The organism is Ursidibacter arcticus, from assembly GCF_009761375.1.
Lineage (GTDB): Bacteria > Pseudomonadota > Gammaproteobacteria > Enterobacterales > Pasteurellaceae > Ursidibacter > Ursidibacter arcticus.
Map to the genome: position 1 here is coordinate 1 of NZ_LEKM01000141.1, position 52514 is coordinate 52514.

The 52514-nt window shown below is 38.0% G+C and carries 50 protein-coding genes and 1 pseudogene; 30 read left to right on the forward strand and 21 right to left on the reverse strand.

Going from position 1 to position 52514, the window contains the following annotated elements; genetic code table 11:
* Window positions 1-199: 199 nt before the first annotated feature.
* From wbaP to A1D25_RS06150, 8 genes are all read right to left on the reverse strand, one after another.
* Window positions 200-1618 (reverse strand): undecaprenyl-phosphate galactose phosphotransferase WbaP, encoded by a 1419-nt coding sequence (gene wbaP / locus A1D25_RS06115; protein ID WP_157394812.1) that lies wholly within the window; start codon window positions 1616-1618, stop codon window positions 200-202.
* Window positions 1615-2391, reverse strand: coding sequence for a DUF4422 domain-containing protein (locus A1D25_RS06120; protein WP_157394813.1), 777 nt, complete (start codon window positions 2389-2391; stop codon window positions 1615-1617). Before A1D25_RS06120 ends, wbaP begins: the two co-directional genes overlap by 4 nt.
* A gap of 3 nt (window positions 2392-2394) precedes the next feature.
* A complete protein-coding gene (locus A1D25_RS06125) occupies window positions 2395-3312 on the reverse strand; it encodes a glycosyltransferase family 2 protein (protein WP_157394814.1) in 918 nt (305 codons plus the stop codon).
* Complete coding sequence (locus A1D25_RS06130; protein WP_157394815.1) at window positions 3305-3877, reverse strand: nucleotidyltransferase family protein; 573 nt, start codon at window positions 3875-3877, stop codon at window positions 3305-3307. Before A1D25_RS06130 ends, A1D25_RS06125 begins: the two co-directional genes overlap by 8 nt.
* 67 nt (window positions 3878-3944) lie before the next feature.
* Entirely contained in the window at window positions 3945-5096 is a 1152-nt protein-coding gene (gene glf, locus A1D25_RS06135) for a UDP-galactopyranose mutase (RefSeq protein WP_157394816.1), read from the reverse strand.
* 20 nt (window positions 5097-5116) lie between these two features.
* Window positions 5117-6868 (reverse strand): glycosyltransferase, encoded by a 1752-nt coding sequence (locus A1D25_RS06140; protein WP_157394817.1) that lies wholly within the window; start codon window positions 6866-6868, stop codon window positions 5117-5119.
* A 69-nt stretch (window positions 6869-6937) separates the two neighbouring features.
* Window positions 6938-7672 (reverse strand): ABC transporter ATP-binding protein, encoded by a 735-nt coding sequence (locus A1D25_RS06145; protein WP_157394857.1) that lies wholly within the window; start codon window positions 7670-7672, stop codon window positions 6938-6940.
* Window positions 7672-8448 (reverse strand): ABC transporter permease, encoded by a 777-nt coding sequence (locus tag A1D25_RS06150; RefSeq protein ID WP_205420585.1) that lies wholly within the window; start codon window positions 8446-8448, stop codon window positions 7672-7674. The genes A1D25_RS06145 and A1D25_RS06150 overlap by 1 nt, the downstream gene beginning before the upstream one ends.
* Before the next feature lie 163 nt (window positions 8449-8611).
* Here A1D25_RS06150 and erpA point away from each other — a divergent pair, with 163 nt between their 5' ends.
* A complete protein-coding gene (gene erpA, locus A1D25_RS06155; protein ID WP_157394819.1) occupies window positions 8612-8953 on the forward strand; it encodes an iron-sulfur cluster insertion protein ErpA in 342 nt (113 codons plus the stop codon).
* A 75-nt stretch (window positions 8954-9028) separates the two neighbouring features.
* On the opposite strand, the gene crr is transcribed toward erpA, so the two are convergent.
* The 3 genes from crr to ptsH form a co-directional block, all read right to left on the reverse strand.
* On the reverse strand, window positions 9029-9532 hold the full coding sequence (gene crr / locus A1D25_RS06160; RefSeq protein ID WP_157394820.1) for a PTS glucose transporter subunit IIA: 504 nt from the start codon (window positions 9530-9532) through the stop codon (window positions 9029-9031).
* A gap of 72 nt (window positions 9533-9604) precedes the next feature.
* Window positions 9605-11326 (reverse strand): phosphoenolpyruvate-protein phosphotransferase PtsI, encoded by a 1722-nt coding sequence (gene ptsI / locus A1D25_RS06165; protein WP_157394821.1) that lies wholly within the window; start codon window positions 11324-11326, stop codon window positions 9605-9607.
* Window positions 11327-11441: 115 nt separating this feature from the next.
* Window positions 11442-11699: a phosphocarrier protein Hpr gene (ptsH, locus tag A1D25_RS06170; RefSeq protein WP_047975952.1), complete on the reverse strand. Its 258-nt coding sequence runs from the start codon at window positions 11697-11699 to the stop codon at window positions 11442-11444.
* Window positions 11700-12018: 319 nt separating this feature from the next.
* On the opposite strand from ptsH, the gene asd reads away from it, so the two are divergent.
* Entirely contained in the window at window positions 12019-13134 is a 1116-nt protein-coding gene (gene asd / locus A1D25_RS06175; RefSeq protein WP_157394822.1) for an aspartate-semialdehyde dehydrogenase, read from the forward strand.
* Between the two features lie 626 nt (window positions 13135-13760).
* Here the strand turns inward: asd and A1D25_RS06180 are convergent.
* The gene (locus A1D25_RS06180; RefSeq protein ID WP_157394823.1) at window positions 13761-14732 is read right to left on the reverse strand and encodes an NAD(P)H-dependent flavin oxidoreductase; all 972 of its coding nucleotides are present in this window, start codon (window positions 14730-14732) and stop codon (window positions 13761-13763) included.
* A gap of 221 nt (window positions 14733-14953) precedes the next feature.
* Here A1D25_RS06180 and A1D25_RS06185 point away from each other — a divergent pair, with 221 nt between their 5' ends.
* The 6 genes from A1D25_RS06185 to A1D25_RS06210 all read left to right on the forward strand — a co-directional run bounded on the left by A1D25_RS06185 (window position 14954) and on the right by A1D25_RS06210 (window position 20472).
* Entirely contained in the window at window positions 14954-16081 is a 1128-nt protein-coding gene (locus A1D25_RS06185; protein ID WP_157394858.1) for an AAA family ATPase, read from the forward strand.
* On the forward strand, window positions 16074-16868 hold the full coding sequence (locus A1D25_RS06190; protein ID WP_157394824.1) for a hypothetical protein: 795 nt from the start codon (window positions 16074-16076) through the stop codon (window positions 16866-16868). The genes A1D25_RS06185 and A1D25_RS06190 overlap by 8 nt, the downstream gene beginning before the upstream one ends.
* Complete coding sequence (locus A1D25_RS06195; protein WP_157394825.1) at window positions 16865-17734, forward strand: LysR family transcriptional regulator; 870 nt, start codon at window positions 16865-16867, stop codon at window positions 17732-17734. The genes A1D25_RS06190 and A1D25_RS06195 overlap by 4 nt, the downstream gene beginning before the upstream one ends.
* A gap of 212 nt (window positions 17735-17946) precedes the next feature.
* Window positions 17947-18381, forward strand: coding sequence for a MarR family winged helix-turn-helix transcriptional regulator (locus A1D25_RS06200; RefSeq protein WP_157394826.1), 435 nt, complete (start codon window positions 17947-17949; stop codon window positions 18379-18381).
* Between the two features lie 88 nt (window positions 18382-18469).
* A complete protein-coding gene (locus A1D25_RS06205) occupies window positions 18470-19225 on the forward strand; it encodes an ABC transporter six-transmembrane domain-containing protein (protein WP_240327115.1) in 756 nt (251 codons plus the stop codon).
* Between the two features lie 146 nt (window positions 19226-19371).
* Window positions 19372-20472 carry an MBL fold metallo-hydrolase gene (locus A1D25_RS06210; RefSeq protein ID WP_157394827.1) on the forward strand — a complete coding sequence of 367 codons (1101 nt, stop codon included), beginning with the start codon at window positions 19372-19374 and terminating at the stop codon, window positions 20470-20472.
* A 98-nt stretch (window positions 20473-20570) separates the two neighbouring features.
* Here A1D25_RS06210 and A1D25_RS06215 read toward each other — a convergent pair whose 3' ends face one another.
* Window positions 20571-20969 (reverse strand): MerR family transcriptional regulator, encoded by a 399-nt coding sequence (locus A1D25_RS06215; RefSeq protein ID WP_157394828.1) that lies wholly within the window; start codon window positions 20967-20969, stop codon window positions 20571-20573.
* Between the two features lie 69 nt (window positions 20970-21038).
* Between A1D25_RS06215 and A1D25_RS06220 the strand changes: the two genes are divergently transcribed.
* Window positions 21039-21653 (forward strand): cation diffusion facilitator family transporter, encoded by a 615-nt coding sequence (locus A1D25_RS06220; RefSeq protein WP_157394829.1) that lies wholly within the window; start codon window positions 21039-21041, stop codon window positions 21651-21653.
* Between the two features lie 63 nt (window positions 21654-21716).
* Here the strand turns inward: A1D25_RS06220 and A1D25_RS06225 are convergent, their stop codons facing one another.
* A complete protein-coding gene (locus A1D25_RS06225; RefSeq protein WP_157394830.1) occupies window positions 21717-22577 on the reverse strand; it encodes an AraC family transcriptional regulator in 861 nt (286 codons plus the stop codon).
* A gap of 165 nt (window positions 22578-22742) precedes the next feature.
* Between A1D25_RS06225 and A1D25_RS06230 the strand changes: the two genes are divergently transcribed.
* Entirely contained in the window at window positions 22743-23516 is a 774-nt protein-coding gene (locus tag A1D25_RS06230; RefSeq protein WP_157394831.1) for an SDR family NAD(P)-dependent oxidoreductase, read from the forward strand.
* A gap of 76 nt (window positions 23517-23592) precedes the next feature.
* Here the strand turns inward: A1D25_RS06230 and A1D25_RS06235 are convergent, their stop codons facing one another.
* On the reverse strand, window positions 23593-24501 hold the full coding sequence (locus A1D25_RS06235) for a LysR family transcriptional regulator (protein ID WP_157394832.1): 909 nt from the start codon (window positions 24499-24501) through the stop codon (window positions 23593-23595).
* Window positions 24502-24608: 107 nt separating this feature from the next.
* On the opposite strand from A1D25_RS06235, the gene A1D25_RS06240 reads away from it, so the two are divergent.
* The 5 genes from A1D25_RS06240 to A1D25_RS06260 all read left to right on the forward strand — a co-directional run bounded on the left by A1D25_RS06240 (window position 24609) and on the right by A1D25_RS06260 (window position 28417).
* Window positions 24609-24839, forward strand: coding sequence for a tautomerase family protein (locus A1D25_RS06240; RefSeq protein ID WP_157394833.1), 231 nt, complete (start codon window positions 24609-24611; stop codon window positions 24837-24839).
* A 10-nt stretch (window positions 24840-24849) separates the two neighbouring features.
* A complete protein-coding gene (locus tag A1D25_RS06245; RefSeq protein ID WP_157394834.1) occupies window positions 24850-25146 on the forward strand; it encodes a putative quinol monooxygenase in 297 nt (98 codons plus the stop codon).
* A gap of 37 nt (window positions 25147-25183) precedes the next feature.
* Window positions 25184-25801 carry a GNAT family N-acetyltransferase gene (locus tag A1D25_RS06250; protein WP_205420586.1) on the forward strand — a complete coding sequence of 206 codons (618 nt, stop codon included), beginning with the start codon at window positions 25184-25186 and terminating at the stop codon, window positions 25799-25801.
* Window positions 25802-25845: 44 nt separating this feature from the next.
* Entirely contained in the window at window positions 25846-26949 is a 1104-nt protein-coding gene (locus A1D25_RS06255; RefSeq protein WP_157394836.1) for an SMP-30/gluconolactonase/LRE family protein, read from the forward strand.
* Window positions 26950-27205: 256 nt separating this feature from the next.
* Window positions 27206-28417, forward strand: a complete 1212-nt coding sequence (locus tag A1D25_RS06260; protein ID WP_157394837.1) for an ATP-binding protein — start codon at window positions 27206-27208, stop codon at window positions 28415-28417.
* 200 nt (window positions 28418-28617) lie between these two features.
* On the opposite strand, the gene A1D25_RS06265 is transcribed toward A1D25_RS06260, so the two are convergent.
* Entirely contained in the window at window positions 28618-29475 is an 858-nt protein-coding gene (locus tag A1D25_RS06265) for an AraC family transcriptional regulator (protein WP_157394838.1), read from the reverse strand.
* 114 nt (window positions 29476-29589) lie between these two features.
* Here A1D25_RS06265 and A1D25_RS06270 point away from each other — a divergent pair, with 114 nt between their 5' ends.
* The 8 genes and pseudogenes from A1D25_RS06270 to A1D25_RS06305 all read left to right on the forward strand — a co-directional run bounded on the left by A1D25_RS06270 (window position 29590) and on the right by A1D25_RS06305 (window position 40888).
* A complete protein-coding gene (locus A1D25_RS06270; RefSeq protein WP_157394839.1) occupies window positions 29590-30717 on the forward strand; it encodes an NADH-dependent flavin oxidoreductase in 1128 nt (375 codons plus the stop codon).
* A 25-nt stretch (window positions 30718-30742) separates the two neighbouring features.
* Window positions 30743-31174, forward strand: coding sequence for an organic hydroperoxide resistance protein (locus tag A1D25_RS06275; RefSeq protein WP_157394840.1), 432 nt, complete (start codon window positions 30743-30745; stop codon window positions 31172-31174).
* A gap of 8 nt (window positions 31175-31182) precedes the next feature.
* Window positions 31183-31476 (forward strand): DUF1330 domain-containing protein, encoded by a 294-nt coding sequence (locus A1D25_RS06280; protein WP_205420587.1) that lies wholly within the window; start codon window positions 31183-31185, stop codon window positions 31474-31476.
* 424 nt (window positions 31477-31900) lie between these two features.
* Window positions 31901-32194 (forward strand): annotated as a pseudogene (locus tag A1D25_RS11085) (hypothetical protein); the annotation flags it as partial.
* A 167-nt stretch (window positions 32195-32361) separates the two neighbouring features.
* The gene (locus tag A1D25_RS06290; RefSeq protein WP_157394842.1) at window positions 32362-34974 is read left to right on the forward strand and encodes a type I restriction-modification system subunit M; all 2613 of its coding nucleotides are present in this window, start codon (window positions 32362-32364) and stop codon (window positions 34972-34974) included.
* Window positions 34975-34983: 9 nt separating this feature from the next.
* The gene (locus A1D25_RS06295) at window positions 34984-36222 is read left to right on the forward strand and encodes a restriction endonuclease subunit S (protein WP_157394843.1); all 1239 of its coding nucleotides are present in this window, start codon (window positions 34984-34986) and stop codon (window positions 36220-36222) included.
* 18 nt (window positions 36223-36240) lie between these two features.
* A complete protein-coding gene (locus A1D25_RS06300) occupies window positions 36241-37704 on the forward strand; it encodes an ATP-binding protein (protein WP_157394844.1) in 1464 nt (487 codons plus the stop codon).
* Window positions 37705-37816: 112 nt separating this feature from the next.
* Window positions 37817-40888, forward strand: coding sequence for a type I restriction endonuclease subunit R, EcoR124 family (locus A1D25_RS06305; RefSeq protein ID WP_157394845.1), 3072 nt, complete (start codon window positions 37817-37819; stop codon window positions 40886-40888).
* Between the two features lie 462 nt (window positions 40889-41350).
* On the opposite strand, the gene A1D25_RS06310 is transcribed toward A1D25_RS06305, so the two are convergent.
* The 4 genes from A1D25_RS06310 to A1D25_RS06325 all read right to left on the reverse strand — a co-directional run bounded on the left by A1D25_RS06310 (window position 41351) and on the right by A1D25_RS06325 (window position 44328).
* The gene (locus A1D25_RS06310) at window positions 41351-42214 is read right to left on the reverse strand and encodes a DUF4231 domain-containing protein (RefSeq protein ID WP_157394846.1); all 864 of its coding nucleotides are present in this window, start codon (window positions 42212-42214) and stop codon (window positions 41351-41353) included.
* 16 nt (window positions 42215-42230) lie between these two features.
* The gene (locus A1D25_RS06315; protein ID WP_157394847.1) at window positions 42231-42701 is read right to left on the reverse strand and encodes a TIR domain-containing protein; all 471 of its coding nucleotides are present in this window, start codon (window positions 42699-42701) and stop codon (window positions 42231-42233) included.
* Between the two features lie 158 nt (window positions 42702-42859).
* On the reverse strand, window positions 42860-43147 hold the full coding sequence (locus tag A1D25_RS06320) for an MDR/zinc-dependent alcohol dehydrogenase-like family protein (protein ID WP_420825107.1): 288 nt from the start codon (window positions 43145-43147) through the stop codon (window positions 42860-42862).
* A 272-nt stretch (window positions 43148-43419) separates the two neighbouring features.
* Window positions 43420-44328 (reverse strand): LysR family transcriptional regulator, encoded by a 909-nt coding sequence (locus tag A1D25_RS06325; protein ID WP_157394848.1) that lies wholly within the window; start codon window positions 44326-44328, stop codon window positions 43420-43422.
* A gap of 130 nt (window positions 44329-44458) precedes the next feature.
* Between A1D25_RS06325 and A1D25_RS06330 the strand changes: the two genes are divergently transcribed.
* From A1D25_RS06330 to A1D25_RS06350, 5 genes are all read left to right on the forward strand, one after another.
* Entirely contained in the window at window positions 44459-45409 is a 951-nt protein-coding gene (locus tag A1D25_RS06330) for an aldo/keto reductase (RefSeq protein ID WP_157394849.1), read from the forward strand.
* An 87-nt stretch (window positions 45410-45496) separates the two neighbouring features.
* Window positions 45497-46621, forward strand: a complete 1125-nt coding sequence (locus A1D25_RS06335) for an amidohydrolase family protein (RefSeq protein WP_240327117.1) — start codon at window positions 45497-45499, stop codon at window positions 46619-46621.
* Window positions 46622-46647: 26 nt separating this feature from the next.
* Complete coding sequence (locus tag A1D25_RS06340) at window positions 46648-47349, forward strand: putative quinol monooxygenase (protein ID WP_157394851.1); 702 nt, start codon at window positions 46648-46650, stop codon at window positions 47347-47349.
* A 106-nt stretch (window positions 47350-47455) separates the two neighbouring features.
* Window positions 47456-48007 carry an NAD(P)H-dependent oxidoreductase gene (locus tag A1D25_RS06345; protein ID WP_157394852.1) on the forward strand — a complete coding sequence of 184 codons (552 nt, stop codon included), beginning with the start codon at window positions 47456-47458 and terminating at the stop codon, window positions 48005-48007.
* A gap of 18 nt (window positions 48008-48025) precedes the next feature.
* Window positions 48026-48325 carry a YciI family protein gene (locus A1D25_RS06350; protein ID WP_157394853.1) on the forward strand — a complete coding sequence of 100 codons (300 nt, stop codon included), beginning with the start codon at window positions 48026-48028 and terminating at the stop codon, window positions 48323-48325.
* Between the two features lie 99 nt (window positions 48326-48424).
* Here A1D25_RS06350 and A1D25_RS06355 read toward each other — a convergent pair whose 3' ends face one another.
* On the reverse strand, window positions 48425-49762 hold the full coding sequence (locus A1D25_RS06355; RefSeq protein WP_157394854.1) for an anaerobic C4-dicarboxylate transporter: 1338 nt from the start codon (window positions 49760-49762) through the stop codon (window positions 48425-48427).
* Between the two features lie 165 nt (window positions 49763-49927).
* Here A1D25_RS06355 and aphA point away from each other — a divergent pair, with 165 nt between their 5' ends.
* Complete coding sequence (gene aphA / locus A1D25_RS06360; RefSeq protein ID WP_157394855.1) at window positions 49928-50650, forward strand: acid phosphatase AphA; 723 nt, start codon at window positions 49928-49930, stop codon at window positions 50648-50650.
* A gap of 227 nt (window positions 50651-50877) precedes the next feature.
* Window positions 50878-52299: a sucrose-specific PTS transporter subunit IIBC gene (locus A1D25_RS06365; protein ID WP_157394856.1), complete on the forward strand. Its 1422-nt coding sequence runs from the start codon at window positions 50878-50880 to the stop codon at window positions 52297-52299.
* Window positions 52300-52514: the final 215 nt, after the last annotated feature.

Sequence of the window (52514 nt, forward strand, 5' to 3'; positions counted from 1 at the left end):
CAGACTGATGACAAACCCCAATTTGTTGTATCCAATTAACGGACGCCAGCGTGGCGTCCCTACATAACAAAATAAAATCTGTTATTTTTCAATTAGTTATAACTTTCCTTGTAGGGACGCCACGCTGGCGTCCGAATGAAAAAAGACTTTGTCAATAATCTGAGGTGGACTTTAGTCCACCATTTTGTAACTAATTATGTTAATAAGCGCCGTTCTTTTTCCATACAACTTTAAAGGTTTTGCATAAAATGGCAATATCGTTCCATAAAGACCAATTTTTCACATACCAAGAATCAAAGTAAACTCTAGTATCATAATCAATATTATTACGCCCACTAATTTGCCACAAACCTGTCATACCTGGTTTCGCCATTAGATAATAATCCACATCATCTTTATATCTGGATAATTCTTCTTCAACAATCGGACGTGGACCTACTAGGCTCATTTGCCCTATAAGCACATTAAATAATTGAGGTAACTCATCTAAACTTGTCTTCCTTAAGAATCTACCAATTGAGGTTATTCTAGGATCATTCTTTAATTTAAAATCCTTCTCCCATTCTATTTTTGCTTCAGGACTATTTTTAAGTAATTCAGATAAAACTTTATCTGAGTTAATAACCATTGAACGAAATTTAAAACATTCGAATGGTCTACCATTTTTTCCAATTCTAGTATGTTTATAAATTACATTCCCACCATCTTGTGACACTCTACAATAAATATAGATAAGCAGTGGAGATAATAATAAAATTAACAATAACGAACAGAAGATATCCATTATCCTTTTAATTAATCGTGATGATCTCTTAGCAAGGTTATTATTGATTCTTAATAAAATAACATCATAACTAAAAATAAAAGACATATCTGTACTATAAAGGGGTAATCCTCTTAGTGTAGGAATAACAGAGACTGAACGATAGAATTTCTTAGATAACGTTCTTAACCAACCATCTCTTTGTATATTTTGTTCATCTTCTAATGCTAAAATAAATTGATCTGACTTATTAGTTACTAATTCCCAAATACTTTGACGAGTTTCTTTTATAATAGGAATGCCTAATTTTGTTATTTCATCAATCGGACTATCTGCAATAAAATATTTAATTTTGAAACCTAAATAAGTTTCACTACTCAGTGCTTTATAGGCATCTAGGGCATTACTGCCACCACCAATAATAACTGTATTCTTTAAATACAACCCTAATTTAATTAATAATTTCTTTAATAATATCCGACCTAAAGGAACAATAATCAAAGCGATACTCCACGTTATTACCCACAAGTAACGAGAGAAATAGAGTTTGGAGAATGCTAAACAGGCGAGATCAACAATAGAAATAATAATTAACGTTCTTAGAATTTCTTTTAATTCAAACCAAAATGGTTTGCGATATGTATAATGTCTAAGTCTTATCCAATACCATATTATACAGACAATACTTAATGATAGGTGTAGCAAACCTCGCTCAAAGAGCTGATCCTCTGGTAGATATCTATTCAGATCACCAGTTACCCCATCTAATATTAAAATTGATATTGGGAGTGAAAGTAAACATAAGAAAAGATCACTAATAGCTAGAATATATTTACACAATAATTGGTTATTCATTTTGATTTACCTATTAATTTTCTTTTTAAAAAGTGGAATATTTTCTTTCCCCAATTTTCTCTTTCTATATTAACAACATTAACTTCTTTTATAGAAATATTATTTCTTAATATCCATATATTAAATAGTCTTTCTGCAATAAATCCGAAAACTCTTTTTTGATATATATCATATGAAGTAATGTCAATTTTATTTTCCAACTCAAACAATATAGGGAATAACCACTCACAATAAGCTTGTGTATTTTCTTTATTCATAACAAACATATTATAGAGATGTAGTTTCTTTCCATTCATTACAATATCGAAGTAAGGGAGATAACTAGAATGCTTTTCCGCAATAAGCTCTCTTGTTATCTCAATATCTTTAATAAAATGGGCGTTTTTGTAATGGCTATATATTGTTTCTATATAATAATTTCTCTTTTTAGGAACAATACAATCATAATTCTTTAGATGAGAGATTAATTCATTGTCAGAAGCTATTTTTATACCGTTGAAACTAATTTCCTTTCCTTTAAAATATCGGCGATAATGAACCAACCCGATGTAATAATCTACATCATCAAAAAAATGATTCTTCCAAGCCCAATACAATGCAGTTAATTCACAAAATGATGGGTTCTTAATTGAAATATTATCTCCTGTATTATCACTTAGAATATCTAATTTATCGTTTCGCAAATCACTACCAACATAAATCGGCTGATAGTAACGTTCTAAAGGAAATTGATATGCTTTATGTGTTGCAATGATAATTTTAACTTCATTCATATATTATAAATATTCTCTATGATGCGAAAAATCACCTTTTACACCATGCCAGATACCTTTTAACCCAATTTTTAATTTAGATAAATTAGGTTTAGTAAATAGGAAAAACCAACAAAGTTTAATTATAAAAAGTATAGCTATAACGCTGCCTTTATAATCAACGAGATTTCTAAAATTATTACGAGACATACAATAAAGTTTTAATTTTGAATCTGTATCATTAAATTTCATTAAATTGAAAAACATCGGTGTACCTAATGTTAATTCTTTTGGATGAAAGAAAATAGATTCTACAACAGTAAAAATTTTATAGCCTTCTTTTTTAGCACGCCAAGTATATTCCATATCATCTCCCCAAATAAAATATTCTTTTTTGGGTAATCCTATTTTTGACACCATTTCTCTCGAGAATAAAATACCATTAAATGGCATTACAATATCAGGAATGATATTACTTATAGTATTTTTATTAACATCATCTATTGTTGATAATATTGTGCTACTTTTAGGTAAACGTAGTGTAAATGTGAGTTCATCACTATTATTAATATTTAAAACGAGTGGTCCAATATATACATCAGTATTTATATATGGTATTAATGCGGATAAACTATTTTTCGAAGGTTGTCCATCGTCATCCATTAGCCAAATATAGTCAAAATTACGCTGATATGCAAATTCAATACCAGCATAGAATCCGCCTGCACCGCCTTGATTCTCAGGTAGATTTATTATTGTAAGATGATCGTTATCACACCAACCATTTTCATTTAAGAAATCTATTGTGCCGTCTGAACTCGCATTATTCACCACAACAATATGATCTAATGGGTAAGTTTGATTTTGTAATGCATTTAAGCAATTTAATAATAATTCTTTGCGGTTATACGTTACCACAACTGCACAAATGGAGTTAGCCATAAACCTGATTCACAAAATTACGTTTATATTTAATGTGGCTTTGAATATTTTTTTCAGCATCTTTTCTATCCCAAATCTGTAATTCCCAAGGATAATAGAAGTTGCTAGAATTTTTAAAATAAATATGAATGCCAACATACTCATCTTTATCTCTCAAATACCAATTTTTTAATCCATACTTTTCGTGCCAAGAATCAATTAATTCCATTATTTTCTCAATATCTTCACTTGATACAATAATTCGAGCACCAAAAATATCATTTAAAATACTATTTACAGGATAACCTTCACTACGCTGTTTAAACCGCTCAATTTTGTCTAAAATAGATTCTGAGGCTTTTACACGATAAAAATAGGGAACATCATATAAATTCGCACGAAATAAATAATCATTGATTGACTCATGTAAATTTAAACGGTATGCCAATATATGCTCTGTAGGCACCTTTGCAAAGGTATGTTTCAGATTTACTTTCTCAATTTTTCCTGTTTCAAAATAATCTTGAGAAAAAGCCAAATGTAGTTTATTAATTTCTTCAATAAGACGCTCTATTTTCTCAATCATAGCTTATCTAACCTATAATAAAACCGCTTATAATCTAAATCACAAGCGGTCTAATTTTTATAAAAACTTACACATCCATATTCACGTAAAATGGCTTTAATATGTTACCGCTTTCAAGGGCTACCTTGACTGCATCTGCAACTTCAAGTGCTTCTTTAATGGTTACATCCATATCTAAATAACGATATGTCCCCAAACGCCCTACGAAAGTAACTTTTGTTTCTTGGTTTGCTTTTTCAACATACTGCTGCAATAAAGCTTTATCTTTTACCAAACGAATAGGGTAATACGGAATATCATTTACTTCGCATAAACGGCTGAATTCACGATAACAAATCGTCTTTTCGTGATTCTCCCAAGGGGCAAAATGTTTATGCTCTGAAATTCGTGTGTAAGGTACTTCTTCATCGCCATAGTTAATTACTGCATTACCTTGAAAATCACCTTCTGTACGGAATGCCTCAAAATCTAATGTGCGATAACCTAAGCGACCTAACTCAAAACCAAAATAGGCATCTAACGGCCCTGACCAGAAAATATGCTCAAACTCAGCTTTCATTGATTCTACAAACGGCGTATTTAAACGCACTTCAATATTTTCGTGCTTTAAAATATTTTCCACAATTACGGTATAGCCATCTCTCGGCATACCTTGGAATTTATGTGCAAAGTAATTATCGTCATAGTTAAAGCGTACTGGCAAACGTTTTAAAATGCTTGCTGGTAATTCTTTTGGCTCTACACCCCATTGCTTTTTAGTATAGCCGTAGAAAAATGCTTTATATAAATCTTTACCGACAAAACGCATTGCTTGTTCTTCAAAAGTTTGCGGATCAGTAATTGACATATCCGCTTGGCTTTCAATTAATGCTTTTGCCTCATTTGGTGAACAAGTTTTACCAAAGAACTGGTTAATCGTATGTAAGTTAATCGGTAACGAATAAACTGCACCTTGGCTAATCGTTTTCACTCGATTAACAAACGGCATCCATTCACCAAATTGATTTACATAATTCCATACACGTTCATTATCAGTATGGAAAATATGCGGTCCATAAACGTGAACCATTACATTAGTTTCAACATCACGTTCAGAGTGGCAGTTGCCTGCCAAATGATTACGTTGATCAATAACAGTTACTTGATAACCCTTCTCTGCAAGTTCACGAGCAATAACCGCATTTGAAAAGCCTGCACCGACTAGTAGAAATTTTTTCATCATAATACCTTAATAAATAGTTAGTCTTGTTTAAATTGTTTTTTCCAAAATTCTGTACTGGTAAGTTCATCATAAGATAATTGATATTCTTTTTTCAGATAGTCATAATCTTTATATAGCTTATATGCCACTTTCATATAACGAGCTAAGTAACGGAAGAATTTTCCTTTATCGTGTTCAAGAATAAAACCTTTTTGTGTTGGCCAATGAATATAAAGCACTTTGTTGTAACGATATATCTCTCGTAAATTACCACCATAACCTTTATTTTGCCATACGATTCCTTTTTTGAAGAAGAACTTAGGCAATAAATGGCCATTGAGTGTTGCCCAACGACAAATTTTATTAATTTTACTTTCATTAGGATTTCCCCAAATAACATTAGAAGAAATATTATTTGGAATATCAATGACTTTTTCTGCTGAAATAATCTTCTGAATTTCTGGACGTTTCTCCGACATACTCACATTTTGTTCCCAGAAAATTTTACCTTTGACGACATCTTCCATTGCAAGAATAGATGCCAAACCAGTTTCATATTGATAAGTAAGTAAATTTTTTAAACATAGCTTTGCTGTTATTTTCAATATATCAACAGCCTTACCTCCAACAAAGTTATGAAATTGATGCATTATGTGATATCGAGTATCTAAATAGTGGGGTAATGGACCATTTTTTAATGCGAAGTCTTCTTGCCACGAAGAAATACCATTTAATGATATAATATTAAAATCATGTACTAAGCTAAATCCAGAATCATCTCCTCTGACAAAGTATGGGAATGCATAATGTTTTACTTCTGACAATGGGAAAGCAAAGAACCACCAACCTCCATAATCAATATGTTCTTCTTGCTCATTTATCAACAATGAGTGAATATCTCTTAAATCTAGATTAGGCTTAATCGCACGACACATACCATCAAATTTTGCACCATTCTCAAATTGACGAAACATTTCGGATTCTCTTAGCATAGCTCCAGCAATGGCTGTTTTGGAATCTTTTGCATATTCTAGCAAAGCAATAGTTCTTTTAATTCCTTCAACTTCACAAGAAGCATCATCATCCATAAATAAACAATGAGTATAATTTCCAGATTCTTTTAAAGTCATTAGCCCCCTAGTGAAACCACCTGATCCCCCAAGATTTTCATTTGGAATAATGTTGACTTTGCTAATTTCTGGCAAATTCTGACTGTTATCTACAACATAAAGAGATACTTTATTACTAAAGTTAATATCCTCTAATAGTTCTTTTTTGAGGCGCTCTAATGCAGGTAATACATATTGTTGGCGATTAAAATGGGTAATGACTACACCTAGTAAAACAGTGTTTATAGGTTGTATTGGAGTATTATATGAAAAACTATAAATACTCCCTGATTCTACTGCCTCAAGTTCAAAGGCAAGCATTCCATCTTCTAAATCTTTCCAAAATTTAAGAGGTATAGTTACGGCTGTTAATTCGGAACTTTCTATAAATAATTCATCTAAAATCTTTGAACTAAAATGTAAACGCTTTAATAACCATGTTACCTTAAATTTTCCTTTAAATTGAATTGTAAATGATAAATTATCTATATTTGTGTGATTCTTCCATTTACCTATACTCACACTGTTAAAGTATGTGTCTGTACTTAACTTGCCCATCTTTTCAAATGAGATAAAAGCATCTTTTATATTTACAGAAGAAAATTGATTTAACCTAAAATATAAATCAACTTGCGTACAAAGTGAAAGTTTAGGATAGACACTACTTTGAATAATATGCATTTATTAATATCCTTTATAATTAATATTATGTAAAAATTCTTATTTAATTATTTAGCTATGGCTATGAATTTATGAAAACTCATACAAAGGCATGACATCTTCAGCTTTCCCACAAGCCCTTACTACACCCTTATCAATCCAAATAGCATTTTGGCAAAGCTCTTTTACTTGATCGATAGAATGTGAAACAAAGAGTAGCGTTGTACCACCTTCTAACATTTTCGCCATTCTTTGCTTACATTTCTCTTGGAAAGCGGCGTCACCTACTGCAAGCACTTCATCCACAATTAAGATATCGGGTTTTACAATAGTAGCAACGGCAAAGCCTAAGCGAGCAGACATTCCTGATGAAAAATTTTTTAGTGGCACATCAACGAAATCTTGTAATTCAGCAAATTCAATAATTTCATCAAAATGCTGTTGCATAAATGCTTTTTTATGCCCTAACAATGCTCCATTTAGAAAAATATTTTCTCTAGCGGTTAGTTCACCATCAAACCCTGCCCCAAGCTCAATTAAAGGGGCAATATTACCCTTAACGTCCACAGAGCCTTTGTAAGGTTTTAAAATACCGCATATTAGTTTGAGTAATGTGGATTTACCTGAGCCATTTTTACCAATTAACCCCCAAGATTCCCCTTTTCTTACTTCAAAATTAATATGTTGTAATGCTAAGAATTCTTGAAACATTAATTCGCCTTTGAGCATTTTAATCACATACTCTTTTAAGCCATTATAGTTTTCTGTTGCTTTATTAAATCTAACAGTTGCATCTGTTACTTTAATAACGACATCTTCTTTCATCATATATATAAAATAAACTCATTCTGTTTTTTATTAAAATAACAAGCACCTAAAATTAAAACAATAAATGCTAAACCACACCCCATTAAAATAGATTGTGTATTGGGAAATTGAGCATAAAGTACAATATCTCTAAATTGTTCTATATACCAATACATTGGGTTTGCTGTCTGATAAAGTGCTTGATATTCCTCAGGAATAATCGAGACAGGATAAAAAATGGGAGTTAAATACATCCACATTGAAACAAATACTCCCCATAAGTATTGTATATCTCTAAAAAAGACTGTTGCAGCAGCTAGAAATAAACTAATACCCAAAGAAAATATTAATAATTGTAGTAGTATTACTGGGAAGAAGAGCAAATTCCAAGAAAATGTTGCTCCTGTAAATAACATTACAAGTAATAATGCCCCTAAAGAAAATACTAAATTAACAACTGAGCTACCTACTTTAGATAGGGTAAAAATATACTTAGGTACATAAGTTTTCTTTAGTAATGAGGCGTTACCTGTGATAGAGCCGACAGACATATTAGTCGCTTCTACCATAAAATTAAAGATAACTTGCCCTGAAATAAGGTAAAGAGGGAAGTTTGGTATGTCGAATCTAAATAAATTAGAAAAAACAATGACTAAAACAACCATTAACATCAATGGATTCAAGATACTCCATAGATATCCTAAATAACTGCGTCTATATTTAAGTTTTACATCTCTGATGATTAATTGCTTTAACAATTCATCAAAAGCAAAGAGCTGTTTAAGGTTTACCATACTACCATCGCCCATTAAGCAAAGTTTATTATAAAAAATGGCTTTTAATTATACCTAAAAATTAGCATTCCACCAATGGATTAGTTTTACTCTCTAGTTGCCGTTCTAGTAGAATTATTAGATAATACCCAAATAACTATAAATTTTGATTTAGGACAAGAAAATGAGTGATATCGTTGTCCCACTGACATTCACTGATGCTGCGGCGAAAAAAGTGAAAAGTTTAATTGAAGGGGAAGAAAACCCAAATCTACGTTTACGCGTGTACATCACTGGTGGGGGATGTAGTGGATTTCAGTATGGATTTACTTTTGATGATCAAATCAATGATGGTGATTTGACTATCGAAAATCTAAGCGTAGGGCTAGTAGTCGATCCGATGAGCTTGCAATATTTAATCGGTGGTACTGTCGATTATGTAGAAGGGTTGGAAGGCTCGCGTTTTATCGTGAATAATCCGAATGCTAGCTCAACCTGTGGTTGTGGTTCTTCTTTTAGTATTTAAATAGCTCACACTAAACTAAAGGCAACTTCTAATATATAAATTAGAAATTGCCTTTTTAGTTTTCAGACAATTAGGTTATTTTGTTAGTGTTAAAACAACACTTTCGCCTTTTACAACTTCACCAGATAATTTTTGTAAGTTACTGATTTCATCCATATTTGAAATCACAACTGGTGTTAAAACTGATTTTGCTTTTGCTTCTAACAATGCTAAATCAAATTTAATAACAGGATCGCCAACTTTGACTTTTTGACCTTCTGTGGCGATACGAGTAAAGCCTTCACCTTTTAACTCTACGGTATCAATACCAAAGTGTACGAATAATTCGATACCTTCGTCAGATTCGATAGAAAATGCGTGGTTAGTTTCAAAAATTTTGCCGATTGTACCGTTTACAGGTGCTACAATTTCATCACCATTTGGGCGAATAGCAATACCATCACCGACAATCTTTTCAGAGAATACCACATCTGGCACATCTTCAATATTTACGATTTCACCTGAAAGCGGCGCGAAAATTTTTACTTCTTTTGATACTGCTTCTTTTTTTCCGCCAAAAAGTTTATCTAAAAAACCCATAATTCAAATCTCCATTACTAAATGAACAAAATTCTCATATATTTTATACGAGAATTTTGCATTTGTATCTAATTAGTTCAGCTTTTGATAAAAGGAATTCACTAATTGTTCAATATCTGCTGCTGTTGGTTGAGCAAGAGCCTCATCTGCTAGTGCTTTTGCGTCAGCAAAATTGATGCTACGCACGAGTTTCTTAACGTGCGGAACAGAAATTCCACTCATACTAAATTCATCTAACCCCATACCAAGCAATAATGCGGTAGCACGAACATCACCTGCTAACTCACCACACATACCCGTCCATTTTCCTTCTGCGTGAGAAGCATCAATCACCTGTTTGATCAGATTTAAGACCGATGGTGTCAATGGGTTATAAAGGTGTGCAATAATTTCATTACCACGATCTACCGCTAAGGTATATTGTGTTAAGTCATTTGTGCCGATACTGAAGAAATCAACTTCTTTCGCTAGATGGCGAGCATTTACGGCAGCCGATGGTGTTTCAACCATTACACCAATTTGAATATTTTCATCAAAGGCTTTACCTTCTGTACGAAGTTGCTCTTTTAAGTTTGCAATAATCCCTTTAAGCTCACGGATTTCTTCTACTGAAATGATCATCGGGAACATTACCGCAAGTTTACCAAATGCAGATGCACGCAATACTGCACGCAACTGAGTATCTAAAATTTCACGACGTACTAAACCAATACGCACCGCACGCCAGCCTAGGAACGGGTTCATCTCTTTTGGCAAATCGAGATATGGTAATTCTTTATCACCACCAATATCCATTGTACGAAGTACGACTAACTTTCCTTCCATCGCCTCTACAACTTCTTTGTATGCTTGGAATTGTTCTTCTTCTGTTGGTAAATGATCACGATCCATAAACAAGAACTCGGTACGGTATAAACCAACGCCTTCGCCACCATTGCGTAATACGCCATCGACATCACGAATAGTGCCGATATTCCCAACCACTTCAATACGATGACCATCTAAGGTTTCAGCAGGTAAATCTTTTAATTTGGCAAGTTCTGCTTTTTCCGCTGCTTCTTTTTCTTGTTGAGCTTTAAATTTCTCAACTTGCTCTGCTGACGGATTGATGTGAATTTCATTATTTGTAGCATCAAGAATGAGAAGATCGCCTGTTTTAACCAACGATGTAATGTTATTTGTTCCAACAATCGCAGGAAGCTCTAAAGAGCGAGCCATAATTGAAGTATGAGATGTACGTCCGCCAATATCAGTAATAAAGCCTAAAACTTTGTCTAAATTAAGTTGAGCGGTTTCAGAAGGGGTAAGGTCGTAAGCAATAAGAATTGATTCTTCTTGAATATCACCTAAATCAATAATATGCATTCCAAGAATGTTGCGTAACAAACGATTACCAATATCACGAATATCGCCAGCACGCTCTTTCAAGTATTCATCATCAATTTCTGCTAGCATAGAAGCTTGCATATCAATAATTTTACTTGTTGCCACATCAGCAGTAACCAAATGTTCTTCTACATAGCTTAAAATTTCTTCTTCAAGCTCTTCATCTTCTAAAATCATTAAATGACCTTCAAAGATAGCTTCTTTTTCTTCACCTAATGTACGGCGAGCTTTCTCTTTAATCGCAGTAAGCTGTGCTGCGGCTTTTTCACGACCTGCATAAAACTTTGCTTTTTCAGCATCTACTTGGTCGGCAGAAATTTTCTGCGTATTTAAGATAATTGGTTCTTCTTTTAAAACAAGTGCTTTACCAAAAACAACACCTGGGGAAGCGGCAATACCAGTAATCATAATTGAATCCTTGAGTATAAATTGAAAAATTGTGCATAGCACAAAACGACCCCATCGTTAATAATTACTTCATTTGAAGTAAGAATTAACGATAAAGTCGTCGATAAAATAACTATTATTCTAAGGTTGGAATTAAATCCACTAAGAAATCAACGGCTTTTTGCTCATCTTCGCCTTCGGCAGAGATAGTAATAACAGTGCCTTGTGTTAAGCCTAACGTTTGTAACTTAAATAAACTTTTTGCACTTGCACTTTTGCCACCTGAAGTGACAGTTACATCCGAAGCAAAGCCTTTTGCCGCTTTAACAAATTCTGCCGCAGGGCGAGTATGTAAGCCATTTGGTGCAATAATCGTAACGTCTTTTGAGTACATTTTCGTTTCCTCTTTTTAAATCAAATAGTTAAGTCATTTACGTCTATTTATAGAAATACAACGCTATAAAATGGTGCTTACTCTACTACAAAACGTACAGAAATACACGATAAAACAGGTCAAATAAGTGATAATTTACGAACTGATAGCATTTATTTTAAACAATAAAGAAATTCATTTGAGCCATCTCAAACTTTTGTGTTCGTTTTATTCAGAACAGAATTTAATCAGTAATTTTTCATTGCATTTCCCAGCAAAATCTTGTATTTATCCATACTTTACATTTCAAACACAACTATTAACTTTTTAGGAGCATAAAATGCAAAATGTCGGTTTCGTCGGATGGCGTGGTATGGTGGGTTCTGTTCTTATGGATCGTATGGTTCAAGAGAATGATTTTGCAAACATCAATCCAGTTTTCTTCACTACTTCACAAGCGGGTCAAAAAGCCCCTGTTTTTGCAAATAAAGATGCAGGTGAATTAAAAAATGCGTTTGATATCGAAGAATTAAAAAAATTAGATATTATCGTAACTTGCCAAGGTGGAGATTACACAAATGAAGTTTATCCAAAATTAAAAGCAACAGGCTGGAATGGGTACTGGATTGATGCAGCCTCCGCATTGCGTATGCAAGATGATGCGATTATCGTACTCGATCCTGTAAACCAACACGTTATTGATGAGGGTTTAAAAAATGGCATTAAAACCTTCGTTGGTGGTAACTGTACGGTTAGTTTAATGCTAATGGCAATCGGTGGCTTATTTGAACGTGACTTAGTTGAATGGGTTTCTGTTGCAACTTACCAGGCTGCGAGCGGTGCAGGTGCAAAAAATATGCGTGAATTACTTTCACAAATGGGCGTGTTAGAAGCATCAGTTAAAGCGGAATTAGCAGATCCTGCCTCTTCTATTTTAGAGATTGAACGCAAAGTCACTGCAGAAATGCGTGCAGACTCATTCCCAACAGACAATTTTGGTGCACCATTAGCAGGTAGTTTAATCCCTTGGATTGATAAACTATTGCCAGAAACAGGGCAAACCAAAGAAGAATGGAAAGGCTATGCAGAAACCAATAAAATTTTAGGTTTAAGTGCAAATCCAATCCCTGTTGATGGTTTATGTGTGCGTATTGGTGCATTACGTTGCCATAGCCAAGCATTTACCATTAAACTGAAAAAAGATTTACCACTGGCTGAAATTGAACAAATTATTGCAAGCCATAACGAATGGGTAAAAGTTATTTCAAACGACAAAGAAACCACATTACGCGAATTAACACCAGCGAAAGTAACTGGTACGCTAAGTGTTCCTGTTGGACGTTTACGCAAATTAGCAATGGGGCCTGAATATTTAGCAGCCTTTACCGTTGGTGACCAACTATTATGGGGTGCTGCGGAGCCTGTTCGCCGTATTCTCGTTCAATTAGTTAAGTAATTAACACAATCAAACAAGCGGTTGGTTTAGCAAACTATTTTACAAATTTAATAAGCTAACTGATCTGCACCCCAAAAGTTGGACTAAATAACCAACGAATTAAGGTGCAGATTTTTTATGACAACATTCAAGGTGTAACGGACAAAATGGTTGCTAAAAAGTGCGTTAAGAGCTTATGATATAAGGCTTTAACGTACTTTTTTTTGAAAATGAATAAAAAACTTGTCCTTTTTGCCAAAATCAGAATATAAAGAAGCACGGTACACAAAAATATCACTCAACGTTATAAATGTCATTGCTGTAATAAAACATTCACCTTTCAACATAAAATAAATCCTGCTGATATTTGGTTTGATTATTCGCAAGGAAAACAGACCTACAAAGAACTCGCTATTAAATATAAATGCTCCGTTAAAACTACGCCTGAACAAAACAAAGCCAACGCTTTGGCATTTTATGAAATGGCGTTTAATCAGCACAAGATAGCTGATGATGTGGAAAGTCAAGCTCATTTGCACAAGCGTTTTACGGTGGCAAGCCTGTCATTCGAATGACATAAGCGGTGAGATTTCTCTTAATTTTTGCAACTGCAAAATTTTAGGCAAATCTCACCGCTTACTTTCCCCTTACTCCCTAAAATCCTGCATCAAATCGTCCACCACTTCTTTGACCGAGCGAATGGCGTGGATATAAGTGATGCCATTGCCAACGGTGATGATGCCATTATCCAAATCGCCGTCTAACATTGCTTTTTTTAGGGCTTGTCCGCCATACATCTTTTGGGCAATCTCTTCACGGCTTGCCCCTTGTTCGTCCATTTTGACAAGTTCGGTAGAAAACGCCGTTGGGATAGAGCGGTAATACGCAGGCGTGGTGCGAAAAATCTGCAAATCACTGGCGGTGTGGCGGACAATCAACTCTTTGACACGCTGATCGGCTGGGCTTTCATGTGTCGCCAAAAATGCCGTACCCACATAAACCCCTTCTGCCCCCAAAGCAAAACTGGCTCGCACCCCACGCACATCGGCTATGCCCCCTGCCAACATCACAGGCACATTCACCGCATCAACAATGTGCGACACCACCGAAAACGAACCGATGATTTTTTCAGGCACCGTACCGCCTTCATCAAAGCCTGTGGCGACAATAATATCCGCCCCCAAGCGTTCGGCATTTTGGGCATCTTCGGGCGTGGCAGTCGCCCCACGAAAAATGACTTTGATGCCGTTTTGTTTGAGTTTAGCAATAATCGGCACCAAATCCACGCCGTCCACGCCATTGACCAGCACCGCCGCCACGCCTTCTTCAATCAGCATATCCACCATATCCATAATGCGACTAAAATCATAAGAAACAATCATCGGTGCGGCAAAAGGCTTATCGGTCAAGGTTTTGGTTTTGCGAACTTCTTGACGCATCCAGTCAATGATTTCGTCCATTGACGTAGGATTATGACGGCGACCTGCAAAAGGCCCAAGCATACCCAGTCCGCCTGCATTGCTCACAGCGGCGACAAATTCGGCATTGGTTACCCAGCTCATCGCCCCTTGAATAATGGGGTATTGAATGCCTAAAATCTCACAAATACGGTTTTGCATAGGTTTTACTCTGTGTTATTGAAATTGGGAGTATTATAATGTTTTCAAATTGGCAAAAGAATGGCTAAAAATGAGAAGTTGTTTTTTGTTTTTGGAAAGATAAAGCGAAAAAATTTTGTTTTCCGTAGTTTTTCTACGGCTTATTGTGCTAAAATATGATTATTTCATTTTGTCAAGACTTGACATCTCACTCATCTACCTATTTTGGTTATGGTGCTACTATGTTAAAAAAATTTACCGTCAGCAATTACCGTCAATTTAATGAACCGTTAGAATTTGATTTAACGGCAGGAGGTTATGCGTTTAATACCACTTGCGTACAGAACGATTTGGTAAAATTGGCGTTGATTTATGGGGAGAATGGGGCAGGAAAATCCAACTTGGGTTGGGCGATTTTTGATTTGGTTTCGCATTTGACAAATAATGAAAACAACCTATCAAAAGACAATTATTTGAATGCCTTATCAAAAGATAAATATGCTAAATTTAAATTTGAATTTGATTTTTTATATAGAGATAAAAATAAGAAAAGCGTATTTTATGAATATCAAAAAAATGAAAATGGGATTTTAATTTCTGAAAAATTAAGAATTGATAATGAATTAGTATTGGATTATCAATTAAACAATCCTTTTTTTACCAATTTATCAGGAACTGAGAGTTTAAATAAAAATATCAACCCATCTCAAAACCTATCTGCTGTCAAATATATTTATAGTAACAGTAGTTTAGATAAAAGAAACCCTAATAATGCGGTTTTTGTAAAGTTTATGGAATTTGTTAATCATATTTTATATTTTCGCAATGTTTTTTCTGGCAAAGATTATATTGGATATAAAGAAGGTCTGGATAATATTTCAGAAGATATTATTGCAAATAAAAACTTAAAAGACTTTCAGACTTTCTTAAATGAATGTGGTATTAACTATGAGCTGGTTACTGTCAAAAATTTCAACAAACAAAATATCGGCATAAAAATGGGAGATAAAGTACTTTCATTTTTTGATATTGTATCAACTGGCACATTAAGCTTAACATTTTTTTATTATTGGTGGCAAAGTATTAAAAAAAATAAAATCCCTTTATTATTTATAGATGAGTTTGATTGCTCCTACCATTTTGCGTTGTCTGAAAAGATTGTTGAAAAGTTAAAAGAATTACCTAACACACAGGTAATTTTAACCACACATAATACCAATTTATTGAGTAATGAACTCATTCGCCCTGATTGTGGATTTGTGATTGATGGCAAACAAATTAAATCTCTTAATAATTTAACCCAAAAAGAATTAAGAGAAGTGCATAATTTAGAAAAACTCTATCAGGCCGGACATTTTAATAATGAATGATACAGAAGTAATTTTATTGATTACAGAAGGGGAAAGGCTTGATATAAGAATATTAAATCAGGTAAAAAAGTCATTTCTACCTGAAAAGAGTGTTAAAATTTTTCCAATTTGTTTAAATATCTATAATCTTTATAAAAAAATGTCCCAATATGATGATTTTGGCACAGAGTTTATAGATATCTTTGTTGTAATCAAAGAAATAATACAAGAGCAAAATAGCAGTAATAATACAGAATTTTTGGCATTAAAGCGTAGCCAAATTAGTGAGATATTTTTATTTTTTGATTTTGATGGACATGACACATTAGTGAGTCAATACCCTAATTGTATTAATGAAATGTTTGAGTTATTCTCTGATGAGACTGAAAATGGAAAGCTGTATATCAATTATCCAATGGTAGAAAGCTATAAGCACCCAGTAAAAAATCAAATAGAAATAATAGATATTTTTAATAAAACTCACTATAAAACTTTTGTGGCTTCAATTTGTGATAAAAAGTTGGAGCAAATAAGCAAAATGGATAAAAATGCTTGGTTGGATTTATTTTTACCGCATTTAAAATCAAGTAACCATTTATTTTTTCATAAATTTGAATTACCAAAAAACTATGTTGAAACACAAGAAATATCGCAACTAGCCATTTACGAGAAACAAAAACAACAGCATATTGATCCTAATAAACAAGTGATGGTATTAAGTTCATTTTCTTGGTTTTTATTGGAATATTTAGGCGAACCACTATTTTTGGAGTGGCAAAACATTGACAATCAAGGATTAAGCCAATGAACCTAAACACCCTTCGCCTATTTGTCGCCATTATTCAACAAGGCAGTCTTTCCAAAGCGTCTGAACATACAGGCGTGCCGATTGCGACCATTAGCCGTCAGATTGCAAATTTAGAAAAAGAGCTAAATATTCAACTCTTTGACCGCCAAAAATCAGGCGTAAAACCCACCACACAAGGGCAACTGTTTTATGAACAGGTGCATCTGAACATTGACAATCTGCTACACATTGAACGCACCTTACACGACCACAAGCACGCATTATCAGGCGTGTTGCGTGTGTCTATGCCGATTGGGATTGACAGTATTTGGAATGTGCTGATGGCGTTTGGGCAACGTTATCCGAATGTCGCCATTCATTGCCAAGCCACCGAACGCACGATTGATTTGGTGGCTGATGGCATTGATGTGGCGTTTCGTATGGGGGAGCTGAAAACCGACAGCGTGATTGCCACGCCTGTGGCTTATGCTCGGGCTGTTTGGGTGGCAAGCCCTGAGCTTATTGCTAGGCTTGGCACACCGACCACGCCTGATGACTTATTGCATTATCCTTGTGCCAGCTTTGGCAAAAGTGGCGAGCAGTCTATCGCCTTTGAATGGCAGGACGGCAAATGCCAAGTGCCTTGTGTGTTTGTGTCTAATGACAATTCGGCGATTGTGCATTGGGCGAAAATGGGGCAAGCGGTGTGTCTGATGATGGATAACACCGCCCAATCTTTGATAGAACAAGGGCAAGCGGTGCAAGTGTTGGCTGATTACCCCAGTATCCGCTTTCCTATCAACGCCCTATATCTGGCTCACCGCCACCGCTCGGCAGTGGTCAAGTCGTTTATTGAGTTTGTTAAGGAAGTGGGTGGGTGGGTTTAAGAGCGGTCAGATTTCCCTTAATTTTCCCAAAATTAAAAAGTGTAGCCCCACCTTTCACACCCAATCTCAAAACCTTGAATTTAGTCCTAAAATTTACTATAATGTGTAAATGGTAATTTTTAGGACTATTTTTATAGCCAAAGTCTTTTATGGTTACGTCAACAATCCCAACCTTATGACAACACACCCTTAACTAAAAATAGGAGTATATCGTGAATACCCATTCTAATGCCCTAGACCAACTTGGCGGTATTTCCACCAAGATATTAGAAAGCTATGAAATCTTTGCCAAAAATCATCACTTAAATGGCAATGAATTGGCGATTTTATATGCGTTGTGGGTTTATCAAGCACGCACACAAAAACAAATCGCCGATGAATATCTGATCGCCAAACAGACCATTAACACCTTGTGCAAAAAGTACGAAGCAGACGGCATAATTCAAAGCACGGCAAGCGATAACGACAAACGAGAAAAAATTTTGCATTTAACCCAAAAAGGGCAAGCGTTCGCCAGACCCATTATTGAAACCCTGCTCAATCAAGAAAATAAAATCATTGATGAATTTGGCACAAAAAGAATGGCGTTTTTATTAGATGAATTTATGCAATTACAGCAGTTAATGGCACAGACATTGGAGCGATAAATGACCACCGCCATTCATACATTAAAAAAGATTGCCATTGACAATAAAGGCAAGTTATCTGCGACATTTGGCTTGGTGGCATTGGAGAATGCTCTGTTTTTATTGTATCCGCTGGTGGGGGAGCTTTGCGGTGAATGCGGTAATGGCAGGCAATACGATGCAGGCGTTGGTTTATGCGGCAATGGTGTTTGGCATTTGGGCAGTGGGTTCGGCTCGCCGTGCGGTGGATACTCGGGCGTTTGTACGCATTTATGCCGATTTGGCGGTTAAGGCGATAGTCAATGAAAAACAAAAAGGCTCAACTTCAACGGCAATGGCTCACGCCGTTTTGGCTCGGCAGTTTGTGGCTTTTTTTGAAGAGCATTTGCCGATTTTAATTACCGCTTTATTTAATGTGGTGGGTTCGGTGCTGATGCTGTTGATTATTGAATTTTATGCAGGCGTGGTGGCTTTGCTGATTTTATTGGCATTTGCGTTTGTCTTGCCTAGTTATAGCAAAAAGAATGACAGGCTGTATTTTAAATTAAACAATCGCCTTGAAAATGAAGTCAATACCATTGAAAAAAATCATAATCCTTTGCTGATTAAACATTATGATTTATTGGCAAAAATCCGTATTACCATTTCTAATCGTGAAGCCTTTTCTTATTTGATGATTGGCGTGTCAATGGCGATATTATTTGGCACAACGCTAACAATATTAAGCCATAAAACGGTGCAAGCAGGGCATATTTATGCGGTGATAACTTATCTTTGGGGCTTTGCGATGAGCCTTGATGATATGCCAAGATTGGTAGAAAAATTTTCCGAATTAAAAGATATTGGCAAAAGGGTGGTGGTTTAGGGGGGTTGGGTAAGCGGTGTTTTTGTTTGGGGATTTTGCAAAAGATTTTCAGTCTACCTGAAAAATTATCCAATTAGACAAATTTTTAATCCAATTAGGCAAGAGACGCACCACTAAAATAAGCAGTCAATTTTTGAGTGAATTTAATGAAAAAAATGTTTATCGGTTTTTTAATCATCATCGCCATTTTGGTGATTGTTGTCGTGGCGTATTTGCAATTACCCTTATTTGGGGCAAACCCAACAGGCGAACGCCTTGCCAAAATCCAAACTTCACTGCATTATAAAAATGGTAAATTCCAAAATCTATCCGATACGCCAATGCTCACCAGCGACAAAAGTGTCATTCGGGCGACTTTTGATATGTTTTGGGAAGCCGACAAAAACATCAAACCAAAATCGCCAATACCCTCTATTAAAACCGATTTAAATACTTTGCCTAAAAATAAAGATTATTTTGTTTGGCTTGGACATTCGTCTTATTTGCTACATTTAAATCAAAAAACTTATTTGATTGACCCTGTTTTGGTATCGGCAATGCCCCTGCCTTTTGGTGGTAAACCTTTTAAGGGGGCAGATATTTATACGCCCCAAGATATGCCAAAAGTGGATTATCTGATTATTACCCACGACCATTATGACCATTTGGATTATGATACGATTAAAGCAATGAAAGATAGGATTGGGCAAGTGATAACGGGGCTTGGCAATGGCGAACATTTTGAACGCTGGGGATTTTCGCCCAATCAGCTTATTGAATTGGATTGGTATCAAGCGATTAAATTGGGCGAATTAAACATTACCGCCTTGCCCACTCGCCATTCATCAGGGCGTGCTTTAAAACAAAATCAAACGCTGTGGGCATCGTTTATGCTACAAGTGGGCAATAAAACCATTTATATCGGTGGCGATAGCGGTTATGATGTGTTTTTTAAAGACATTGCCAAGCAATTTCCTAATATTGATGTGGCGATTATGGAAAATGGGCAATATGATAAAGACTGGGTGAATATTCATTTTTTGCCTAATGATTTCATTCAAGCGGTCAAAGATTTAAATCCCAAAAAATTATTGGCGGTGCATAATGGTAAATTTGTCCTTGCCAAACACGCTTGGAATGAACCGATGGCATTATTAAGCCAATCCGCCCAACAAGAAAATTTACCGCTTTTTACTCCCAAAATCGGCGAAGTATTCTACCTTGATGATAATCCTAATTTTGAAAAATGGTGGGAAGGGGTGGGATAATGAACAATAAAAACACCGTTTGAATTTGATATTCATATCAAGCAAGCGGTGTTTTTGTTTTTAAATTTTGCAAATATTTTCAGGCAGCCTGAAAAACATTATCCTTTATCTTTAATACTTTTAATGATTTGACAATTTTCAATTTTTTTATTTTGACAACCAATAATTTGTTCCAAAAATGATTTAACTTCTTGTAATTGCTTAATTTGTTCGTTGATATGCGATAAATGTTTTTGGGTTAATTCATCAACATCATCACATTGATGATTGGGAGTTGTTTGGAATGTCAATAAGACCTGAATGTCTTTTAAAGAAAAACCGATATTGCGACAAGTTTTAATAAAGCGTAATTGTTCTAGCTGATTTTCATCAAAAACTCGGTAGCCATTAGCTTGAAAAGTTGGCTTGATTAAGCCTTGTTTTTCATAATAACGAATGGTTTCTAAATGAATGCCTGTTTGTTCACTGGCTTGTTTAATTTGAAAGATTTTTGACATTGTACTTGACCCTGTAATGACTACGGAGTTTATATTATAGCAAATTTCAATCATCTTTCGGAGTTTGTTATGACGTGCCAAAGTTGTTGCAGTTCAAATCAACCCACTCATCAATCACCCAAGTACAAAAAAGCCTTGTGGATTGTCTTGATGTTAAATTTATCAATGTTCTTTGTGGAAATTGTAATGGGGGTTAAATCAGGTTCAACTTCACTATTGTCAGACAGTTTGGATTTCTTGGGCGATAGTGCTAATTATTTGATAAGTTTGATTGTTTTGCCAATGGCGTTAAGTTACCGTGCCAAAGCGTCTATGGTCAAGGGGCTAACGATGGGCGGTTTTGGTTTATTTATTTTAATTACGACCGTTTATCGTGTGTTTTATGGGGAAATCCCCAGTTATTCTGAAATGAGCATTGTGGGATTTTTGGCGTTATTGGTGAATGTGTCGGCATTGTTGATATTATTAAAATTTCGTGATGGTGATAGTAATGTTCGAAGTGTGTGGGTGTGTTCTCGCAACGATGCGATTGGTAATGTGGCGGTAATTTTGGCTGGTATAGCAGTTTATTTTTTTCAATCAAAATACCCAGATTTAATTGTGGCGTTTATTTTGGCATTTTTAGCATTACAAGCCAGTCAAGAAATCATCAAAAGAGCTTGGACAGAATTAAAAGTCAGTTAATTTAAAACACCGTTTGGACTGATGTTCAAGCGGTGTTTTTGTTTTTAAATTTTGCAAATATTTTCAGGCAGTCTGAAAATCCGCACTCGGACTTATCCCAAACATTCTTTTATATTCACGGCTAAACTGACTGGAGCTTTCATAACCGACATCGTGAGCGATTTGGGCAAGCGAGCCTTGTTTTTGCTTGATGCGTTGTCTGGCTTCGGTCAATCGCAATGACTTTTGATATTGCAGGGGGCTAATGGCGGTAACTTGGCGAAAATGGCGATAAAAGTTCGGCACACTCATATTAACTTGATTTGCCAGCATTTCTATGGTCAAGGTTTGCCGAAAATTTGCCTTTAAAAAAGCAATCGCTTGGGCGATTTTGGCGACATTACCACCCACCGCAACCATTTGATAAAGTCTGCCTGCCATTTCACTTTTTAGCAAATGATAATGCAATTCTCGCTGAATAAGTGGGGCTAATATCGCCACATCATCAGGTGAACACGCCAAATTTGCCAAGCGGTGTAAAGCGTTTATCATCGGCTCGTTAATCGTGCCAATTTGAGCTGGGCTATCCGATGAGAAATGAGCAGACGATTTGCCCAAATCTATCATCAGTTGCAATAAAATAGGGGCATTTAATTTCATCTGAATACCCACATAAGGATAATTTTCACTCGCTCCCAGCACTTCGCTTGTAATCGGCAATTCCACCGAATAACACATATATTGCCCATCGCCATAGCTTAAACAATTTTCGCCCCAATACACCGTTTTTTGCCCACGCAAAATAAAACACACCGCAGGTTCTTGCAGATAGCTAATCTGCGGAATGGGCGTATCACAGCGATACAAGGTCAAGCCCACTTCTGGCAATGCTTTGATTTCATCTTTTTGCAGAAAGCCTAACATTTCTTGGATTAACGTGTGCATAGTATTGCCTATTTTTATCAAAACAGAGCGTATTGTAGCAAAAAATGATGATTTTTGGCGTTTTTGATAGGATTAGGCAAACCTTTGATAAAATCAACCTACCGTCATTTGTCGGTCATTCTTTAAAATGGCAACTTCTTTTTCAAACCCATTTTGGAGTATCTTATGCAAAACAAATACGTTGTGATTACAGGGGCAAGCGGTGGTATTGGCGAAGCGAGTGCCAAATTGTTTGCGTCAAAAGGCAAAAACTTGATTTTGGTGGCACGCCGTAAAAATCAGTTGAACGACATCAAAGCCAGCATTTTGGCACAATTTCCCAATATTGATGTGGTAGTAAAACCTTTTGATTTGAGCCAAATTGACGAATTGCCAAAATTGTATCAAGACTTGACCCAATATCCGATTGAAACTTGGATTAATAACGCAGGGTTTGGCATTTTGGAAACGGTAAAAGAACACGATATTAACCGTGTTTTGAGTATGATTAAATTGAATATTGAAGCATTGACCGTGTTGTCCATTTTGTTTGTCAAAGATTTTGCCGATGTGGACGGTGCAAAGCTCATCAATATTTCATCAGGGGCGGGCTATAACATTGCTCCGCTTGCAACTGCTTATTGTGGAACAAAATATTTTGTCAGTGCGTTCAGCGAAGGTTTGGCACACGAAATGGCAATGACAGGGGCAAAATTGCAAGTCAAAGTGCTTGCCCCAGCTTCCACCAAAACCGATTTTGCCAAAACTGCGATGCAAGACGACAGCATTACCTATGGCGAAGACAGCCTGTATTTCAATAAATTCAATACCGCTGAAGAAATGGCAGACTTTTTGTACCAGCTTTATGCCAGCGATAAAGTAGTGGGTATGGTTGATTATGAGCAATTTACATTGAGTTTGCTTGATCCACAATTTAAGCATTTGTATCAAATGGCATAAGGTTTAAAGGGTGTGGTAAAAACACCGTTTGTGAAAAAAAACAAGCGGTGTTTTTGTGTGGGAATTTTGCTAATTTTTAGGTTGGCTGAATATCTTTTGCGACTTCCTTCATCACTTGGCGAAACCAAATCTGCACAGGATCATAATTCGTTTTGGCGTGCCAAGCCATAACTTTGGTGTAGCCTTCAATGACAAGGGGTGGCTTTAACAGTATCAGCTCATTTTGTGTTTTTAAAAAATGTATTGGAGCAACGGTTGCCAAATCACTATTTTTTAACAAATCAGGCAATAGCGAAAAATGCCCAATGGACATTTTGACCGTGCGACTTCGCCCAAGCCTTGCTAATGCTTCATCAGTCGCCCCCGTAAAATGTCCGCCGTGATAGGCAACCAGCACAAATTCCAATGCACAAAAAGCGTCCAAATCCCATTTTTGAGCTAAGACTGGGTGGTCTTGACGTACCGCACAGCCATATTCTTCACCCATTAAAAAGTCAAAATGCACTCTGTCGTCCAGTTGCTGTTGTCCTGTCATTGCCAAATCCCATACACCGTCCGCCAAATTTTTATTTAAATCTTGCCCTTGTACCGCCAAAAATACGACTTTCACTTTGGGGGCAAGATGGGCAAGCTTTAGGGCAAAAGGCACACCCAGTGTGCGAATGCCATTTTCTGTGCCAGCCAGCTTGAAAGTGTATTCTAAATTGATGGGATTAAAAGCCACAGGTTGCATCAGTATGCCTATACTGTCCAAAATCGCCTTGACAGGCTGGGCAAGAGCTTCGGCTCTAGCGGTGGGTATCATTCCGTGGGCTGTGCGGATAAATAAAGGGTCATTAAAGCGGTGGCGGAGCTTGGCAAGCATTGTGCTGACCGCAGGCTGAGTGAGGTTCAAACGCTCGGCGGCACGACTGACATTTCGCTCTTCAATCAGGGCGTGCAAGGCTTTTAAGAGGTTTAAATCCAAATTATTCAGGTTTTGCATAGATATAAATACTTTTGATAACTTTTATACAATTTTATTATTTTAATTTATATCATAAAGTAGCTTAAAATAACAGCCATCACCAACCAATTTATAGGAGCAAAAAAATGCCTCATATTACCCTACAATGCTATCCGAAAGGCTTAAATGAACAGCAATTGCAAGCCTTTGCCGATGATTTGACCACTTTTGTCAGCGAGCGTTTAAACACGCCTGCCGAATACATCACCATTGATTTTCAGGAACTTGATGAGCAGGCATTCAAAGAAAAAGTTTGGGATACAAAAATTGCCCCTAATGCTGATAAATTATTGCGAAAGCCACATTATCAATTATAGGGGTAAACAAATGCTAGCCATCTATGCTCAGTGCTTTGTCAAAGCTGAAAAAATAGCAAAATTTCAACAAATAGCTAATGAATTAACCATATCTTCTCGCCAAGATACAGGCTGTATATCTTATCATTGTGGGCAAGTACAAGGTCAAGAAAATACCTTTGCTTTTGTGGAGTTATGGCAATCACAATCAGCTTTAGACGCTCATTTGCAAACTAGACATTTTCAGACCGCCTTAAAAGCATTTGATGAGATTTTAACAGCTGAGTTGGATATTCAGTTGGTTGATTTGATGGAAAATGCGGAGTAAACAATGAAAAAACTGCTATCGGCTTTTGCATTGCTCAGTGGTATATCCAGCGATTGAAAAATTGGTTGAAATCGCTTTTCAAAATGCACCACATTCAGAGCATAATGAGCATATTTTGGTGGCAAAATTACGACAAAATGCCGATTTTATACCTGCATTATCCCTATGTGCCAAAGATGAACAGGGGCAAATCATCGGTTATGTGCTATTAAGCAAAATTATGGTTGGCAATCAAAACGAGCTGGCACTGGCTCCGATTGCAGTTCTGCCAGAATATCAAGGACAAGGTGTGGGCAAAGCCTTGATTTTGCACGCTCACACAGTTGCCAAAAGTTTAGGTTTTTCTTATTCCATTCTGCTTGGCGACCCCAATTATTATCAAAAATTGGATTATCAAAATGCATCAAAGTTTGGCATTGTTTCGCCTTTTGACGTACCTGATGAGTATTTTATGGCATATCCTTTATATAGTCCTCCCAAAAAGATTGCAGGAATTGTCGTGTATCCACCTGAATTTGGTGGTTTGATTTATCTTAATTTTCACAATTGTAAAATTTTAGGCAAATCTCACCGCTTATTTTTCTTTCAACACTTTAAAAACTTTCCAAAAATGAAAAACAACCTTTCATTTTTTGCCATTCTTTTACATATTTAATAAGATAAAATAGCCTTATTGTATTTGATATTAAGGTCAATTTTATGAAAAATGTATTTAAAACCAGTCTTTTGGCTCTAACCCTTGCCACATTGGGCGTGGCGTGTACGCCAATCCACCAAGCGGTTCAATCAGCCCCAAGCATTCAGACGGCAAGCACTCAAAATAGTAGCATTGACAGTGCCAAAAATGTCAGCCAATTAAGTTATGTCAAAGGTATTCAAAACCCAGAAGATTTGGTGCAAATCCCCAATACCAAATGGATCATCGCCAGTGGTATGGCACCCAAAAGCGGACTGCATTTGATTGATAGTCAAAGCAAAACCGCCCAAAGGCTGATTGCCCCCAAAGCACACAAACCGTCTGCGTCATATCCTGACAGCCAGCCACAGCCCCACGCCGATGAAATGCAAATTCACGGCATCAGCATTCGTGAAGTCGGCAAGGGCAAATATCATCTGTATGCGGTCAATCACAATGGTTTTGACCAAAATATCACACGTGAAACCATTGAAATCTTTGAAGTGAACACAAGTAGCACCACCCCAACACTCACTTGGCTTGGCAATGTGCGTATGCCCAATGATTATGCAGGCAATGGCGTGGTGGCTCATTCAGACGGCTCTATCTATGTAACGGTGATGACCCACCCGCACAATACGCTTGATGAGATGTTTGCAGGCAAAACCACAGGGGCGGTTTATCGTTGGACACCGACCACACGTCAATTTGAAAAATTGAAAGGCTCGGAATTAAACGGCAATAACGGCATTGAGCTGTCCAAAGACGGCAAATTTATCTATGTCGCCCATATGCAGGGTATGAGTAAATTAACCAACACCAACCCCACCAAAATCGTGGCTCAAACTCGCCTAAATTATGGCGTGGCGGACAATCTGCATTGGAATGGCGATACGCTCATCACCGCAGGGTCTATGGCTTTGACTTGTCAAAATGGCTTAACCTTTGATTGTTTAAAAGATTATCACATCAGCCAAATCAGCCCTGATAATTTGGCAATCCAGCCGATTTTTAAAGGCAAATACACGGCTGATTTTAGCGGTGTTTCTACGGTGCTTGCGGTGGGCGATGCTTATTATTTAGGCTCGTTTTATAAAGATAAATTGGCGTATTTTGAGGTGAAATAAGGCTTTTAAAAGCGGTGGGATTTGTCTTGATTTTTGCAAGTGCAAAATTTTAGGCAAATCTCACCGCTTGTTCATCAAACCTGCCAACATTTCCCCTGCTTCCATTTTTCTACAAAACTGTTCATTACTATCAAACACTAGTGTTCAATAGTAACAAACACTTTGCTTTTCTTTCTATTTTTAGCATAAAATAGCTTCCATTAGTATCAATAACCTTTGTTCGTTAGTAATGAACAGATTGATAAGGAGTTATGTTATGCTATTAAAATCAGAGCTTGCCCAAGCCATTGCAAACCAACAACAGCAGTTATTGTCGCAACAAACCTACCCACGAAAAATGCTGGAGAAAATCAAAATGTTACCTAATTTTGCTTTGGTGGTATCGGGTATTCGCCGTAGTGGAAAAAGCACACTACTCACACAACTTATTGATAAACAATCAGAAAATAATTATCTCTTTCTTAACTTTGACACACCGCAGCTTTTCAATTTTGAGTTTAGCGATTTTGCCTTACTTGATGAAATTATTGCCGAAAATCCGCAGATTCAAACACTCTACTTTGATGAAATTCAAGTGATTGACGGCTGGGAAGTGTATGTGCGTGGTAAGCTTGATCAGGGTTATCAAGTGGTGGTAACGGGTTCTAATGCGTCTTTGCTCAGTCGTGAACTCGGCACAAAACTGACAGGACGGCATATCAGCAAAGAGCTTTTCCCTTTCTCTTTTGTGGAATTTTGCGAATTTCTCGGCAAGGTGAAAAATGCCGATGCAGTATCGGATTATTTGGCTCTCGGCGGTTTTCCGCAATATCTGCAATTCAATGAAGACGAGATTTTAAACGCCTTGATTAACGATATTTTATACCGTGATATTATCGTCCGTTTCGGCATTCGTGACGAACGTGCGATGAAGCGTTTGTTGATTTTCTTGGCGGGCAACGTGGGCAATTTGATCAGTGCAAACAAGCTCAAACAAAGTCTTGAAGTAAAAAGCACTTCCACTGTGCAGGAATATCTCTCACATTTGGAGCAAGCCTATGTGGTTCATTTGTTGCCGAAATTTGCCTATTCCTACAAAACTCAGCTCGCCAACCCACGCAAAGCTTATTTTATAGACAATGGTTTACAGCGTGTGATTAGCCCATCTTTCAACCAAGATCTCGGCAGAAAGCTGGAAAATGCCGTATTTTGGGAACTCAGACGACAATTTTCAGAGCTGTATTACTACAACGAAAACAACAAAGAATGCGATTTTGTCATCTGCCAGAACAGCACCCCAACACAGCTTATCCAAGTCTGCTGGCAACTCAGTGCAGAAAATATCGCTCGTGAACGTGATGGTTTGATTGATGCAATGAATTTCTTTAAATTGGAGCAAGGTTTGATTATTACCTTTGATCAGGAAGATAAAATGATTGTGGACGGAAAAATGATTGAGATTGTGCCGTTTTGGAAGGTGTTTGGGTAAAGGCTAACATTGTCAGCAGTAAGCAAGCGGTGAAAATTTGCAAAAACCCCACCGCTTTCGCCAACCTAGCTAATATTATCTTGTGCCGATTACAAATTTCTTATCGTGTATTCCTATTTCATAGCCAAAAGAAAAACATAATAAAAGGTTGTTTGTTTACAAAAAATCATAAGCAAGTCCAGCTTATTGATACAAAGGTTTTATGGCTGAACATCATATTTAGGGCTTACCCCAAAATGTCTTTTATATTCTCGGCTAAATTGACTTGGGCTTTCATAACCGACTTGGAACGCAATATTGGCGATATTGCTTTGTTTGGTTTGAATGAGTTTTTGTGCTGCCAGTAAGCGATGCGATTTTTGATATTGTAACGGCGACATATTGGTCATTTTTTTAAAATGTAAGTGAAAACCAGATACTGACATTCCTGCCTGTTTCGCTAAATCATCTACACGCAACGGCTCAGACAGATGTTGCTCGATCCAACGTGCTGTTTGAGCAATTCGATTTGTGTGGCTACCTATCTGTACCAATTCGCATAATTTCTGTCCTTGTTCGCTTTTTAGCAGAATATAGTAAATGTGTTGCTGAATAAGTGGGGCAAGAAAATCTATATCTTCTGGCGTTTTGAGCAAATCAATCAAGCGTTCAAATTGAGCCAGTAAATTTTCTTCCATTTGCCATTGTAAGAAAGCGGTCGATTTTGACCGATTTTTTGCACTTATCTTAGGAAGATGAGGTACGATGCTTGCCACCATTTTTAAATCAATTTTCATCGTCATCATCAGATAGGGCTTTTCAAGGCTTGCTTCCACTACTTTTACCGACAATGGTACATTTATTGGACAGAACATAAAATGTTGATTATTGAATAGCGTACATTGATCACCGACACAGATTTTTCGTTCACCTTGCAACACAATACAAATGCGAGGTTCGAGAATGGTGTTTACCACAGGCATAGGGCAATCAGCGTGCTGAATGACAAGTCCATCAATGGGTGTTTGCCAAAATTGATTTTTCGGCACAAGCGGTAATAATTTATCAATAATTTGCATTTATGTTTTTTAGAGAATCAGGCAAGAATTTTGCAGGAATGATATACCGACAATCATAAAATTGCCACTAAAATAACCGCACTTCTAATGGATAAAACTTAATGGGAGAACATAATGAGTTCACTTTTTCAAACTTATACTCTTAATAATGGTGTAGAAATTAAAAACCGCCTAGTGGTTGCACCAATGACTCACTTCGGTGCAAATGAAGACGGTACATTAGGCAAGCAAGAGCGTACTTTTATCAGTAACCGTGCAGTGGATATGGGAATGTTTATCACTGCGGCAACTTTAGTGGCGAAAAATGGTAAAACCTTTGTGGGGCAGCCTGAAGCCCTTGATGATAGCCACTTAGATAGTTTGCGTGAAACCGCAAAAGTATTGCAAGCACAAGGTACCAAAGCGATTTTACAAATTCATCACGGCGGTGTGAATGCACAAGCCAATTTAACAGATGGGCAAGGGTTAGTTGGTGCATCAGATCACACTGAAAGTGGTGCAAAAGCGGCAACGGCTGACGAAGTAGCGGGGTTAATTCAAGCCTATACTAATGCAGCAGAATTAGCGATTCGTGCAGGCTTTGACGGTGTAGAAATTCACGGTGCGAATGGCTATTTGATTCAACAATTCTTCTCGGGCGAATTTAACCGCCGTACAGATGAATGGGGCGGTAGTCTTGAAAAACGTTTACGTTTCCCATTAGCGATTGTGGATTCAGTCGTCGCATTAAAAGAGAAATATGCAAAACCAGAATTTATCGTAGGCTACCGTTTCTCGCCCGAAGAACCAGGGGAAAATGGCTTAACGATGGCGGATACTTTCGCTTTAATTGATGCGTTGGTGGAAAAACCATTGCAATACTTGCACGTTTCTCTTCACGAATTTGACAAAAAAGCACGTCGTGGAGCAGACACAAACCTCACTCGTATGCAACTTATTCACGAACGCATTAACGGTAAATTGCCGTTAATCGGTGTGGGTGGCTTACTTTCAGGTGAGCAAATTCGTGCAGCATTCCAAACAGGTTGGGCAGAATTTATCGGTTTAGGTAAAGCGGTAATGGTAAATCCAAATATTGCCACTTTACTGAAAGAAAACCGTGATAACGAAATTGCTACTGAGCTTGACCCAACTCGTGCTGACCAATACGGAATGCCAGATATTCTATGGGGTCTATGCCAACAAGGCGGAGCGTGGTTACCACCAGTGAAAGGGCAAGAGTGGAAACCGTTAGATATTTAATTTTGATATTAAGAAGGAATAAATAATGAAAATTTTTTACCAAACATCAGCAACCGCAACGGGTGGTCGTGATGGTCGTACTCAAGTCGATGACGGCTCAATCGGCTTTGATTTAGTCGGTTTCCAAAATGAAAGCAGCAAAGTCGGCACAAACCCAGAACAGCTTTTTGCAATGGGTTATGCAGCTTGCTTTGACAGTGCAATGAACCACGTTGCACCAACTTTAGGTTTAAAGCCGACTAAATCAAGCTCCACCGTAGGGGTGGGTATCGGTCAAAAAACCGATGGTGCATTTGCTTTGGATTTGGATATTACCATTACAGTGGAAGGTTTAAGTTTAGAAGATGCAAAGAAATTGATTGAAAAAGCACACGAAGTCTGCCCATATTCAAACGCCACTCGTGGTAATGTAGATGTGCGTTTGCACGTGAATGTAGTTCAACAATTTGATTTATAAGGAAACCAATGATGACAGCTTATGTTGTTTTTATTCGTGATGAAATGAAAGACCAAACCGCTTATGATGAATATCTGCAATTAGACGTGCCGACACTGGCTCCGTATGGTGGTGAGATTTTGGTGGCAAACGGAGAATGTGAAGCCTTTGAGGGTGCGGAAATTGACGGTTCGGTAATATTACGTTTTCCTGATATGGCTGCCGCTCGTGCTTGGTACACCAGCCCTGAATATGAAAAAATCAAATCAATGCGTTTGAACGCGACGCTCGGACGTGCAGTGTTGTTGAATGGCATTGCTTAATTCGCTGACAAGCGGTTAGATTTTGCAAAGTTTTTGCGAAATCTAACCGCTTTTGAAGTGCTAAAGGTGAAATAATAGGGGGAATGGATCAAATGGCTGCTAATAAGATTTTTATTATGTTATGAGTAATCTCACCGCTTGTTTGATTCTCGTTATATTTTTTTGATCCTATGGAAACTTTTTATATCTTGATATAATCAAATATATAACGTTTATATATCACATAGGATAATTATCAATGAAGATCAAAAAAACAGTACTCACAACCTTAATCACAGGTTTATTCGCTATCAGCCAAAATGTGTGGGCAGATAATCCACCTACAACCAAACCAGCTAATGCCCCAATGCCTGTTAAAACCGAACTGGTTCGCTACCCAACGCCGACACATTTAGATTTTACAAAACAACAAGGTCAAACCAAACAGCACTTTACTGATTTTTCCAAACAGCACAGCACCATCGCCAATGCCACTAAAGCCACAGACGATAAAGTCAAATTGATGAATGCAATGAGCCATCAAAGCCCTACACAATATTACCGTATCCGTGTGGGTGAAAATGACCGAGACACATCACTTGCCATTTCGGCACTGCTTGCTCTAAAACTTCAAAATGAAGGCAAGCAAGTGGACTACGCAATGCCTTGGGGTATTCCACATAGTGGCGATTACGATTTAGATGAATTGTTTGACTGGATTAAGAAAATCAGTATGTAGTCTGAATGGGGAATTGGCTAGGTAAATCCCCCCTAAACCCACGCTTTCAAAATCTCTTCCAGCAAATCAAACACCTTAATTACTCTGGTGATGGCAAGCAACATAAAATGATAAATTCCCTTATGAAATATGCTATCATTTTCAAAATTAACCTTTGAGATAAGACAATGAACAAACAACAACTTGCCACCAAAATCTGGCAGTCTGCCAACAAAATGCGTTCAAAAATTGAAGCGAACGAATATAAAGACTACATTTTAGGCTTTATTTTTTATAAATTTCTATCGGATAAATTAGAAAAATTCGTTATGAACGAAGGTATGGAGCGAGTAGAGTTTGCCGAGCAACTCACCGAAGATGGCGAATTGGTGGAATACATCAAAAATAACATCGGCTATTTTATCAGCCACGAGCATCTGTTTTCTACTTGGCTGGCACAAGGTTCAGACTTTAACATCGCCCACGTCCGCACGGCGATGAGTGCTTTTAGCCGAAACATCGCCCCAAGTTATAACGCTGTATTTGACGGTATTTTTAAAACTTTGGAATCAGGCTTAAGCAAACTTGGCGATACCGCCACCAGTCAAACCACTGCCGTTAAAGACCTGTTTGTATTGATTGCCGACATTCCCATGGACGGCAAACAAGGCTATGACGTGCTGGGCTTTATTTATGAATACCTTATCGGCATGTTTGCGGCAAACGCAGGCAAAAAAGCAGGCGAGTTTTATACACCGCACGAAGTATCGCTTTTGATGTCGGAAATCATCGCCGACCACCTGAAAGACCGTGATGAAATCAGCATTTACGACCCAACCAGTGGTTCAGGTTCACTGCTGATTAACATCGGGCACAGTGTCGCCAAACATCTCAAAAGCCCAAACAGTATCAAATACTATGCCCAAGAACTCAAAGAAAACACCTTTAACCTAACACGCATGAACCTTGTGATGCGTGGCATTTTGCCGAGCAACATTTTTACACGCAATGCCGACACCTTAGAAGACGACTGGCCGTTAGAAGGCGACCCCTTGTATCTGGATGCTGTCGTCTCTAATCCGCCTTATTCCCAGCCGTGGAACCCAAAAGATAAAGAAAGCGACCCGCGTTACAAACGCTTTGGTGTAGCTCCGCAAGCCAAAGCCGATTTTGCCTTTTTATTGCACGATTTATACCATCTCAAACCCAACGGCATGATGACCATCGTACTGCCGCACGGCGTACTGTTTCGCGGGGGCGAAGAAGAAAAAATCCGCAAAAACCTGATTGAATATAACCACATAGATGCCATTATCGGCTTGCCTGCCAACATCTTTTTTGGTACAGGTATTCCCACCATCATCATCGTCTTACGCCAAGAACGTGAACGTGATGACGTACTGATGATTGATGCGTCCAAGTATTTTATCAAAGTAGGCAAAAACAACCACCTGCAAGCCAGCGACATCAAACGCATTGTTGATTGTGTTACCCATCGCCGAGAACTGCCCAAATTCTCCCGTATCGTACCCAAAAGCGAAATTGTCGCCAACGGCTATAATCTGAACATTCCACGCTATGTGGATTCTGCCGAACCTGCGGAACAATGGGATATTTTTGCTACCATGAACGGTGGCATACCCAAAAGCGAACTTGTGCAATTTGCCGAATATTGGCAAGCATTTGACGGCTTACAAAACGCACTTTTTGCCGATAATGGCACGCCTTATGTCGAGCTTAAAGTAGATAGCATCAAACAAGCCATGTTACAGCACCCAAGCGTTCAGCATTATCAAGAGCAATTTGCCCAAAACTTTGCCGATTTCACCGCTTGCCTAGAAAACACACTGATAGCGCCGATGACCACGCTTAATATCGCCCAAACCAAAATCCAGCTTGCCGAACTTCTCCGCCAAAAAGTGCAAGCCGTACCATTGCTTGATTTTTATACCGCCTATCAAAAGCTAGACGACCTGTGGCGGGCAGACGCATCGGGCATCGCCGCCGATTTGGAAATGATACAGACCGAAGGCAAACAAGCCATTAAACAAGTCGATCCGTTTATGGTCATCAAAAAAGACAGCAAAACCAAAAAAGAAGCCGAAGTGCAAGACGGCTGGGTAGGGCATATTTTGCCTTTTGAACTGGTACAAAAAGCCAAACTGCCCAAGCAATTGGCAGACTTAACCCAAAAAGAAAACCGCCTAGCCCAAATCAGTGCCGAAATGCAAAGCCTGATAGAAAACCTAAGCGAAGAAGACAAAGCCAGCACCGCCGTAAACGAAGAAGGCGACGGCTTTATCAATGCCGAAATTCCCAAAGCCCTACAGCAAGAACTGATTGCCGAAGGCGTTCATATCACCAAAAAGGCTGAATTAGAGCAAGCCATTAACCGCCACCGTTTTAGCGAAGAGAGCTTAGGAGCAAAACTGCAAAAAGCCTATCAACTGCTCGCCGAAGAAAAAACCCTAAAAGCCCAAATCAAAACCGACAGTGCCAAACTGCACGCCGACACCAAAACCGCCATAGAAAACCTAAGCGATGATGAAGCGATGGATTTACTTCGCCAAAAATGGATAGAGCCACTAGACCAAGCCATGCACAGGCTACCTGAAGCCTTGCTTGCCAATTTCAGCCAAAAACTCACCGCCCTGTGCGACAAATACGCTGACACCTATCAAGACATCAACGAGCGTAAACAGCACAGTGCCGAGCAACTATCACAGATGATGAACGAACTGACAGGCGATGATTTTGACCTGCAAGGCATCAAAGCATGGCAAGCGGTATTAAAGGCGTAGGAGAATACGATGAGCAAACAACAAACGCCGAATATACGCTTTCAAGGGTTTAGTGGGGATTGGGAAGAGAAGACGTTGGGGGATATTTTTGAAATTTCTTCTGCCAGTCGAGTGTTAAAAGAGCAATGGCAAAAAGAAGGAGTTCCATTTTTTAGAACAAGTGATGTTGTTGCCGCCTTTAAAGGAGAAAATAACGAAAAAGCATTTATTTCTTTTGAGCTGTTTGAAGATTTGTCCAAAAAATCAGGGCGACCACAAAAAGGAGATTTGTTAGTTACGGGTGGCGGATCAATTGGAATACCATTTTTAATTAGCAATGACAATCCAATTTACTTTAAAGATGCCGACCTTTTATGGTTTAAATCCGCAGAAAAAACAGATGGTAATTTTTTATTTTATTCGCTCTTTGGTAAGAAATTTAAAGAGTATTTAAAGTCAATTTCTCATACTGGCACAATTTCTCATTACACTATTGTGCAAGCCAAATGTACACCAATTACACTGCCGTCTGAAACTGAACAAACCCAAATCGGACAATTTTTCCAAACATTAGACCGCTTGATTGCCCAAAGCAAAGCAACCTTAAGCAAAAGCCAACAGCTTAAAAAAGCCATGCTCGCCAAAATGTTCCCTATGGCAGGCGAAACTGTTCCCCAAATCCGCTTTAAAGGCTTTACAGGGGCATGGGAACGGAAAAAGCTGGGGGAGATTGCGGATATAGTTCGTGGTGCAAGTCCACGCCCAATTCAAGATCCGAAATGGTTTGATGATAGTTCTGATATTGGTTGGTTGCGGATTTCCGATGTAACTGCCCAAAATGGGCGTATTCATTACTTGGAGCAAAAAATTTCAAAAGCAGGGCAAGAAAATACTCGTGTGCTTGAAGAACCGCATTTACTGTTAAGTATTGCCGCTTCCGTTGGTAAACCTGTTATCAACTATGTTAAAACAGGCGTTCACGATGGATTTCTTATTTTTAGAAGTCCTGATTTTGAATTGGAATTTATGTTTCAATATTTGGATAGCTTTGTTGAAAGCTGGCAGTGTTATGGACAGCCTGGTACACAAGTTAATCTGAATTCGGATATTGTGAAAAATGCGGATTTTTTTATTCCGCCAACCCCCGAAGAACAAACCGCCATCGGCAATTTTTTCCGCCAATTAGACGACACCATCACCTTACAACAAGCCGAACTTGCCAAATTAACCCAACTTAAAAAAGCCCTACTTGCTGTGATGTTGGTGTAGGGTGTAAAAGAGATAAAAATGAATTATTCAATAGATGAAATAACGACTAGAAAAGAAGATGCGTTTTTTGACCGCAAAAGTGCCAAAGTTACCCCAAAAGATTTGTTAAGGCATTTTATCGCCTTTGCCAATGCTGGTGGCGGTACTTTGGTGATTGGCGTAGAAGATGATGGCGAAATCACAGGTTTTAAACACCCAAAGGCACACCAAGCGGAAGATTTTTTGCATTATCTGCGTTCAGTGCAAAATATGCCGATTGCTTGCTCACATACCTTATTTCCTGTGCAAAACAACAGGGGAGAAGAAGATAATTTACTGATATTTGAAATCTTGCCTTCTATTGATAGAGTGATTGAAGGTAATGACGGCACAGCTTATTTAAGGTCAAGTGATAAATCAATCGCATTAAGCTATGAACAAAGACAACAATTGGAATTTGATAAAGGACAGCGTTCTTTTGAAGATGGTATTGTGGCAGATGCGGTATTTGAAGATGATCTGGATTTTGAGTTGTTGCAACGTTACAAGTTGCATTTAAAAACCGAATTAAGCATTCGGGAGATTCTAAAAGCCAGAAACCTTTTGACCGCCAAAAATCAATTAACGAATGCGTGTATTTTGTTGTTTGGTAATAATCCGACTAAGTTTTTCCCCAATGCCAGAGTAAAGTTTTTGCGTTATGATGGTAATGCCTTACAAACAGGAATGAATTTTAATGTGGTAAAAGAATTTGTGCTTGAAGATGCTATTCCCAATATGATTGGTAAAATCCGTGATGTGGTCAATTCGCAATTGCGTGAGTTTCAGTCTTTGAATGAATATGGTGTATTTCAGCGTGTAGCGGAATATCCTGAATTTGCGTGGTTTGAAGGTGTGGTAAATGCTTTGACCCACCGCAATTACAGTCATCAGGGCGATTATATCCGTATTTCTATGTATGATGACCGCTTGGAAATATTTAGCCCCGGCAAATTGCCTAATGTGGTTACTTTGGAAAATATGCAATACACAAGATATTCAAGAAATCCACGCATTGCTCGTGTGATGTTTGAGTTTGGTTGGGTAAAAGAATTGAACGAAGGCGTGAAGCGTATTTTTAATGAAATGGAGCAGTTTTTATTAAAAATGCCTACCTACGAAGAACCTAATGGCAATGCGTTGAAACTGGTACTAGAGAATAACATTATTCAGCGTAATTTAAGGCAGATGGAGCAGATTTCGGCAATATTGAGCGAAGATGTGATGAGTGAACTTACACCAAATGAGCTGGTGATTGTGCATTATATGTATCTAAATGAAACCATTACAGTCAAAATCGCCGCCGAGAAACTTGAGAGAAGTCCGCCAATTGCTCGCCGAGTATTAAAAAGCCTGCAACAGAAAAATATTTTAATTTGGCATGGCTTGCATAAACAAGACCCAACACAATACTTTACGCTCAATGTACCGCCAAAAAAGATGAGTGTGCCTAGTGCTTGGTAGTAGTTGGTAGTAGTTTCTAGTAGTTTCTAGTAGTTTCTAGTAGTTTCTAGTAGTTTCTAGTAGTTTCTAGTAGTTTCTAGTAGTTAGACTGCCTGAAAAAGCAGGAGAAAAAATGTTTAACAAAGAAAACGATTTTGAAAACGCACTTATCGCCCTTTTGGCAACTAAAGGTTGGGAAAAAGACGTTTTAAATTACCCTGATGAAGAAGCCTTAATCGCCAACTGGCAAAAGCATTTGGATAAAACCAACTGCCATATTGATAAGCTTGATGTGCCACTTATTCGCTCGGAAATGAGTCAGATTTTAGAGCAAGTGCAAATCCTAAAAACGCCTTATGCCTTAAATGAATTTATCAATGGTAAAACGGTAGCGATTAAGCGTGAAAACGAACAAAGCCGTCATTTTGGCAAAGAAATTTCACTGGATATTTTTGACCGTGAAGAGATTTCGGCAGGCAAAAGCCGTTATCAAATCGCAAGACAGCCACGTTTTAGCCCACGTTCGGACTTATACCCAAAACAACGTGGCGATTTGATGCTCTTGATTAACGGTATGCCGATGTTTCATATTGAGCTTAAGCGTTCAGGCGTGCCGATTAGCCAAGCGACCAATCAGATTGAACGGTATCATAAGGCAGGGGCGTTTTCAGGGATTTTTAGCCTTGTACAGATTTTTGTGGCGATGTCGCCTGAAGAATGTCGCTATTTTGCCAACAGCAGTAAGCTAAACCCTGCGTTTTATTTTCGTTGGGCGGATTTTAATAATCAGTATATCAATGATTGGGATAAGATAGCGACACATTTTTTGTCCATTCCGATGGCTCATCAGTTTATCGGTGATTACACCATTGCCGACAGTAAAGACGGACAGCTCAAAGTACTCAGAAGCTATCAGTATTATGCGGTGAATAAAATCGCCGATACAGTAGCCAAAACTGACTGGACAGCAGGCAATCAGCGTGGTGGCTATATTTGGCATACCACAGGCTCAGGCAAAACGATGTCTAGCTTTAAGTCGGCTCAGCTTATCAGTCGCCGTAAAGATGCCGATAAAGTGGTGTTTTTGCTTGACCGTATTGAACTTGGCGAGCAGTCGTTGGAAGAGTATCAGAATTTTGCCGACAGTGAAAAAGATGTACAGGCGACAGAAAATACCGCCATTTTGCTTGCCAAGCTCAAAAGCAGTGCTGACAGCGACCGCTTGATTGTTACGTCTATCCAAAAAATGAGCAATATCCAAGCCGAAGAAGGCATCAATGAAGCCGATATTGCCAAGATTAGTGCCAAACGACTGGTGTTTATCATAGATGAAGCCCACCGTACCACTTTTGGCGATATGCTTTTAACCATTAAAAAAACCTTTACTAATGCCATTTTTTTTGGCTTTACAGGTACGCCGATTGAAAGCGAAAACGCCAAGAAAAATGCGACTACCGCCACGATTTTTGGCGATGAATTGCACCGTTATTCCATTGCTGATGGCATTCGTGATGAGAATGTACTGGGCTTTCATCTGTTTCATATCAGCACGTTTAAAGACAGCGATTTACGCCGTGCCGTTGCTTTACAAGAAGCCAAAGCCAAAAGTGAGAGCGAAGTGTTTGCCGATGAAGCCAAGAAAAAAGTCTATAACCGCTTGATGAATGATGTGCCGATGGCAGGCGATAACGACAGCAAAGGCAAATACCAAAAAGGCATTGAAGATTATATTCCCAAAGAACAATATCAAACCGATGAACACATCAATGCAGTGATTGACGATATGCTGGACAACTGGGTGCGTCTAAGTCAAGGCAAAAAATATCACGCTATTTTCGCCACCAGTTCAATCCCTGAAGCGGTGAATTATTACTGTTTGATTAAGGCAAGAAATTCAGGACTGAAACTGACCGCACTTTTTGACCCCAATATTCTAAACGATGAAAAAGGTAGCGATAAAGAAGCGTGGATTGCCGAGATTTTGGCGGATTATAACGCCCAATTTGATACCAATTTTGGCTATGCCACTTATGCTAAGTTCAAAACAGATTTGACTTGGCGACTATCTCACAAAGAAACCTATAAAAATATCAAAGCTGATGAGCAGTTGGATTTGTTGATTGTGGTGGATCAAATGCTCACAGGTTTTGACAGCAAATGGGTTAATACGCTTTATTTGGATAAACTGTTGGATTATGCCAATCTGATTCAGGCATTTTCACGCACCAACCGCCTATGCGACAAAACAGACAAGCCTTTTGGCTTGATTCGCTATTACCGCAAACCGCATACGATGAAACGCAACATTGAGCGTGCGGTAAAACTGTATTCAGGCGACCGCCCAAGAGGGCTTTTTGTGGATAATTTGGATTGTTTTATCCATAAAATGAATGATGCTTTTGCTGAAATTGCCGATATTTTCAAATGTGCAGGGCAGGCGGATTTTGCAAAAAATCCTGATGATATTACCGCTTGTGGCAAATTTATCAAGCTGTTTAATCAGCTTAATGACCATTTGCAATCGGCTCGCTTACTGGGCTTTGGGTGGGATAAATTAAGCTACGATGTCAAGCAGGAAGACGACAGCGTTATCACTGCTACATTGAATTTTGACCAAGCAACCTACGACAAACTGCTGGCTCGTTATAAAGATTTGTATGAAGAAGGCAGTGGTGGCGGTGGCTCTGATGCTGTGCCGTTTGATTTGCGTTCGCACATCAATGAAATTGAAACCGATAAAATTGACCAAGATTATATGAATGGTCGTTTTGAAAAATGGCTCAAAGCTATCGGTGGAGTAGAAGAAATTACCGCTTTAGAAGAGTTGCACCACTCTTTTGCCACGTTAAGCAAAGAAGACCAAAAATTCGCCGAGCAGTTTTTGCACGATGTGCAATCAGGCGATGTTCAGCTTAACCCTGATATGACATTGAGCGACTACATCACTGACTACAAACAAAAATCTGTCAATGACCAAGTACAACAAATTATAGAAGGTTTGGGTTTGAACGGCGATTTATTACAAATGATGATGGCAAGAAAATATACCCCAGAAAATATAGACTTAGGCAAGCTAACCGAGCTAAAAAATTCGGTAGATAAAGAAAAGGCGAAAGTTTATTTTGGCGAAGCCAGAATGATTTTTTTAAGCAAAAAAATTGATGAGTTTTTGCGTAAGGTTTTGGTGGGCTGGGGGAAAATTTAGGCGGTTGGCGTTGTCGAACATGGGGTCGGTCAAAAAACGATGCCTGTCCAATTCTAAAATAGCGGTGGCGTGTCCAAACCAATAATAGGCGAAGTTTTGGCTGTCCAAAACTGATTTTATCCAATAAAATCATTAGCAAACGTCCGTTTGGGGTGTAACCATCAAAGCGAATAAAACCGCTTTTGCCTGTGGCTTGGTTGGGGTAATGGAGTAAATTATCGGTATAAAGGTTCACAAATTGCCCGTTTTTATCATAGGGCAACTGGGTAAAACGGCTTTAGTCAGGCAATGCACCCAAATTGTGATAGAGCATTATGCCTAAAATGGTGATGATAAGCGTGAGTATGCCCAAAGTGGCTAGGGTGAATTTAAGGAGTTTTTTTAAAATGGGTTTCATCATACATTGAATAAATCAAACCATTAGGAGTTGGGTGTCCTAATGGTTTTGGTTATTCCTGCTCATTACACATCTCTTCTAGCTACCCATTGAGTATGTTCTCGGCTGAACGCATTTTCAGCGTCCCCAACAAATATAGAAAACTCTTCATCTGTTGTAGCATTCAATGATTGTTCGTTAATCAGACTGATTTCATGTGCTGTTAAAGCATAAGAAGCAGATAATTCAGTATATCTTTTCGCTTGTATCCAGCTTAATAAACTGGCAGAAATCGCTATAAAAACATCAATAGGGAAACTTGTTGTCGGGTAAACAATTTTTGCAACAGCTAAAATCACAGAAATGATATTTGAAATTATCAAAATCCAAAAAAACATTTTTGCCTTATCTTTATTAAATTTGGCTTTTTTGGCATACCAAGATAACTGATTTTTTATTCTATGTTCTTGATAGTATTTTTTTCTTTCTTCTAAATTTCTACTTCTATTATTTAGCATTGCAGAAGTAATCTGTTCATCAGCTAAATAATCCGTTAATTGTTGGCAAATTTCTTTATTTTGCTCAACAATTAACTTTAATGAATTGCGAAATTCACTTTTAGCAATATCATCATCGGTTGCTTGAAAAGGCTCTGCTTTTGAAATGTATCTCCAAGTAATTGTTTTAATGGATTCTGCGACCGCTCTACCTGCATACCAATAACGGTCAGGGCGTTCTTTTGCTAAGTAAATTGAACACCCTAATGCAAACAATAGGACACATGCTTGAATGGCATAAGAAATAGGTGTTTGAGAAAATATTAACGGCAATAAAGTTGCTATAATCAAAACTAATAAATGAGTCCCCAAAGCACGAAAAAAATGCTTTTGAGACTTCAAGGAAAGTGAATCTGCTGAACGATATAATGCAGGAAAATCTTTTTCTTCCATAATGAAAACCTATATCTTAATAACCCAAACTTTGATAAACCCAGTCTTTATAAATCCAATTTTCAGAATCTTTTTGCTCCCAGTTTTCCAAAGCATAAGCAATAATTTTTGGAGAAAATGGCACAAAAATTGTGCCAGTATTTTTTAAAATTGCTGGGCAAGTATTTGGGTTCATTTGTCTTGAACCGTCTAAATTAACCGCAATTATGCGACAACCTTTTTCCAATGCAACTTCAATTTCCCAACGAACATATTTATACTTTGATTTCGTGTCTTGTCCAATTAAAGAAATGAAAGTGCCTGCCATATTAATTCTTTCTCGGCATTTTCTTTTGATATAGTCTTCATCTTCAGATTTAATTTCATTTCTTAACTGACAGTCTGTAAAGTTAAAGTCAATATTTGTATTGGCTTTCCAAGCTTGCATTAATCTATAATAATGTAAGTCTGTACTACTAAATCCTACAAAAGCTCGCGGTAATCCCATAAAAAATCTCCAAACCAGACATATAAAGTCAAGATTGGGCATTTTTCTTATTTTTCAAGTCTAAATGAGTAGGAGTTTGATTTCAGATAGCTTGAAAGTTGATTTTTTTAAACAAAAACACCGCCTTTCCCAAGACGGTGTTTTCCCCTACTCCTAAATCACCCCTTCAAACTTCCCATATCAATCACAAAGCGATATTTTACATCGCTCTTTTGTATTCGTTCATAAGCGGTCTTGATGTCTTGCATCGTTATCATTTCCACATCTGGCACGATATGATGCTCTGCACAAAAATCTAGCATTTCTTGGGTCTTGCTAATACCGCCAATCACAGATGCCAAAATGCTACGGCGACCCATAATCATTGGCACGGTGTTAATGGTTTGCGTGAGTTCGCCTGCCAAGCCGACCAGTATCAGCGTGCCGTCCAGTGCCAAAGTCGGCACATAGGGAAAAACCCATTTTGATAAAACAAGGCCTAACTTCGATGGTAGCAATGGCAGGGCTTTGGTGGTTGTGATGAATGCCAATCCAATCTGACCATTTGCCAAAAACTTTTAAAGATTTCCCCAAAACGTCCCCAAAACTTTTAGGGCGTGCCTGTCTTTTGTATTTGCCATGAAAAATAAGAAAAATTTCACGTTTTTTATGTAAAAACGGTTATTTATCGCTAACCTAATTTTAGGCAAATCTCACCGCTTACTATCCCCAAAAGCACCTACACCCCCAACAGCCCCGCTTTTTCCAGTATAAAATCAATCAACGCACGCACTCTGGCTGGTTTTTGATTGTGTTGCAAATAATACAGATACAAAGGTGGAAAATATTTCCAGTGTTGTTCTAGCACAGGGATAAAATTTGACACATCGGGCTGTTGAGCGATGATAGGCTCAAAAACTCGTCCAATACCCAAGCCTTGACGAACAGCGTCCATAACGACTTCAAGATTATTGGCAATCAAGCCAGACGGCATTTCTACCGTGATGTCTTGCCCTTTGTTATTTAGGGTTAGGGGCATTAAGCGGTTAGAAGTGGTAAACCTAAAATTGATCAGTTTGTGTTGGGGGAGGTTGGCGATTCTTTTGGGAATACCATATTGCTTTGCATAAGCAGGCGAAACATACAGCCCCAACCGAAAGGGTTCTAGTAGCTTTTTGGCAACTCGATTTTCTTCAACTTTATCCCCAAAACGAATACCCAAATCAAAATTCTCTTGCAAAATATCCACTGTACCATCATCAATGGCGATTTCTAATTCAATATCAGGGTAGCGTTGGCAGAATTCGGCAAAATGTGGTTTGATAAGTAGCCAATAGGCTATTCTTGGAATGGTGATTCTCAATTTTCCTGATGGCGTACCTTTTAAATCTTGCACTGCTTCAACGGCGACCGAAAGGGATTGCATCGCATCTTGCGTGCTTTCAAATAACCTTGTGCCAGCTTCGGTCAGCTCCATTTTTCTGGTGGTACGATGAAACAGTGGCAAGCCGATATATTGTTCTAGTAGTTTGAGTGATTGACTGACAGATGGCGGTGCAATGTGCAATTTGCGACTTGCGCCTGCAATAGAACCTTCTGCCACAATGGTGTGAAATACCGTTAGATACCCATAAACTGAGCTATTCATTGTTTATCTCATTGTTAGTTTAAATCTAATAATTAATTATAGATTACCCTTCTTATTCTATACAAATGTTTTTTCTATAATAGCCCTGCTTTTAGCGAAATTAATTCATCAAAAATAAAAGGAAAATTCAATGAAATCATTACAGTTACCCAAAGTGATGTTTGGTACTTGGTCTTGGGGTGCAGGAATGTACGGCGGTGATCAGGTATTTGGGCAAGCAATGCAAGCGGAAGATTTAAAGAGTGTATTTGATTTAGCAATCCAAAATGGCTTGAATGCGTTTGATACAGCGACCGCTTATGGCTTAGGTGCGTCAGAAGAGATATTAGCAACGTTGATGAGTGCTTATGATCGCCGTGATGTGATTGTTTCCACAAAATTTACGCCACAGTTAGCCGAAATGTATGAAAACTCTGTGGAAAAAATGTGCGATGCCAGTTTGAAACGATTTGGTACGGATTATTTGGATATTTATTGGATTCATAATCCAATGGATGTAGAACGTTGGACAGTGGGGTTAGTGCCACTATTGCAGTCGGGCAAGGTAAAAGCAGTCGGTGTATCAAATCATAATCTTGAACAAATCCGTCAAGCCAATGCCATTTTAGGCGAGTATGATTTAAAAATATCTGCGGTACAAAACCATTTTAGTTTGCTTTATCGTTCATCTGAACACGCTGGTATTTTGGATTATTGCAAACAACACGACATCACCTTTTTTGCGTATATGACGCTTGAACAAGGGGCGTTAAGTGGTAAATATCATACTCACAACCCTATGCCATCAGGCAGTGGACGGGGCGAAACCTATAATAAAGCTTTACCCCAATTAGAAAAATTGACCGATGCAATGCACGTTATCGGGCAAAAATACAATGCCAATATCGCTCAAATCGCTGTTGCTTATGCTATTAACAAGGGTGCAGTGCCGATTTTGGGGGCAACCAAACCTGAACATATTACTGATGCACTCAATGCTACCCATATTGTGTTAAATGCAAGTGAGATAACCCAATTAGAGCAATTAGCACAGCAGACAGGTGTTGATACTCGTGGTGCGTGGGAATCACCGATGGTATAAAGCAAGAAGCGGTCAGATTAAAGGTATTTTTTGCAAATTTGACCGCTTTAAAATGAGTAAGTGTAGATGATAAATAGACGAAATTTTTTGGCTCTATCAGGAGTAATCGCAGGCGAGATGATGCTATTGAAAGGAAGTTTTGCTGAAACTGGGCATATTGCTAAAACGCAATTACCATCACCATTAAAAATTATTGCAGTTGAAGAACATATTCAAAGCCCAGTGTTAGCCAGAGCATCAATGCCAGCTATTTTACAGCAAGCACCTTATTTAACGGATTGGGGAAAAGATGTGGTAGATAAAGTAACAGATTTAAGTCGTCCACAGGTAATTGCTAGCGATCTTTCCTTGGGTAAACTGTTTGAAATAGGGCAGAATCGTTTAAACGAAATGAATGAATACGGAATAGATATGCAGATGCTTTCTTATGCAGGTATTCCACAAGCCATAGACGGAAAAGAAAGTTTACATATTATTCAGGCTGCAAATAATCATTTAGCGGAAATGGTTAAAAGTAACCCAAATAGATTTGGTGGTTTTGCGACATTACCTTGGCACGATGTAGGAGCTGCTATTGGTGAATTAGAACGCTGTGTAAATGAGCTGGGCTTAAAAGCGGTGCTGATTAATGGCAGACCAAGTATGGATTTTCTCGACCACGAACGTTATTTACCTATTTTGCAGCGTTTGGGTGAATTAGAAATTCCGTTATTTTTACATCCTGGTCTTCCGTTTCACCATATTCAACAAACCTATTATCAAGGGTTTAGTCGGGAAGTTTCTGCTCGTTTTTCTATGTTTGGTTGGGGGTGGCATAATGAATGTGGTATTCAATTAATACGTTTAATTTTGGCTGGTATTTTTGATAAATGCCCTAAATTACAAGTGATTAGTGGACACTGGGGAGAATTAGTACCTTATTATTTACAACGCCTTGATGATAGTATTCCACAAGAAGCCACAGGTTTGAGCCGAACTATTAGTCAAACCTATCGTGAACATATTTATGTTACCCCAAGTGGAATGTTGAGTTTACCCCATTTAGAATTTATTCGAGCATTTATGGGAAGTGAGCGAATTTTATTCTCGGTAGATTATCCTTATCTTTCTCTTAACGGAGCAAGAAAATGGCTTGAAGATTTACCTATCTCACAACAAGAGAAAGAGAATATCGCATTTAGAAACGCGGAACGTTTATTTAAGCTAATCTAAATTTTAGTAACAAAGAGAGTAATCAAATGAAGAAATTATTAACCGCCCTTTTATTTTCAACGGCAATCACCGCCCAAGCTACTCCTATTTTTAATATTTTTGAATTAGGCATACAAGCAGGGCAAGAAGCCCTTTACGATGACGTGGGGACGCATAACATCACCACTTCACTGAAGAATGAAGCGGGGACTTTGGCGATGTATTCTGCCAAGCGAAGTGATATGCCACAAATGGCTTATATGTTTGAAATGTATGCAGATGAATCAGCCTATCAAACGCATATTCAATCGGAACAATATCGTTATTTTTTATCTCGCTCCCCCGATATTTTGACACAGCACAAACGCAAGATTAGCGTTGAACCGTATTTTTTAGCAGATAAAACGATTGAGCAAACCAAAGATACGATAAATCGTTTTGTGATTTTGGATATTAAGTCTGAATATCATCAAGCATTTGCTCAATCGCTAGTGAAAGTGATGAAAAGTGCGATTGATAATGAAGATGGTGTATTAGCGGTTTATGCCTTAAAAGATAAAACAGATAGCCATCGTTGGTATCTGTATGAGATTTACGCCAATGAACAGGCGTATCAAGCACTTCGTCAAACGGCTTACTTTCAAAAATATTTAACACAGACCGCTCAAATGATAGAGCATAGACAAGTTGTTGCTATTGCTCCAAGTTTATTGATGAATAAAGGAAATGTGCGTTTTATTGCGGAGTGATTATTAGTTTAAAGCTAATAATGAATGATAAAATACCTATCTTATCATTATAAATGATGAAGATATAATGTACGCATCTTAAATGATGATGTTAGAGGAAACACCAATGTCAAATGTCTTAATTATTTCGGGACACCCAAATTTAAAACAATCCATTGCTAATCAAGCCATTATTGATGAATTAGCACAGTTATTGCCACAAGCCCACATTCGTAAGCTAGACGAACTTCATCAGCACTATGAATTTGATGTGGCAACAGAGCAGCAAGCATTAGAAAACGCCGATATTATTGTATGGCAAGTACCATTTTATTGGTATGCAATGCCTGCTTTAATGAAAAAATGGCTAGATGATACCTTTGTTCACGGTTTTGCTCACGGATCGGGGGCAAAATTAGCAGGTAAGAAATTATTGGTTTCAATCACCACAGGTGCACCTGATACCGCTTATCAAAAAGATGGATTTTTCCAGCATACGATGGAAGATTATCTGGCTGGTTTTAAAACCACCGCGACACTTTGTCAATTATCTTATTGCGGTGCAATGTGGCTAAATGGCGTAAGCTACGTTGGGCGAGATGAACAAGCTATCTTAGAACAGCAAGCCCAAGCACGCCGTTATGCCAAAGAGCTTGCCAATAAAATCACCACCCTATAAACCAAAAGGACATAACCAATGTATATTATTGATATTGTATTAGATAACAGCAAAATCCCCGCAGAACAAGCCGAAGATTTACTTAATCAGCACCGAACGTGGTTTGCTCAATACCACCGATCAGGACACTTTTTGATGTTAGGTCCTTATCTTGACCAACAATTTGCAGGTGTGGTGATTGCTCAAACACAAGACCGAGCAGAGTTAGATCGTATTTTGCAAGAAGATGTGTATTACCCCACTCAACAAGCGGTTTATACGGTGCGTGAATTTAAAGCGGTAATGGTTGCTGATGCCACACCGTTTAAAGATAAATAGGCATATAGCAAGCGGTGGGATTTCTCTTAATTTTTGTAACTGCAAAATTTTAGGCAAATCTCACCGCTTTATTATTAAATCTTGACTAGTTATCTCGGATTAAATCACAATCTCGGCAACAGCAATACCCACTAAGCAAGCTACGACGACACCAATCAAACCTGGCATCATAAAACTGTGGTTGAAGTAGTATTTACCAATTTTGGTTGTGCCTGTTACGTCAAAGTTTACTGTTGCAATATCAGATGGATAGTTCGGGATAAAGAAGTAAGCGTAAGTTGCTGGCATCAAACCAATCAATAATGGGGCAGGTAAACCTAGTCCAATCCCCACAGGTAACATCATTACTGCGGTGGCTGCTTGGCTGTTGATCACCACAGATACGGCGAATAGGGCAAGGGCGAATGTCCAAGGATAGGTTTCAACCATACCTGTAATGCCTGCTTTGAATTGTGGCATTGCGTATTGGAAGTAAGTATCACTCATCCACGCAATCCCGAAAATAGCAATCGCTGCAACCATTCCAGATTTAAATACTACGCCGTTTGGTACAGTTTGTGGGTTGGTTTTAGTTGCAAGTAAAATGAGCCCACCAAAGCAGAGCATCATCATTTGAATAATTAATGACATTGAGATAGGTTTGATTTTCTCCCCTGTGCCGACAGTACGAATTTCAGGGAACATAGCGATAACCACGATGACAACGAGCGAGAGCAGGAATAGGTAAACTGCTTTTTTAGCATTAGGTGGCAGTGCATCATTTAAGGTTGTGCTGGTTGTACTGAGAATACGTTCACGCCAAATAGGATCTTGTAAACGGCGTTGATATTCAGGATCGTCTTCTAACTCTTTACCACGACGTAAACTGTAAAGCGAAAGTGCCACAGTACCAGCAAATGTGGCAGGTACGGTAACAGCAATAATGCTTAATAGGGTAACGTGTTCAAAGCCTGGTAAAGCGGATATTTTCGCAAGATAAAATACCACTGCCGCAGAAAGTGGGCTAGATGTGATTGCTAATTGAGATGCCACAGAAGCTGCAGCCATAGGGCGTTCTGGACGGATCTTATTTTTAAGTGCTACGTCTGCAATAATTGGCATTACAGAATAGACAGAATGACCCGTTCCAAGCATAAATGTCATTACATAAGTAACTAATGGCCCGAGCAATGTTACACGTTTAGGATTTTTACGCAGAATTTTTTCTGCCACTTGTAACATAAATTTTAAGCCTCCCGCTGCCTCTAAAATAGATGCACAGGTTACAACGGCTAAAATAATCAGCATTACATCAATGGGTGCTTTTCCGACAGGCATTCGAAGGATAAAAACTTCTACCACCAATCCAATTCCAGATACCACCCCTAAACCAATGCCGCCGTAGCGGCTTCCTGCATATAAAAATGCAAGTAATAGTAGAAACTCAAAATAGAGCATATTGACCTCGTTAAAATTAAAAAACTGACGCTATTTTACATTCAATTATTTTTATTTCCGAATACATAGTTTTAACTAAATCAAAGAAATTGAAAATTATTTATTGAGAAGGAAAAATGGGCTGATTAGAATAGCTACCCTTTACTTAACTATTCGGAGTTTACAATGAAATTACTTACCAAAACGACAATGGCAACTATTCTTGGGCTAGTTATGGCTGTTTCTGCACAAGCAGCACCGAAAGAGCCTTATACTCAAGCTGGGTTTAATACAAGACAAGCAGAAGAGCAACAAGCTCCGATCCATTGGGTTTCAATCGCACAAATTAAAGAAAGTTTGAAAGATAAGCCACCAATGAATGTTAGCTTTGATATTGATGATACGGTATTAGCGAGCAGTGGCTGTTTCTATTACGGTAAAGAGAAGTATTCGCCAAATGATTATAGTTATCTGAAAAATCAAGATTTCTGGGACGAGATCAATGCAGGTTGTGATAAATACTCTATTCCAAAACAGGTTGCAAAAGAGCTTATTGATATGCACCAAGAGCGTGGCGATCAAATCTTCTTTATTACAGGTCGCACAGCAGGTAAAGACGATCAAGTTACCCCGTTGTTAGCAAAAACATTTAATGTAAAAAATATGCAACCTGTTAATTTTATGGGCGGACACGGTCAAGAACAATTAAAGACCAAATACAATAAAGCAGCAGGTATCTTAAAACATAATGTACAGTTACATTATGGCGATAGTGATGATGATATTCTTGCTGCTAAGGAAGCGGGTATTCGTGGTATTCGAGTATTACGAGCGACAAATTCAACCTATACCCCTTTCCCACAAGCAGGCGGTTATGGTGAAGAAGTTATCGTAAATTCTAGCTATTAATTCAGCATCTATTCATTTTTAAGCGGTTAGATATGCTATATTTTTTACAGATCTAACCGCTTTATTCTTCTCTAACATCTCTATTATTTTGCTAAATTTGCTAAAAATGTGATCTGGATTACAAAACTAAAACGTTTTAGCAAATTTTGCTTTTTAAGCTAAAACGTTTTAGTTAGAATGTGTGTGGTTAATTTTTATATTCAACACTCATCAAATAGGTGGTAACTATGAACTTCCCTCAAATTGCTCAGCAAGTAATTGATAAACTTGGTGGCAAAGAAAACATTTCAGCGGCGGCACATTGTGCAACTCGTTTACGTATGGTTGTAAAAGACGAAAGTCTTATTGATAAAGAAGGCATTGAAAATATTGATGGCGTAAAAGGTCAGTTTTCAGTTGCTGGGCAATATCAAATTATTTTCGGTTCAGGTACGGTAAATAAGGTTCACGCTGAATTGACAAAAATGTTAGGCATCGGCGATATGACAACATCAGAAGTTGCTAGTGCTGGGGCAGAAAAACAAAATCCATTACAACGTGCAGTTAAAGGGTTAGCTGACATCTTTGTTCCGATTATCCCAGCTATCGTAGCAGGCGGTTTGCTGATGGGAATTCACTCAATGCTAACGGCAAAAGGGTTCTTTGCTGAAGGAGTAAACGTAGTTGATATGTATCCTGGCATTGCAGATTTAGTTGATTTAATGAATACCTTTGCGAATGCACCGTTTGTATTTTTACCTGTTTTATTAGGCTTTTCTGCAACCCGTAAATTTGGTGGTAACCCATTCTTAGGGGCTGCGTTGGGTATGTTATTAGTTCACCCTGCATTAGCAGATGGCTGGAACTATGCTTTAACGCTCGCAAAAGGTAACATTCAATATTGGAATGTACTTGGTTTAGAAATTGAAAAAGTAGGTTATCAAGGCACTGTTATTCCAACTTTAGTTTCTGCGTGGGTATTAGCAACCTTAGAGAAAGGTTTCCGTAAAATTGTCCCTTCTTTCTTAGATAACTTAATTACTCCGTTATTCTCGTTATTTATCGCAGGCTTCTTAGCATTTACTGTAATTGGGCCTTTAGGTCGTGAAGCTGGCTCATTGATTAGTGCAGGTTTAACGTGGTTATATGATAGTTTAGGCTTTATCGGTGGAGCAATCTTCGGTACTTTCTATGCACCAATTGTTATCACAGGTATGCACCAAACCTTCATTGCAGTAGAAACACAATTATTAGCAGAAGTGGCGAACACTGGCGGTACATTTATCTTCCCAATTGCTGCAATGTCAAACGTGGCACAGGGTGCAGCTTGTTTAGGTGCAGCATTTGTAATGAAAGATGCGAAAACGCGTGGTATCGCAGTGCCTTCTGGTATTTCAGCCTTACTTGGTATTACTGAACCAGCAATGTTTGGGGTAAATTTACGTTTCCGTTATCCATTTATTGCCGCAATGATCGGTGCAGGTGTATCAAGTGCCTTTATCGCATTCTTCAATGTAAAAGCGATTGCATTAGGTGCAGCAGGTTTACCAGGTATTCCATCAATTAAACCTGAGAGTTTAGGTATGTATTGTGTAGGAATGGCAATTTCAGCAGCATTAGCCTTTACCATTACGGTTATTTTGGGTAAACGTGCTCAAGCAAAAGCATAAGAGTTAAATTAAACTGATAAAAAAAACCACCTAATCGTAAGAGAAGGTGGTTTTTTATTGGTGTAATGGACAAAATAGTTGCTGATTTTCCCCATTACACCGATTCTACAACATATCGCTTAGAAACGACCTGTTAAGCTCAACTCTGCACCATAGCGTTTTGAGCCGTAAATGCCACGCTCAATATAAGGCAGGACACTCACTTCCATATTCGG

Excerpts from the sequence above, each read along its gene's own strand:
- wbaP (WP_157394812.1), bottom strand. The coding sequence starts at position 1,618 with ATGAATAACCAATTATTGTGTAAATATATTCTAGCTATTAGTGATCTT.
- A1D25_RS06120 (WP_157394813.1), bottom strand. The coding sequence starts at position 2,391 with ATGAATGAAGTTAAAATTATCATTGCAACACATAAAGCATATCAATTT.
- A1D25_RS06125 (WP_157394814.1), bottom strand. The coding sequence starts at position 3,312 with ATGGCTAACTCCATTTGTGCAGTTGTGGTAACGTATAACCGCAAAGAA.
- A1D25_RS06130 (WP_157394815.1), bottom strand. The coding sequence starts at position 3,877 with ATGATTGAGAAAATAGAGCGTCTTATTGAAGAAATTAATAAACTACAT.
- glf (WP_157394816.1), bottom strand. The coding sequence starts at position 5,096 with ATGAAAAAATTTCTACTAGTCGGTGCAGGCTTTTCAAATGCGGTTATT.
- A1D25_RS06140 (WP_157394817.1), bottom strand. The coding sequence starts at position 6,868 with ATGCATATTATTCAAAGTAGTGTCTATCCTAAACTTTCACTTTGTACG.
- A1D25_RS06145 (WP_157394857.1), bottom strand. The coding sequence starts at position 7,672 with ATGAAAGAAGATGTCGTTATTAAAGTAACAGATGCAACTGTTAGATTT.
- A1D25_RS06150 (WP_205420585.1), bottom strand. The coding sequence starts at position 8,448 with ATGGTAAACCTTAAACAGCTCTTTGCTTTTGATGAATTGTTAAAGCAA.
- erpA (WP_157394819.1), top strand. The coding sequence starts at position 8,612 with ATGAGTGATATCGTTGTCCCACTGACATTCACTGATGCTGCGGCGAAA.
- crr (WP_157394820.1), bottom strand. The coding sequence starts at position 9,532 with ATGGGTTTTTTAGATAAACTTTTTGGCGGAAAAAAAGAAGCAGTATCA.
- ptsI (WP_157394821.1), bottom strand. The coding sequence starts at position 11,326 with ATGATTACTGGTATTGCCGCTTCCCCAGGTGTTGTTTTTGGTAAAGCA.
- ptsH (WP_047975952.1), bottom strand. The coding sequence starts at position 11,699 with ATGTACTCAAAAGACGTTACGATTATTGCACCAAATGGCTTACATACT.
- asd (WP_157394822.1), top strand. The coding sequence starts at position 12,019 with ATGCAAAATGTCGGTTTCGTCGGATGGCGTGGTATGGTGGGTTCTGTT.
- A1D25_RS06180 (WP_157394823.1), bottom strand. The coding sequence starts at position 14,732 with ATGCAAAACCGTATTTGTGAGATTTTAGGCATTCAATACCCCATTATT.
- A1D25_RS06185 (WP_157394858.1), top strand. The coding sequence starts at position 14,954 with ATGTTAAAAAAATTTACCGTCAGCAATTACCGTCAATTTAATGAACCG.
- A1D25_RS06190 (WP_157394824.1), top strand. The coding sequence starts at position 16,074 with ATGAATGATACAGAAGTAATTTTATTGATTACAGAAGGGGAAAGGCTT.
- A1D25_RS06195 (WP_157394825.1), top strand. The coding sequence starts at position 16,865 with ATGAACCTAAACACCCTTCGCCTATTTGTCGCCATTATTCAACAAGGC.
- A1D25_RS06205 (WP_240327115.1), top strand. The coding sequence starts at position 18,470 with ATGCTCTGTTTTTATTGTATCCGCTGGTGGGGGAGCTTTGCGGTGAAT.
- A1D25_RS06210 (WP_157394827.1), top strand. The coding sequence starts at position 19,372 with ATGAAAAAAATGTTTATCGGTTTTTTAATCATCATCGCCATTTTGGTG.
- A1D25_RS06215 (WP_157394828.1), bottom strand. The coding sequence starts at position 20,969 with ATGTCAAAAATCTTTCAAATTAAACAAGCCAGTGAACAAACAGGCATT.
- A1D25_RS06220 (WP_157394829.1), top strand. The coding sequence starts at position 21,039 with ATGACGTGCCAAAGTTGTTGCAGTTCAAATCAACCCACTCATCAATCA.
- A1D25_RS06225 (WP_157394830.1), bottom strand. The coding sequence starts at position 22,577 with ATGCACACGTTAATCCAAGAAATGTTAGGCTTTCTGCAAAAAGATGAA.
- A1D25_RS06230 (WP_157394831.1), top strand. The coding sequence starts at position 22,743 with ATGCAAAACAAATACGTTGTGATTACAGGGGCAAGCGGTGGTATTGGC.
- A1D25_RS06235 (WP_157394832.1), bottom strand. The coding sequence starts at position 24,501 with ATGCAAAACCTGAATAATTTGGATTTAAACCTCTTAAAAGCCTTGCAC.
- A1D25_RS06240 (WP_157394833.1), top strand. The coding sequence starts at position 24,609 with ATGCCTCATATTACCCTACAATGCTATCCGAAAGGCTTAAATGAACAG.
- A1D25_RS06245 (WP_157394834.1), top strand. The coding sequence starts at position 24,850 with ATGCTAGCCATCTATGCTCAGTGCTTTGTCAAAGCTGAAAAAATAGCA.
- A1D25_RS06255 (WP_157394836.1), top strand. The coding sequence starts at position 25,846 with ATGAAAAATGTATTTAAAACCAGTCTTTTGGCTCTAACCCTTGCCACA.
- A1D25_RS06260 (WP_157394837.1), top strand. The coding sequence starts at position 27,206 with ATGCTATTAAAATCAGAGCTTGCCCAAGCCATTGCAAACCAACAACAG.
- A1D25_RS06265 (WP_157394838.1), bottom strand. The coding sequence starts at position 29,475 with ATGCAAATTATTGATAAATTATTACCGCTTGTGCCGAAAAATCAATTT.
- A1D25_RS06270 (WP_157394839.1), top strand. The coding sequence starts at position 29,590 with ATGAGTTCACTTTTTCAAACTTATACTCTTAATAATGGTGTAGAAATT.
- A1D25_RS06275 (WP_157394840.1), top strand. The coding sequence starts at position 30,743 with ATGAAAATTTTTTACCAAACATCAGCAACCGCAACGGGTGGTCGTGAT.
- A1D25_RS06280 (WP_205420587.1), top strand. The coding sequence starts at position 31,183 with ATGATGACAGCTTATGTTGTTTTTATTCGTGATGAAATGAAAGACCAA.
- A1D25_RS06290 (WP_157394842.1), top strand. The coding sequence starts at position 32,362 with ATGAACAAACAACAACTTGCCACCAAAATCTGGCAGTCTGCCAACAAA.
- A1D25_RS06295 (WP_157394843.1), top strand. The coding sequence starts at position 34,984 with ATGAGCAAACAACAAACGCCGAATATACGCTTTCAAGGGTTTAGTGGG.
- A1D25_RS06300 (WP_157394844.1), top strand. The coding sequence starts at position 36,241 with ATGAATTATTCAATAGATGAAATAACGACTAGAAAAGAAGATGCGTTT.
- A1D25_RS06305 (WP_157394845.1), top strand. The coding sequence starts at position 37,817 with ATGTTTAACAAAGAAAACGATTTTGAAAACGCACTTATCGCCCTTTTG.
- A1D25_RS06310 (WP_157394846.1), bottom strand. The coding sequence starts at position 42,214 with ATGGAAGAAAAAGATTTTCCTGCATTATATCGTTCAGCAGATTCACTT.
- A1D25_RS06315 (WP_157394847.1), bottom strand. The coding sequence starts at position 42,701 with ATGGGATTACCGCGAGCTTTTGTAGGATTTAGTAGTACAGACTTACAT.
- A1D25_RS06325 (WP_157394848.1), bottom strand. The coding sequence starts at position 44,328 with ATGAATAGCTCAGTTTATGGGTATCTAACGGTATTTCACACCATTGTG.
- A1D25_RS06330 (WP_157394849.1), top strand. The coding sequence starts at position 44,459 with ATGAAATCATTACAGTTACCCAAAGTGATGTTTGGTACTTGGTCTTGG.
- A1D25_RS06340 (WP_157394851.1), top strand. The coding sequence starts at position 46,648 with ATGAAGAAATTATTAACCGCCCTTTTATTTTCAACGGCAATCACCGCC.
- A1D25_RS06345 (WP_157394852.1), top strand. The coding sequence starts at position 47,456 with ATGTCAAATGTCTTAATTATTTCGGGACACCCAAATTTAAAACAATCC.
- A1D25_RS06350 (WP_157394853.1), top strand. The coding sequence starts at position 48,026 with ATGTATATTATTGATATTGTATTAGATAACAGCAAAATCCCCGCAGAA.
- A1D25_RS06355 (WP_157394854.1), bottom strand. The coding sequence starts at position 49,762 with ATGCTCTATTTTGAGTTTCTACTATTACTTGCATTTTTATATGCAGGA.
- aphA (WP_157394855.1), top strand. The coding sequence starts at position 49,928 with ATGAAATTACTTACCAAAACGACAATGGCAACTATTCTTGGGCTAGTT.
- A1D25_RS06365 (WP_157394856.1), top strand. The coding sequence starts at position 50,878 with ATGAACTTCCCTCAAATTGCTCAGCAAGTAATTGATAAACTTGGTGGC.